This is a genomic window from Klebsiella sp. MBT K-1, assembly GCF_002556465.1.
GTDB classification, from domain to species: Bacteria; Pseudomonadota; Gammaproteobacteria; order Enterobacterales; family Enterobacteriaceae; genus Klebsiella; species Klebsiella grimontii.
Genome location: NZ_PDEL01000025.1, coordinates 1 through 55,580 on the forward strand (window position 1 = coordinate 1; position 55,580 = coordinate 55,580).

The window sequence follows — 55,580 nt, forward strand, 5'->3', positions numbered from 1 at the left end:
GGGGAAGGGGTCAGCGTGGGGGAAGAGGCGACGGCGGTGATCCGCGTTGAGCGCCTGCGCATCGCTTCGGCGCCTGAAGAGAACATGCTGGCGTTGCCGCTGTTGACCAGCATGTACCTCGGCGACCGCTGGGAGTATCTGTTTCGCACCGAAGGCGATGATTTCGCCATACGCGCCTACGGCAGCGCGCTGCGCGATGCCGAGCGTTGCCATCTGGCGTTGCCCGTCAGCGACCTGTGGATCTTCCCGAAAGGTTGAGATAAAAAAAGCCCCGGCGGTGAAGCCGGGGCAAACCATGTCAGAGCTTATTTATTATTAGTTAAATACCATGCCGCCATCGATCAGCAGCGATTGGCCGGTCATATAGTTGGAGTCCGGACCGGCGAGATAAGAGACGCAGGCCGCGACGTCTTCCGGCTCGGATAGCCGTCCAAGGGTAATGCGTTTGGCGAACTCCTGGGTTCCGTAACCCAGCGGTTTACCCGCCGCTTCGGAAACCTGGCGGTCAATCTCCGCCCACATTGGGGTTTTGACGATCCCCGGGCAGTAGCCGTTAACGGTAATCCCCAGATGCGCCAGATCGCGGGCGGCGGTTTGCGTCAGGCCGCGCACGGCAAACTTACTGGAGCTATAGACCGCCAGCTCCGGGTTACCTATATGGCCCGCCTGGGAGCAGGCGTTGATGATTTTGCCGCCGTGGCCCTCTTGTTTAAACGCCTCGACCGCGGCCTGGATGCCCCAGATAACGCCTTTGACGTTGATATTGTAGACTTTATCGATCACGTCCTCGCGAATCTCCTCGATTGGCGTGGAGGGCGCAACCCCGGCGTTGTTGACGATCACGTCAAAACCGCCGAGGCCCTTGCGCGCCTGTTCGACGGCGGCAAAAACCTGATCGCGTTGAGACACATCCACCTTCACCGCCAGCGCCCGGCCGCCGCTGCGGTTAATTTCATCGGCGACCGCCTGTGCGGTGGCGTCGTTATAATCGGCGATAGCCACGGCAAAACCATCTTTCACCAGGCGAAGGGCGATAGCTTTACCGATACCCTGGCCCGCGCCGGTGACGAGTGCGACTTTTTTCATTGATAGATTCCTTCTGTAGTGACTCAAAGTATTTGACTGAGATGGAGCTGGCCCATCAGCAGCGGGTTATCGCGGTAATCCACGGGGATGGCCACGACGGCGGGGCCGTCAACGTCCATCGCCGCCCGCAGCGTCGGCTCAAGGGCTTCGGCGCTCTCTACCGCAAACCCTTTGGCGCCGAAGGCTTCGGCATAGACTTTAAAATCCACCGGGCCGAACTCAACGCCGGAGAGCCGCTGGTATTTTTTCTCCTCCTGAATCGCCACCATGTTGTAGCCGTTATCGACCCAGATGATATGCAGGACGTTCGCTTTCAGCCGTACGGCGGTCTCCAGCTCCATGCTGGACTGCAGGAAACCGCCGTCGCCGGAAACGGAAACCACTTTGCGCTGCGGATTGACCAGCCAGGCGCCAATCGCCCACGGCAGCGCCACCCCCATGGTCTGTTGACCGTTGGAAATCATCACCTGACGGGCGCGGAAGCTGTAGAGATAGCGGGCGATCCAGATATGAAAGCTCCCCATATCGACGGTCAGGGTGACATCGCTATTGACGATGTCCTGCATGGCGCGAACGATGCGCAGCGGATGCAGGGCGAACTGGTTCAGCTGCGCGCCGCGGCGGTTGAGGAGCTCCCGCTGATGCTGGCGATCGACCAGGATCTCGGCGGCCTGCGGCGACAGCACCAGCTGGTGGTCGATGCGCTGAGACAGTTTGTTCAGGGTGGCGGCGATATTGCCGACCAGCTCGACGTCCGGGGTATAGTTACGCTCTTCGTAAGCGGGCAGCACGTCGATATGCACCAGCGTAGCGTTACCGTTATTCCACATGGCCGGCTCGTACTCCACCGGACTATAGCCGATGCAGATGACCAGGTCGGCGAGATGCAGGAGTCGATCCCCTGCCTGGTTGTTGAACAGCCCAACCCGCCCGGCGAAGCGGGTAAAGTGGTCCTGATTGACCGCGCCGGCGGCCTGATAGGTGCTGGTTACCGGGATATGGCTTTTTTTCAGTAATTCGCGCAGCGCCGCGCTGTTTTCCGTCTGGCTGGCCATCAGGCCGAGCAGAAATATCGGATTTTTCGCGCCGGCAATCATCTTCGCGACTCGCGCAATGGCTTCGTCCGGCGCCGCGCCGGTCTGCGGCGCATCGCCGGCAGGCAGAACCCTGGCGTGGACCGGCCCGTCGACCACGTCCTGCGGCAGGCTGACGAAGGCGCTGCCGGGGCGTCCCTGCTCGGCTGCGCGAAACGCGTTGGAGACAACCTCCGCCAGCGCTTCCGGCGCGGTGACTTCCACCGAGTATTTGGTCACCGGGCTAAACATCGCCACCGTATCCATACTCTGGTGCACCTGTTTGGCCTTATCGGCGCGTTTTACCGCGCCGCCCAGCGCCACCACCGGGTCGCCCTCGCTATTGGCCGTTGCCATCCCGGTAATCAGGTTAGAGCAGCCCGGTCCGGACGTGACCAGCGCGACGCCCGCTTTGCCGGTGATGCGGCCAACCGCGGCGGCCATAAAGGCGGCGTTGGCTTCGTGGCGCACCGGGATAATGCGAATGGAGGAGTCGAGCAGCGAATCGAAGACTTTATCGATTTTGGCCCCCGGAATGCCGAACACCTGGCGTACTCCCTGGGCCTCAAGCTGGCTGACGATGAGGTCGGCGCCGTGCGCCCACTGGCGCGGTTGATGTTGATTATCCACGAGAATCTCCTTAGTTTTCGACTGAGCGAATGGCTGCATCAAGATTGTCTGGATGCAGATCCGCCTGCAGGAAGGCGCTATCGGCAGGAAGGTCAATCATCAATTTGTGGATCTCGCCAAAGGTCAGCACGCCGTGGTCGAGCTGATAATCGAGCAGATGGCCGCCGCCCTGGCGGTCATCGGTGATGAAGTGTTCGTGGTAGCCGGCCACGTTAATGCCCTGCATATGCTGCGGCGTTCTGAACCCAACCAGGACCCCCTCGCGCTGGTTGAAGCGAAAAACCGGCTGGTCGTCGAGTACGTCGGTCATCGCCCGATAGGGCGGCGTCTGGCGCGGTACCGTGCGGGTATGGGCGTGGCGAAAATGGCCGTTAATACGCAGGGCGCAGAACAGATTGTCCGACGGGATTTGCTGGTCGATGATGTCGTGCAGCTGTTCGCGGCTGACCGGTTTATCGAACGTTTTGCGATACTGCGGCTGAAACCAGGTCATCACCGCGAACGGCGTACGCTGTTCCATACGGGCTTTGCGGGCGCTGCCGTCGGCGCGCAGCTGGTAAACTTCGCTGCTAAACGCGATCAGCTCGCCGTCCAGTTCATTAAAGGTCCCGAGGCCGAAATCACCGTGGGTGAGCAAATCGGCGATGGTCGTATTACCTTCATAAACGCCGCTAAGCAGCGCGCTCATCAGAGAGGTCTGGTAGATGACGCTATCGGGATGTTGCGCGGAAAATCCTCGTAGAGTTTCACACAGGCCCTCTTCACAAGAGCATTCAGCAGAATGGTTCATTGCCCACTTCCTCGTTCAACGAATATCAGAAAGGTTAAATAAATGTTGACCCGATTCAGCTCACAGTTCCAATATAGAATCTATGATTGTTTGAGACGTTTTCGATATGGAACTTCGTTATTTGCGCTACTTCGTCGCCGTCGCCGAGGCGCGGCACTTCACTAAAGCGGCAAAAGAACTTGGCATCTCCCAGCCCCCGCTAAGCCAGCAAATTCAAAGGCTTGAAAGAGAAATTGGCACACCGCTTTTCCGCCGTTTAACGCGGGGCGTCGAGCTGACGGAAGCGGGGGAGTCGTTCTATGAGGATGCCTGCCAGATTCTGGCGTTAAGCGACGCGGCGCTGGAAAAAACCAAGGGAATTGCCCGCGGGCTGAACGGTCGCCTCTCGCTGGGCATTACCAGCTCCGACGCTTTTCATCCGCAAATCTTTAGCCTGTTACAGCAATTTCAGCAAAGTTACCCGGGGGTGACGTTACATCAGGTCGAGGGCAATATGGCAACGCTGATGGGGGCGCTTGGCGAAGCGGAGCTGGATATTGCTTTTGTGCGCCTGCCCTGTGAGAGCAGTAAAGCGTTCAATCTGCGGATTATCGATCAAGAACCGATGGTGATTGCCCTGGCGCGTTCGCACCCGCTATCGTCCCACCGCGAGCTGACGCTGGAGCAGTTGACGGACGTGGCGCCGATTCTTTTCCCGCGTGAAGTGGCTCCCGGACTCTACGAACTGGTGTATAACAGCTATCTGCGCGCCGGTATTGATATGCAAAGCGCCTATCAGTCATCGCAAATTTCATCGTCATTGAGCATGGTGGAGGCCGGATTCGGCTTTGCGCTGGTGCCGCAGTCGATGACCTGCATCACGCTGCCCAACGTGAGCTATCATCCGCTGATGGGGACGCCGCTGAAAACCGATATCGCTATCGCCTGGCGGCGCTACGAGCGCTCGCGCACGGTGAAGCGTTTTTTGGCCATGTTTTAACCGGCGGAGTGACGACGACAGGAAATATTTAACGCTTTTTAAAACTGTTTAAGAAAGGTAGACGTTGGCGGCGGTTGGGCCTCGCAGTCCGTTGACTCGACGAAATTCGACGCGGATTCCGGGGCTGATTGTGGTTGGTTCGCCGGGCGATAATGCGGAAATATGAACCTGAACGTCTTTACGACCATCGGAGGGGATTATCAGGCCTTTGCCTGTTTTATTATCAAACGCTTTGACAATACCTGTCATTTTTTGGAACAAATAAATACCTTTTAAATATGAAAACCGGCACGACTATACCGTAAGCGCGCGGGAAGTCTATTCAAATCAAAATAAAACCCGCGCAGGCGGGCTTTTTTTGCCAAATGAGTTCGGCGCTGGCTGATTATTGCGCAATCACGCGCGGCAATCGGCATCTGGCAAGGGAATAATTATGCAGCGGATCGTGATGAGGACTGAAAGAGTTTATGGCAGTAGGGGCAAATGAGTTGCGCACCTTTTTGGACTCGGCTGAAGCTGTGTTCTGAGTCCTGAGAGCAGTTAGGGCAGGAGCATTTAACGAGATAATTACGGCGAGTTTTAGCGTCTTTGCGTTCTGACATATGATATTTCCTGATTTAAGAGTGTATGACCATACAGCATTTCGCGGCAAATAGCTCTAACTCATTCTGGGCAGCCAGCGGCGCGGGTGACGAGCGGAAGAGCGCGCAAACGCAGGCCTGGCCAGGTGCGCAAGAGAGGAATTTTCCCCTATTTTTTTGTGATTACCATCACCCTCTAAAATTAAATCGTTTTATATCAATGCATTAAAAGATACGAACTTTGGTTGCCAGAGAACGTTTTTCTCCATTTTTCCCTGATTAGAGGGAAAATAGGCAAAATTTTCTTTCCCGCCTGATATATATTTTAACGGTAGTCGGGCAACGCAAATCATGCTGTTAATGATGCGCTAGTCATATTTTTTAGGCTATTAAACGGAGTTTTGGCGGTTGTTTTATTCGCCAGCTGCGCTGACCATGACAATAAGAGCTCATGACATTTTATATCTGATAATAATTTGAGTGTACCCTATGAAAACCAGAACTAAAGATATTGCTACCCTGGCGGTTCATGCTGGAAATCAATCCGATCCGGTAACCCATGCTATATTTACCCCGATCGTCACGGCCAGCTCATTTATTCAACCTAATCTGTATGAAGGTGGCGATTTTTGTTATTCCCGGGTCTCTAATCCAACGCGTAAAGCTTATGAATCGGCTCTCGCCGAACTGGAAGGCGGCATTTACGCCACCGCCACCGCCTCGGGAATGGCGGCGACCAATATCGTTATGGAGCTCTTACCCAAAGACGCCCATATTATCGCGATGAAAGGCGTCTACGGCGGAACCTGGCGGCTGTTTGAAAAATTAAAAACGCATACCACCGGCGTCACGATTTCTTATATCGATCTGAATGATGAGCAATGCCTGATAAACACTATTCAGGAAAATACGGCGTTAATCTGGATTGAAACGCCGACGAATCCCTTACTGGAACTGGTCGATATTGCGAAGATTTGTCGTATTGCCAAAGAACGCGCTATTACTACCTGCGTCGATAATACCTTTGCCAGCGCCTGGAACCATAAGCCGCTTGAAATGGGTGCGGATATGGTCATGCTCTCTACCAGTAAATATGTCGGCGGGCATTCAGATTTAATTGGCGGCGCGGTGATCACTAATAATGAAGCGCTGGCGTCCCGTCTTGATTTCATTAAAACCACACTCGGCTCTATTGCTTCGCCATTCGATGCCTATCTTGCCCTGCGCGGCATGAAAACGCTGGATCTGCGCATGGCGCGTCAGTGCGGCAATGCGCTACGGGTAGCGCAATATCTGGAAAATCATCCGGCGATAGCCAGCGTCTACTACCCGGGCCTGCCGTCGCACCCGCAGCATCAGCTTTGCAGGCAGCAAATGCGTTCGGGCGGCGCGGTGGTGACCGCGACGCTGAAGGGAGATATCCAGAGCCTGAAACGCTTTATTGGCGGTCTGCACTATTTTGTGCTGGCGGAATCGCTGGGCGGAGTGGAGAGCATGATCAACCATTCGGCTTCCATGTCCCACGGGGCGATGTCAAAAGAGGAGCGGGAAGCCATCGGGGTTTACGACACGACGCTGCGTTTCTCCGTCGGCATCGAACATATCGATGATTTGCTGCAAGACCTGGAGAGCGCTTTCGCCGCTATGGACATCACACAGGATAATCATCATGCATGACTACGGTATCTGGACGATTATTACCCCGCTGGTCACGATTATTCTGGCGATCCTGACCCGCCAGGTGATCCTCTCGCTGCTGACCGGTATTTTTGTCGGCTACGCGGTGATTAACCACAGTATTATTCAGGGGATTGGCGGCACCCTGAACGGGATTATCGAAACCTTCGCCTCCGCCGGTAACGCGCGAACGATTGTGTTTATGGTGATGATCGGCGGCATTATGCGGCTGATCGTGGTGACCGGCGGGGTGCGTAAACTGGTGCAGTTTCTCTCGGAAAAAAACGATTTTGTCACCAATAAAAAATCGGTACAGCTGCTGGCGATGCTGGTGACCTCGTTGATTTTTATCGAGAGCTCGATAAACCAGCTGATCGCCGGCGCTTCGACAAAAAACCTGGCCCGGCGCTATAAAGTCTCGCCGGAAAAGATGTCCTATATTATCCAGACCTCCTGCGTATCGGTCTGCTCGTCGGTGATGATCAACGGCTGGGGGGCGGCGATGATGGGCGTTATCGGGGTGCAGATTGCGCAGGGTTACCTGACCGGCGAGCCTTTTGAAGTCCTGGCAAGCTCGATGATCTGGAACACGATGGCCTGGTTTTCATTAGCCTCGGTGCTGTTTTATATTCTCTCCGGCTGCAGCTGGGGGCCGATGAAAAAGGCGGAGCTAAAGTTTGAAACCGCGCTGATGGAAATCGAGCAAGAGCAGGGGGCAGACGAAGCGGACCCTGTTATCGATCACCCGGCCTGTCACTCGCTGCTCAACTTCTTTATTCCGATTCTTTCCACCGTCTTAATGGTTCCGGTGGTGCTATATATCACCGGCGATGGACAGTTCTCCAAAGGCAGCGGTTCGATGTCGGTCTACTCCGGCGTCATGTTTGGTACCGTCGTCTCTTTTATCTGGTTCCGCGCGCGCGGTATTCTGAACGTTGAGAACTTTTTCAAAGAGCTGTATATCGGCTACGCCAGCATGGTGAAAATTAGCTCAATCATGATCCTGGCTTTCCTGATGGGGCATATTTCAGCGGAACTGAATACCGGGCAGTATATCGCTTCCATTACCTCCGGCGTGATCCCCTCCGGATTCTCGATCGGCTTTATCTTTCTGATTGCTGCGGTCATGTCGCTGGCGACGGGCACCTCATGGGGAACCTTCGCCATTATGATCCCGATCGGCGTTCAGCTGGGGGTCTCATTAGGCATCGATCCGCACTTTATGATTGGCGCCGCGATTTCCGGCTCAATTTTTGGCGATATGACGTCCCCGATCTCCAGCGATGCTATCGTCGCCTCGATGGCGACCAACTGCGACCATATTGAGCATATTCGTACCCAAATGCCCTATGCCCTGGTGACGGGGAGCCTGGCGCTCATGGTTTATTTAATCGTCGGTTTTACTCTTTAATTCATAGGGTTAAGAACGGGTTACGCCTAAAGTTATTGCTCCAAAAAATGCGCCGCGGTAAATAACGCCAGTGTAGAATATTTCACCCCGCGTTATGCTTCGTTCCCGGCGCTTACCGCCTGATAACGCTTGTGCGCCATAATTTCGATGATTTGCCGGTCGGTGTGCTGCATGGCCCGCCCGGCAATGGCGCAAAGATTAGCAATCGAGTTTTCCACATCGCGATCGACGATGCCGTCGTTGCCGGAAACGACGGAGTTATCCAGCGCCAGCAGAATCGCTTTCCAGGCGGAAGAGATGCTGGTGGAGACCTTCATGGCGCAGCTGCCGGAAGCGCCATCGCAAATGATGCCGCTGACGTCGCCGATCATGTTGTTGATCGCCATGGCGATGGTGTCAAAGCTGCCGTTCATTAACCAGATAATCCCCGCCGCCGCGCCCATCCCGGCGGTGGTGGTGGCGCACAGGGCCGACAGGCGCGGGAGTTTACAATGGATATAGATGGCGACCAGGTGCGAGAGCGCCAGCGCGCGGGCCAGCTGCTGCCGGCTGGCGTTAAGACGTTCGGCGGCCACCACCACCGGCATGGTCGCCGTAATGCCCTGGTTGCCGGAACCGGAGTTAGTCATCGCCGGTAGCGATGCGCCGCCCATCCGGGCATCCGACGCGGCGCTGGTGCGGTAGAGGATCTCGGTAAACATATCGTCGGAAACCAGCCCGTTGTCGACCTGGCGCTTCAGAGTCGGGCCGATATGCAAACCCCACTCCTTAACCAGGCCCTTCTTTGACAGGGCGTCGTTCATCGCGCCCGCCTCGAGAATAAACGCGATCTCGTGCGGCGGAACCTCGCAAACGAAATCATAGATATCGCGCAGTGAGCTGCGGGCAACCAGCGTCAGCGGGTCGACGCCACGATCGCTGGCCGCGCTTTCGTGCTTGATAAACAGGGAGTGGCCCATTTTTTCAATGGCCACGACGTTGGTGTGGTCGCCGATGATGGTCACCGTCGCGTGCTCATCCCCCGCGTAGACCTTAGCGCGAACGTACAGAATCTCATCGCAGGGCTCCTGCAGTACCACGCGCACGGCGCCGGCCTCAAGCAGCGCCCTGGCGGCTTCCATTTCCCGCCGGGTGGCTCTCTTCAGCACCTCGAGCTTTGCCTGCGGATCGCCGGCGATGGCGCCGAGGGCCGCGGCGATAGGCAGGCCGGTCATTCCCGTCCCCGGGATAGTCACGCCCATGCCGTTTTTCATTAAATTCGGCGAAACCGCCGCTTCAATACGCACCACCGCGCCGGAGAGCTGCCGCGCGGCCACGGCGCAGGCGAGGGCGACGGAGACCGGTTCGGTACAGCCCAGCGCGGGTTTGACTTCCTGTTTCAGGGCGTGAATAAAGGCGTTCCATTGAGCATGATTTTCCCGGTATGACATGACTGAGCCTCTGGGTCGGTACAGAAAAATGTCCGTCGAGCGAAGGCGTCCTTTCCCGACGTGGATTTACGCCTGCGGGCCGAGGGAGGGCAGTATGGCCGACAGGGACGATAGTCAGAATATTACCGCACCCGGCAGAGAAAAAAGTTGCAGGTTAAATTTGTAAAATGGCGTATCCGGAGAAAAATTTTCTTTGAAAGACGCGCTGAAGACGCTTTTAAGACCGACGGGGGGCGGCGAGGTGGGCAAAAAAACCGGCAGGATTGCCGGTTTAGCGGTTAGATCTTACAGGCGTCGCCGCAGTCATCATCGGCAACAATGGCCTGCGCTTTTTTATCGGCATCTTCAAGACGTTCAGCGTTGCGCTCTTGCGCTTCTTCCAGTCCGTTAAAGACCAGGTTATCGAGATCAATTTCCATGCGTTACCCACTTAAGTTCAGTTTTGACCGTGAGCAAGTATAGGCAAAACGGCTGGGGGATGCACCCGGCGCGCGCGCCGGCAGCACAGAGCGGTAAGTGCGGGTAGGTTCTGTTAAAGAAGGAAATAACCGGCAACCTACCAATAATAATAGTTGAAAGACTATTTCAGAATCTGGCGGCGCTTATTTTAGCGCTGAGCAAATTATTTATTAAACGAATCGACAACGACCGGTAAGTTAAACATTGACTTGTATAAACTATGCTAATATTGGCGGGCTTATGGATGTATCTATGGATTATGGTCAATGGCTTCGACAACCGCAGTAGCCGCTATCAAAGAATGGCGGAAAAATAATAAATTTATTTGTCACGTTAAACTCAACTATAAAAAGGCATTGCGTAAATGCCGCGAGATATCGCTAATCGGAGGGAAATATAAGGAATATCAGACATTATGTGAAAACTACGCTTGCGCGAAATTAACCGGCGCAACCGAGGGGCTGGTTAACTTTGAAGATAAACCCTTCAAAGCCTATTTAAATAAAAAAATGTCAAAAAGAGCGAAACTCAATATTGCTCATGGCGCATTGAATTTTATAGAGAAAACCTTCCGTCCCGAGGCGTTGCCGCAGCTGTACGATATGGCGGCGTTCGGTCGTTCATTAATCGCTATTCCGCTGAAAAACGGTACCTGTATTGATGTGAAGCTTCTGGCATCGCCTTTTCAGGAGGAGGGGGAGCTGATGCTGTTAATGTTCCTCGGCGATAGGCGCGTCTACAGTATCTGTTTTTCCTGTACCGCAGATGGTCAGGCGTGGATTGGCGGGATCCAGGGGGGGAAAGACATTGATAATGAAGAAGTGAAGGCGCTGACCAAAGAGCTTTACGGCATCCGCCCTAAAAACTTAATTATCACGCTGCTGTACGGCTTTTTATCGCATTTCAATATCAAGGAGATCTATGCGATTGACAGCCATTATCATGTTAAAAGTGAGAGAGTAAAAACCAGTTATTCTGAGCTTTGGCTGGAAATTGGCGGCGAGAAGCATCGTCGCGGCTGGTATAAATTACCGCCGAGCGAGATAAAGAAAAGCCTGGAAGAGGTTAAAAGCAAGCACCGCAGCCAGTTTATCAAGCGAGAAGGCTTGAAAGAGCTCGCACAGCTGGATCTTGCCGCCGCGCTACGCGATATTTGCGTCAAGCGTAACGGCTAATTACCCTCGCTGCGTATTTGCCGGCGGGCGGGGGGCTGCCCACCGGCAATATCGGGATAAACCTGCGCTGATGGACAATAATTTCATAACAGGAAAGCTGAGAAACCTTAAAGCAATGGGCATAGTTAAGAGAGATAAGGCCAATTGTAGAGATCTCCTGGGGGCGCAGATAATATGACGATAAAAACGCATCTGGCTATTCATGCCAAAAATGAAAGGATCCGTTTCAGCATTACTGACGCGTCCGTCGTTGTTGCGATTTAAAGACATGCTGCCTCTGAATATTGATGCATCCAGTCAGCGAATCGCCATTCGGCGTTTTAAATAACCGTTGCGCCGTACGGCACCGCGAGCCGTTGCTGTTGCGCTGATTCAACAGTCCCCGTTTCCGGAGGCGGGTTTTCACCAGCGCCATCGTTCAGGGTTTCGGTATTCAGCGAGAGATCGTTTTGCGATGGAGGCTGGGTTAGCTGGGTTTTACTCGTTCGCCATCGCAGGCACGGCTGATATCTCCGGCGCCAGGGAGGCTGAACGTCGGGCGCCACGCGGCCCTGCGGCAGTCGTTATAGCCTGGTATCCGCGCAACTTACTTTTATAAATTAAAAAATTTTAAACATTTCATGCGTGATAGTTTTACATTATTTTTACAAATGAATATAATTCCTTACGTTCTTCGCTCTGTCCGGGAGCGTCCAACCAACATGATATGCGGTCTGTGCTCTTATCTGTTCGATAAGGCGCTATTTATATTAGATGTTTTGGTTTTTTCGACTGAAGTCGTATGGAATGAACTATGGACGAACGACAAGGTAGCGGGAGAGGGGTTTTCTTCACCGTTTACCGATTACTTTTTGTATTACTCAGCTTTGGCATTGGACTCTTTTTCACTCTCTGGGGGGGCAAACTCCTCTCTCTCGGCGGCAGCGCCTGGTACCTGTTAGCCGGTCTCGCTTATCTGCTCATCGCCGTCGGTTATCTCATCCGCAGCCGCTATGTCCTGCCTTTTGCCATTCTGACTTTCCTGTTGACCCTTTGCTGGGCGCTGTATGAAGTGCAGTTCAGCTACTGGGGCCTGATCCCGCGGCTGGTGGTTCCCGCGCTGATGCTGATGCTGGCCCTGTGGCTGGCGGCGACGCTGCCGATGCGGCCTGCGCGGCGGCGCTACGCCAACTGGAGCGCCTCGGCGATTTTCCTCGTGCTGCTGGCGACCCTGGTATCGGCGTTTTACCCGCACGGCGCCATTCATAACGGCGTAGTCAACGCGAGCGGCGACGCAACGCCGACCCTCGCGTCGAAAAGCGATAACTGGGCGTTTTTCGGTCGCGATGCCTCCGGCACCCGTTTTGCGCCGTACGATGAGATTACCCCGCAAAACGTCAAAAATCTGAAAGTCGCCTGGACGTACCACACCGGCCGCCGTCTTACCGGCGCCGGCATTGGCGTCGATGAAAATACCCCGCTACAAATTGGCGACACGCTCTACTCCTGTACGCCGCTGAACGTTGTCACCGCGCTGGATGCGGATACCGGTAAAGCGCGCTGGCGTTTTGACCCGCACGCAGGTACCGCCGAACACGTCACCTGCCGCGGCGTTGGCTATTACGATGTACAAAGCGATGATTCGCTGAGCGCGGAAGAGAAGGCCAGCCCGGCGCTGCTGCAGTGCCCGCAGCGTATCCTGGTGTCGACCGTCGACGCCCGGTTGATCGCCCTGAACGCCAAAACCGGCGAACCGTGCGACGACTTCGGCGAACACGGTAGCGTCGATCTGAAGCAGGGGATGGACAATACCGAAAACAGCAAACGCTACCACCCGACCTCGACGCCGGTGATTATGGGGCATATTGCGGTCCTCGGCGGCTGGGTGCGCGATATCGTGCACGGCGAACCTTCCGGCGTGGTACGGGCGTTTGACGTACGAAACGGAAACGTGGTGTGGGCGTGGGACGTCGGCCAGCCAGAAAACGTTACCGACCCGGTAAAAGGCCGCGTCTACACCCTTGAAACGCCGAACGTCTGGACGGTGCCGGGCTTTGATAAAGAGCTGAACCTGATTTATCTGCCGACCGGTAACGGTCCGCCGGACTACTGGGGCGGCGATCGCAACGCGGCCAAAGAGAAATACGGTTCTTCCGTGGTGGCGGTGGACGCCAGCACCGGCGAGACGAAGTGGGTCTTCCAGACCGTGCATCATGATATCTGGGATTACGACCTGCCGTCGCAGCCGGTGCTGTTCCATATGAAAAATGAGCGGGGCGAAGAGGTTCCGGTCCTGATCCAGACCACCAAAACCGGGCAAATCTACGTGCTTGACCGGCGCACCGGTAAGCCGGTAACCCGGGTAGAAGAACGGCCCGTCGCCCACGACGGCGCGGAAGGCGAACACCTCTCCGCCACCCAGCCGTTCTCCACCGGTATGCCGCAGCTGGGCGTCGAGCCGCTCACCGAGAAATCCATGTGGGGCGTGACGCCGTTCGATCAGCTGATGTGCCGTATCGATTTCAAAGAATCGACGTATCTGGGGATGTACACGCCGCCGTCAGAGAAGCCGTATATCGAATGGCCGAGCCTGCTGGGCGGCATGAACTGGGGCGGCATCACTATCGATGAGCGTACAGGAACGCTGTTCGTCAACGATATGCGTATGCCGCTAAGAATGTCGCTGGTGCGTAAAGAGGACATGGCGAAATATAAAGTCTCCACCGACGAGGTGCCGGGCTTTATGGGGACCGTGCGTCCGCAAATCGCCGGGCCATACGGCGGCGTGCGGATCGATATTTTGCAGTCGGCGCTGGGCGTCCCCTGTAATACCCCGCCGTTTGGCACCATGAGCGCCATCGATCTCAATACCCGTCAGCTGATGTGGCAGGTACCGATGGGATCGGTGGAGGATACCGGGCCGCTGGGGCTGAAAACGCATATGCATATCCCGCTGGGGATGCCGACGCTGGGCGGCCCGACGTCAACCGCATCCGGCCTGGTGTTCTTCGCCGGAACCCAGGATAACTACCTGCGCGCGCTGGATTCCGCCACCGGTAAAGAGCTGTGGCGCGCCCGTCTGCCGGTAGGCGCCGTGGCGGCGCCGCTGATCTATAAATCACCGAAAACCGGTAAAGAGTACGTGGTGATCTCCGCCGGGGGCGCCAGCCACTCGCCGGACGTGGGCGATGATATTATCGCCTTCGCGCTGGAGGAGTAATTAACCCCGATTTGCACTTACGAAGCAGCCGCCCCTTGTGGGCGGCTTTTTTATGGTCTGAAGCCTGGCCGACGCTAAACCGCATGGCAGGCGACGCGGTGGCCGTCGGCGACCTCCCTTAATAGCGGGATCTCGCGCCGGCAGCGGTCGCTGGCCTGCGGACAGCGGGAGGAAAAGCGGCAGCCGGCGGGCGGCCTCGACGGATCGGGTATTTCACCTTGCACCACCGCCAGCGGCTCGCTGTCCGGGTCGAGGGTCGGGACCGCCGCCAGCAGCGCCTGCGTATACGGATGCAAAGGTCGGCTGAATAGCGCATCGCGACCGGCGGTCTCCACCAGCTGGCCGAGGTACATCACCGCCACGTCATCGCACAGATGCTCTACCACGCCGAGGTCGTGGGAGATAAACAAAAACGTCACCCCGTGGTCGTCGCGCAGATCGGAAAACAGATTAATAATCTGCGCCTGAATCGATACATCGAGGGCCGAAATGGGCTCATCGGCAATAATAAAATCCGGGTTTAAGATCAGCGCCCGGGCAATGCCGATGCGCTGGCGCTGGCCGCCGGAAAACTCGTGCGGAAAGCGGTGGTAGTGCTGCGGCGCAAGACCGCAGATGCGCATGACGTCAATGGTTTTGTCATACAGCTCCTCCCGGCGACACAGCTTGTGCTCCAGCATCGCTTCACCGATGGCGTCACCGATGCGTATGCGCGGGTTTAACGAACTGTAGGGATCCTGAAACACCAGCTGGATTTTCGGGCGCAGCGCGCGCATCGCCTGCGGCGACAGTTCGGCAAGCTCCTGACCGCGAAACTTGACGCTACCGGCGGTCTTCTCATACAGCCCCAGCAGCGTACGGCCAACGGTCGTTTTCCCGCTGCCGGATTCGCCCACCAGGCCAAAAATCGTTCCCTGGCGAATCTTAAAGCTCACGCCATCCACCGCCCGCAGTTCGCCGGTCTGTTGACCGAATAGCCCATCGCGCAGCGGGAAGTGCTTTTTCAGCCCATCCACTTCAATTATGTATTCATGACTCATACCACGGACTCCGCGAGTTCACTGTAAAAGCAGGCCGCCTGTTGGGTTTGACCCACCAGCGGCGGAACGCCCTGGCGGCAGCGTACAGTCGCGTTGGCGCAGCGTTCGGCGAAGGCGCACCCGACGGGCAGGGCGGCGAGGTCCGGTACCTGACCGGGGATTGAGTAGAGGCGTCGCCGCCGCTCCCCCGGCACAGGGCGCGAGGCGATCAGCCCCTGAGTATAGGGATGCTGCGGGTTACGCAAAATGGTCGCTGTCGCACCTTGCTCAACAATACGCCCGGCGTACATCACCACCACGTGTTCGGCCATCTGCGCGATGACCCCGAGATCGTGGGTAATCAGCATCATCGCCATCCGGTTGGCCCGCGCCTGGTCGCGCAGCAGTCGCAGGATCTGCGCCTGCACAGTGACGTCCAGCGCGGTCGTCGGCTCATCGGCAATCAGCAGCTTCGGCTGGCAGCTCAGCGCCATGGCGATCATCACCCGCTGCAGCATGCCGCCGGAGAGCTGATGCGGATAGCTGGCCATCAGGCTATCCGCGCGCGCCAGTCCGACATCAGCCAGAAGCTGGATAGCGTGCTGCCATGCGAGCTTCGGCGTCTCGCCGCGGTGGCAAATCAACGGTTCGCACAGCTGCTCGCCAACGGTGAGTACCGGATTAAGGGCGCTCATCGGTTCCTGAAAAATCATCGCCAGCTGATTGCCGCGTAGATCGGCCATATGGGCGTTTTTCAGCCGCAGCAGATCCTGACCCGCGAAAAGTATCTCCCCGCCGTCAATGCGCGCCGCCTGCGGCGGCAGCAGGCCCATCAACGACAGGGCGGTGACGCTTTTACCGCAGCCGGATTCGCCAACCACGCCAACGGTCTGCCCGGCGCGGATAGTGAACGACACCTCCTGCACCGCGCGTACCCGGCTTTTGTCGGCGGCAAACGAGACCGAAAGCTGATTAAAGGTAATTAATGCGCGACTCATTTCAGCCTCTGTTTCATTTTGGGATCCATCGCGTCGCGCAGGCCGTCGCCCAGCACGTTGATGGCAATAACGGTGATAAAAATGGCGATCCCTGGCGGCATCCACAGCCAGGGACGGCGCTGAAAGTCGATCAGGCTGTTGGCGGCGTCCATCATATTGCCCCACGATGGCGTCGGCGGCACAACGCCAAGCCCGAGGTAGCTAAGCGCCGACTCGCTGAGGATGGCGTTAGCCACCGCCATGGTCGCCATCACCACCAGAATCGGTACCGTATTCGGCAGCAGATGACCAAACAGGCGGCGTCGCGCCGACAGCCCCAGTACCTGGGTCGCCAGCATAAAGTCGCGCTCGCGCAGGGAGAGGCACTGTCCGCGCACCAGCCGCGCCAGCTTCGGCCACTCCAGCAGGCTCAGCATAATCACCACCATATAGATGCGTGAGTCCGGCGAGAAATCGAGTTCGGAGAGCATCGCGCCCGCGACAATCAGCAGCGGCAGGCCGGGAATGGTCATCACCAGGTCGGCAAAACGCATGATGAGTTTATCGGTCAGGCCGCCGGCGTAGCCCGACAGCGCGCCGAGCAGATAGCCAAGGGCCACCGACAGCAGCATGGTCAGCAGGCCAATAATCAGTGAAATGCGCCCGGCCAGCAGCAGGCGGGTATAGATATCGCGACCGAGAAAGTCGGTGCCCAGCCAGTGCGCCGCGCCGGGCGGCTTGTTGATCATCAGGGCGTCGGTGGCGTCGTCTTGCCACGGCGACCACAGTGGTCCCAGGACGCACCAGAGGGCCATAATCGTCAGCAGCAGCAGGCACAGCATCGCCAGCCGGTTGCGGCGCAGCGCCCGCCAGGCCTGACGCCAGGGGGACGGGGTCACCTGGGCCAGCGCCGGGATTTCCGCCTTGCGCAGGCGTCGGTTGGAAGAGAACAGAGAGCTAAGCATCATGACCTCACGCGAATGCGCGGGTCGGCCCACGCGTAGAGCACATCGGCAATCAGGTTGCCAAGAATGGTGAGCACCGCCAGAAACAGGGTGAAGCCCATTAATACCGGGTAGTCGCGGGCGGCCAGCGAATCGATGTGAATATGCCCGGCTCCCGGCCAGTTAAACACTTTTTCGGTGATGATCGCCCCGGAGAACAGTCCCGGAAGCTCGAAGCCGAGCAGGGTGATGATCGGCAGCAGGGCGTTACGCAGGGCGTGCTTGAGGATAACCGTGCGTTCACGCAGCCCTTTGGCGCGGGCGGTGCGGATAAAATCCATTTTCACCACCTCGAGCATGCTGGCGCGAAAATAGCGGGTCAGGCTGCCCGCCTGAAGCATCACCAGCGCCAGTACCGGCAGCGCCAGATGGGCGGCGACCTGCAGCACATACTCCCAGCCGCTGTCGTCGCTGCCGGTATTGGTCATGCCGCCCACCGGCAGCCAGTGCAGATCGACGGCGAACCATTTGATCAGCAGCAGGCAGAGGAAAAAGGTCGGGAACGACATGGCGGCGAAAACCGCGACGCTCACCAGATGATCGAACGCAGAATTGGGCTTCAGCGCCGAGATCACGCCCACCGTCAGGCCAATTCCCCAGTAGAACACTAGCGCCACGCTGGCCAGCAGGAAGGAGTTCCAGATGTACTGGTTGAGCAACTGACTGACCGGGATCTGGTACTGCAGCGAGAACCCCAGATCGCCGCGCAGCAGCTGGCCGAGCCAATGGAGATAGCGGGTGAGCAGCGGCTGATCCAGGCCGTAAATGGCTTTCAGTTCGGCGGCGCGAGCGGCGGTGAGGGTGATATTGCCATCGATAAAATCGCCCGGCGTTTTGGCAAACAGCATAAAAATGATAAAGGAGGCCAGCAGCAGCATCGGCAGCGTTTGCAGCAGCCGTCTCAGGATGAAATTTCTCATGACATTCTCACGTCAGCCGCCGGGAGGCCCGGCGGCTCAGGATTACTTAACGATTTTGACATCCGGCAGGCTGCCGGTCAGGCCGTTGTAGATATCCGGTTTGAAGCCGCTAACCCGGGCGCTGCTCGCCGAGAGAATTTCGCGGTAGCCGAGAAGGATCACCGGCGGGTCCTGCGCCAGCACCTGATACAGCTGGTGGTAGATAGGCTTACGTTTTTCCACATCGAGCACCGAGTTGCCTTCGGTTATCAGCTTATCAACCTGCGGGTTGTTATAGCCGGACTCTTTCGCTTCCGCGCTGTAAAAATCCCAGACGCCATCGTGCGGGTCGTTAAGGGTGCTGGTGCTGAACGACGCCAGGTCGTAATTACCCGATTTACGCTGCGCCATCAGGGCGTTGAAATCGACCACCTGCGGTTTTAACAGCACGCCAATCTGTTGCCAGTTCTCTTTGGCGATGGGGATTAGCGCATCGTTGAGCACTTTTTTGCTGACCAGCAGGGTTAACTCGAGGCGTTTGCCCTCTTTAACGCGGATACCGTCAGCGCCCGGTTTCCAGCCGGCTTCGTCAAGCAGCTTTTTCGCCTGCGCCGGGTCGTAGTGATACGGGTTAACCCCGTCGGCGTTGTAAGCCCAGGAGATCGGCGCGATAGGCTCAATCGCCACTTTACCGTAGCCCTGGTAGACCACATCGATCAGCTTCTGGCGGTCAAGGCCGTAAATCAGCGCCTGGCGTACCTTGACGTCCTGTAAGGCCGGGCGGCGGACGTTAAATTCCACCTGGCTGTAGTCGCTGGAGCCGTAGAGGTTGATATTGGCAAAGCCGAGCATTTTTAGCTGTTCGATATCGTCAGGACGCGAGGTAAAGGCGTCGTAGTCGGTTTCGCCCGTCTGGAAGAGCTGGAAATTGGTCGACGGGTTGGTCACGCGATAGATAAAGCGCGGAGTCGGCGGGGTTCCGCGATAAAAATGGCTGTTAGCGTGGAAACGAATCTCCTGGCCAGGGATGTATTTGTCGTAAACGTAAGGACCGTTGCCCAGCGGTTTGCCGTGCAGGGTGCGCAGATAATCGAGATTGCCGCGCTGGTAGCCTTTGCCGTAATAGGCTTTGGAGAGGACCGGGCCGCCAATTTTTGCCAGCGTCGTCGCGCCCGGTTGGGTGGTGGTTACCTGGAGCGTTAAGGGGTCAACCACTTTCAGGCCGCTGACGCTATCGGCTTTGCCCGCCTTGTAGTCCGCGCCGCCGGCGATATTGGCGAGCGTAATATCGGTATCGCCATCGTATTTCGGGTCCAGCAGCACGGTGAGGGTAAAGGCGACATCCTCGGCGGTCAGCGGCGAACCGTCGCTAAAGGTCAGATTGGGACGCAGCTTGATGGTGTAGACCTTGTTATCCGGACTGACCGTCCAGCTTTCGGCGAGGCCCGGCACCAGCTTGCCGTGGCTGTCCCAGTCGATCAGGCGCGAGAAAATGACGTTGGTGACGTTCTCATCCCAGCCGTTGACGAAGAAGTAGGGGTTAAAAATACCCTGCGGCTCGGAGATGCCGGCCACGACGGTATCTTTGCGCAGCTTCGCGGCCGCGGGGATCTGGCTGGCATCGCTGGCCGGGGTGATCCCTTCTTTTAAAATGTCGTCGGCGATGGCGACAGAAGAAAATGCCACCGCGCCGCCGAGCAACGCTATCTTCAGAGCAAGCGCGAACCGCGTTTGTTTGGTTTGTAACCCGTGCAGTAGTCTGGACAAAAGTGCTCCCTCATCAATTGATTGCGTAGAGTATTTACAAATCATGACGAAAGATAAGAGGCGCACCGCGGCCTGTCTAACAACGAAAGGCTATGGCTTATAGCAATTTAGCATTAGCCATAATTTGGCATTAATCTGCCATTTTTGTGCTAAGCGCCAGCATTCTCTGCTGCCGTATCGCCGGAAAGGGTTAAGCGGTCCGCCACCCAGCCGGCATGCTGCTGTAAATGAGGATTTGCCAGCGGCTTCGCCAGGCGTATCCGCAGCTGCCCAATCACCCGTCCCTGAATCTGCTCGCAGCTGCCGTATAACAGGCGGGCATCGGCGCCCAGCAGCGCGGCGATGCGCTGTAAATCCGGTTCCTGCCCGCTGCTGCCGTCAAAATGCAGCGTGACCAGCTGCTGGTTTTCGCTCAGCGAGAGTCGTTCTTCCGCGCGGTCATGATGGAGCGTGCCGAGCAGGCTTCGCGTGACAGCATGTCCGGGATGACCAAATACTCGCCACACTTCGCCCTGTTCGATAATTTCTCCGTGCTCAAGCACCGCGACCCGGTCGCAGAGGGTGCGAATAACGTCCATCTCATGGGTGATCAGCACGATGGTCAAACCAAGGCGCTGGTTGATCTCTTTAAGCAGTTTCAGCACCGCATGGGTATTTTCCGGGTCGAGGGCCGATGTGGCTTCGTCGCACAGCAGGATCTCCGGCTGCGTGACCAGCGCGCGGGCGATACCGGTACGTTGCTTCTGGCCGCCGGAAAGCTTGGCCGGCCAGCTGTCGCGCAGGGCGCTGAGGCCGACCAGCGCCAGGATCTCATCAACCCGTTTCTGCCTTTCCGCGCGCGGTACGCCGGCCATTTTCAGCGGCAGCTCAACGTTCTGCGCCACCGTTTTGGTCGCCATTAAATTAAAGTGCTGAAAGATCATCGCGACCCGCCGGCGCAGGTCGCGCAGCTGGCTGCGGGAGTAGTGCCGCGTATGTTCGCCGTGAATGGTAATCTCACCGCTGTCGGCGTTTTCCAGACGGTTGAACAGGCGCAGCAGGGTTGATTTTCCGGCGCCGCTGCGGCCAATAATGCCGAAGATTTCTCCCTGAGCTATCTGCAGATTAATATCCCGCAGCGCCTGCACGCCGTTGGGGTAGGCTTTACTTATCTGGCTCAACTGAATATGCGTTGTGGGGTTGGGTTTTTGCGTCACGATGGCGGCTCTGTTAACGAAATTAAGCGGCAGCCCGCAGGCTGCCGATGAACATCCGGCGATTAAAAACCGGGCAGGATTTTGCCTTTATAGCGGGTGAGAATGAAGCTGCGCACGCGGTCTGAGTTCAGGGCTTTCGCCAGCTTCTGAATGCCGGGATCGTTGATGTTGTCGGGACGCGCCACCAGATACTCGACGTACAGATCGCTACCTTTTTCCACCAGCAGCGCCTTATCGGTATCAATTCCAGCCTCCAGCGCATAGTTGGCGAAGATAAATGCCAGATCGACCTGATTCACCGCCCGCGCCAGCATCGCGCCTTCCAGCTCGCGAATTTTAAAACGGTGCGGATTGGCGGTGATATCTTTGGTCGCCGACTGCGGATCGCGCGGATTTTTCAGGGTAATCAACCCGGCATTGCTGAGCATCACCAGCGCGCGCCCGGTATTCACCGGATCGTTCGGGATGGCAACGGTGGCGCCATCCGGTACCTCTTTGATAGTTTTATATTTGCTCGAATAAGCGCCAAACGGTTCAATATGCACGCCGACCACCGGCAGCAGATGGGTGTGGCGGGTCTGGTTGTAGTTATCGAGGAAAGGGCGGTACTGGTAGTAGTTGGCGTCCAGATTTTTCTCCGCCAGCTGCTGGTTGGGCTGGATAAAGTCGTTGAAGACTTTAATTTTCAAATCGACCCCCTGTTTCGCCAGCTCGGGCTTAACGAACTCCAGAATTTCGGCATGGGGGACCGGCGTTGCGCCCACGGTCAGCGTCTCGTTGGCGCTGGCGGATAAAGCGAAGAGGGCCAGGAGCCCGGCTGCGAGTGTTGTTTTTTTCATTGTCTTATTCCTGAAGCTATTGTTATTTGCGGCTCATCGCCTTCACCAGACGATCGCCGCTCATCTGTACTATCTGCACCAGAGCAATCAGCAGCAGAACGGTTATTACCATCACGTCCGTCTGGAAGCGCTGATAGCCAAAGCGGATGGCCAGGTCACCCAGCCCGCCGCCGCCGATGACCCCCGCCATGGAGGTATAATCGACCAGTAAAATCGCCGTCACGGTCACGGCGGCAATAAGCCCGGCGCGCGACTCCGGCAGCAAGGTGTGCCAGATTAGCTGCCAGGTGTTGCCGCCCATCGACCAGCTGGCCTCCACCAGACCGTGCTCCACCTCGCGCAGCGCGGTCTCAACCAGCCGGGCAAAGAAGGGCGCGCAGCCGACAACCAGCGGCGGAATGGTGCCTTCAACGCCCAGCGAGGTGCCGGTAATCAGCGTCGTCACCGGGATCATCACAATCAATAAAATGATGAAGGGCAGCGAGCGCAGAACGTTGACCCCCAGCGAAAGCAGGCGATAGAGGCGCGGAGCATGGAGCAGGCGAGGCTGGCCGCTGAGATAGAGCACAATTCCCAGCGGTAGGCCAATCAGCACGGTAAAGCCCAGCGACCAGCCCAGCATGGTCAAGGTATCGAGGCTGGCCTGCGCCACGTCGCCCCAGTCGATAGCAGCGAAAAAAGCCAGCGCGCCGTTCATCTCAGTTCCAGTCATGGCGTTGTGGAGGAATGCCGTTCAGCACCCAGTTGCCCAGCAGCTGATATTTCCAGCGCACCGGATCGTGCAGGGTGTGGACGCGGCCGTTGCGCCAGTGGCGATCGAGATTGAGGGCGATGCTGGTTGAGCGGGTGCCGCTAAGCTCAAACAGGCGGCTGGCGGCTTCCAGCGCCGCTTCGGTGGTAAAGACCTTGGCGCGCGCCACGGCGATAGACGCCTGAGCAACGTTATCCTCGCTCAGTTCGTATTTATAGCGATCGAGCACTTTACCGGCCCGATCCAGCAGCGCATCGGCGGCGGCCAGCCGGCTGTCAAGCTGGCCAATATGGTAGATAGTCAGCGGGTCTTCGCTGGCCCGCTCCACGCCGGCATCGATCCACGGGCGGGCGAACTGGCTGACAAAGTTCACCGTGTCGTTAAGCGCCGCGCGGGCAATTCCCAGGTCGATAGCGGCGGTGGTGAGCTGGGCAAACGGCCCGGCAAGGGTTGGCGTCGCGTAGGATTTCCACGTCGGGAACAGGTGGAAAGGCTCGACGACAAGATTCTCCGCCAGGACCGTTCCGCTGGCGGTGGTGCGCTGGCCGAGGCAGGCCCAGTCGTCGATGACCGTCAGCCCAGCCGATTCGCGCGGCACAAACGCCAGCTGCGCGTTATTCTCTGCATCGAGCGCCAGAATGCCGACCCAGTGGGCGTAGAGCGAACCGGTGCAGTAGCCTTTTCGACCGGTAATGCGCAGACCGCGTTCGCTGGCCTCCAGGCGAGTGCGGATATCGAGTACCGTCTTGCCGCCGGTTTCAGAAAGGGCATTGGCAAAGCGATAGCCTTGCAGCACCTGATCGAAGAAAAATGCCTGCTGCTCTTCGCTTCCCTGGAGGCGGATATCCTCGAGAAGACAGTAATGGTTCTGGGGAATTTGCCCCAGCGACGGGTCAGCGGCGGAAATAATCGCTATCACCTGGGCCAGCGTGGCGGCGGATACCTCGGCACCGCCCCATTGTCGCGGGACGGTGATACCCCACAGGCCGCTGTTGGAATAGGTGTCGATAATTTCCGCCGGTACGATGCCGCTGCGATCGCGTTGTGCAGCGTCGGGCTGCAGCACCGCGGCAATCTCATGGGCGATAGCGATAGCTTCGTCATCGCTGCGAATAACGTGCGCCTTTGGAAGCTCTCGGGTGTAGTGAATGATTGGTTTATCGTCGGACATAGTCACTTCTCATGGTTAAACAAACGGCATATGCTAAAAATAGCTAAGTAAATACTTAATAATTCCTGTGGGTTATATGACAGCTAAAGCAAAGGCTATGCCAGAACGTTTTTGAGATTTAAAAGATTAATAATCAATGAGATGGATTTTTTTCTGGGCTTATGCACTGCTGCAATTGCAACCTGAATTCACCAGGGTGTTGGATTTGCAACAGTGTGGAAATCAGAGGGAGCGCATATCGCCCCGGAAGACCGGGGCAGGATGTGGATGAAAGAGGAAGTGATGCCGTGCTGGCGTAACCGGTTTGTCTAGCGCGAATGCCAGAGGATATCCGGTTCGGCAAACCCCTCTTCGACGCGGGCGAAAAAACGACTGGCGTGCAGGCCGTCGACGAAGGCGTGATTGAATCTGCCCGCAACCGGGATAATGCCGTTTTTCAGCTTGCCCCAGGTGAGGGCGGGCACCGCCGCGCCAATGTAGTACTCGGCGTGAGTCATGGCGCTGAAATGCAGCCACGGCAGGCAGCTGGCGCAGAAGAAGTTCTCGCCGTTGACGATAAGCGGCGCCGGCGCGGTCCGTTTCGCCGCGTCAATCTTCGGCGTAGCGGCAGCGCTAAAGGCGGCAAAATCGGCGGCGTTATCGCACCAGACCTGGCGAAAACCTTCCTGCGCGGTCATTACCGGCGTCATCACCGCCAATTGGTCATATTCGATAATCTCGTCGTCCAGCAGCCGCTGCTTAAGCTGCGGCACGTCGTTTGCCGCGCGCACCAGCCCGTAGAGCGCCAGCTGGAAAAAAGAGACGCCGCGATCTTTCGCGCATTCGTATAGCCGCTGCGCCTCGACGGGAACGCAGAGATTAAAGCTGGGGTTGGCAAAACCGCGATAAAAATCAAAATGATCTTTTCGCGGCCAGCGTTGTTTGTCGATTATGCGATAGTTGGCCACGGGCCTCTCCTGTTGGCTGACTTTCCTTCACTATGCGACGATTTCAATCAGGTTGCCATCGGGGTCTTTGATCACCGCTTCGTAGTAGCCGTCACCGGTGGTTCGCGGCGGGGAAACCAGTATTCCCTGGGCGTCGGCGCGTTTCGCCAGCCTGTCGACATTTTCCGCGCCGCCAACGCTTATCGCCAGATGCACCCAGCCGGTATGGTTATTATCCGCCGTCAGTGCGACCAGTCCCGGCTTGGTCATCAGCTCGATAGCAATGTTGTCGCCAATCTTGACAAAAAAGGACTCAAAACCGGGGTTGGTTTGGCTGCAGTACTTCTCATTGATCTCGCCGTCGAAGAACGACACCCAAAAACGGGCCTGTTGCTCAAGCTGGCGGGTCCATAGGGCGATGTGGGCAATTTTCATAGCAAACCTCTTGATAGGGTGAGTTGACAGTCAGGGCCATAATGCACGATCATGCACTTTGTTGCTCGATGAAGATTTAATCAGGAGTTATTTGTGCTCGATTATGCTGCTTTCCCCAAACAACGACAAGCGCTTATTTGCCAGATCCTGCAGGAGAACGGCAGAGTGGTTTGCGCCGAGCTTGCCGACCGCCTTAACGTCTCCGAGCATACTATTCGCCGTGATTTACATGAGCTTAGCCGGGAAGGGTACTGTAAAAAGGTTTACGGCGGCGCGGTGATGACCCTGCCGGAGGCGGGTGATTATAGCGAGCGCAAAGAGAAAAATACGGCGACAAAAAGCAGAATCGCGCAGAAGTGCGCAAAGCTGGTGAAACCCGGCGGCTGCATTTTTATCGATACCGGCACCACCAACCTGGCGATGGCGGAAGCGCTGCCGGCGGAGCTGGCGCTAACGGTGGTCACCAATTCTCCCGAGATCGCTGCCGTCCTGCTCAAGAAACCGCTGTACGATGTGGTGATGCTTGGCGGTCAGATCCAGCGGGCCAGCGGCGGCTGCGTGGGCGCCTCTGCCGTGGCGCAGATTCAGGGCATGCTGTTCGATCAGGGCTTTATCGGCGGCTGCGCTATGGCGCCCGAGTCCGGCCTGACGGGCTTCGACTACGCCGATTGCGAATTTAAAAAAGCGGTGATAAAGCAGTGCAGCGAAATCATCGTCGGCCTCACCTCCGATAAGATCCCGGCGGTGGCGCGCTTTGTGGTGGTCGAAAGCAGCGCCATTGACGTGCTGGTGGTCGAGGAGAACATCAGTCGCGAATATCGCGACGCGTTCAGCGAACACGATATCCGTATTTATACCGTTTAGCGCGGAGGCTTACTTCGACAGCGACGTGGCAATCAGGCGCAGGCCGAGGGCGCCCAGCACCGTGGCGGTGACGATATCGATCTTACGCTTCATGCGCAGGTAGACGCCGCGCGGCCTGGCGGAAGAGAGCACCAGGGCCACCAGCGAATACCAGCTGACGTCGATCACAAAGCTCATCAGCGGCACGATATAGTAAAAGGCCAGCGGGATGCGTTCCGGCAGCAGGGCGGTAAAAATAGAGGCGAACACCAGCGCCGTTTTTGGGTTGCTGAGCTGGGTATACAGACCATCGCGGAAGGTCTTCAGCAGCGAATGTTCCGCCGCCATGCCGCCTGCCGCAAAATCCATCGGCTGCGCCGCGCCGCGGTAGATTTTATACCCCAGCCATAGCAGATAGATGCCGCCCGCGACCTTCAGGCCAATAAACATTTCCGGCACCGCCGTCAGAACTTTTTGTAACCCCAGCATGGCCATAATCGAAAAGATGGCGGCGCCCGCGCCGGTGCCCAGCGCGGTGACCAGACCGTGCGTTCTTGAGCGCGCAACGGCGTTGCGGGCAACGTAAATAAAGCTCGGACCGGGGCTAATCACGCCCATAATGAGGACGGCGGCAAGGGCCATCAGGCTGGATAAGAACATAAACGCTCCTGGTTGACGTTGAGCGCTAAAGTCGTATCTGGCTCCGGCTCATGATGGATTTCGCTCTCAAAAAATAAACAATCTTTACCCCGCTGTCACCCAACTTTACGGGGGGACGTTTAATCGCCCGTTCGAATAACGATTCCCATTTCGCGAGTCGGTGATAAACTGACTAAATGTGATCTTTGTCATATCGTCATTAAAACAGAGAAAAGAGACACTGCTATGCAACATATCATTGAGGGCTTCCTCAACTTCCAGAAAGAGATCTTCCCGCAACGTAAAGAGCTCTTCCGCAGCCTGGCCTCCAGCCAGAATCCTAAAGCGCTGTTTATCTCTTGTTCAGATAGCCGCCTGGTGCCGGAGCTGGTGACCCAGCAGGAGCCGGGGCAACTGTTTGTGATCCGTAACGCCGGGAATATCGTGCCCTCTTTCGGTCCTGAGCCGGGCGGGGTTTCCGCAACCATCGAGTACGCCGTCGTTGCCCTGGGCGTGACCGATATCGTCATTTGCGGCCACTCCAACTGCGGCGCGATGAAAGCCATCGCCACCTGCCAGTGCCTGGACCCGATGCCTGCCGTCTCCCACTGGCTGCGCTACTCCGACGCGGCGAAAGCGGTCGTGGAGAAGAAAACCTGGGCCAACGAGACCGATAAAGTCAACGCAATGGTGCAGGAAAACGTCATCGCCCAGTTGAACAATATCAAAACCCACCCGTCGGTTGCCGTCGGCCTGCGCGATAGCACGCTGCGTCTGCACGGCTGGTTCTACGATATTGAAAGCGGCGATATTCGCGCGCTGGATAAAAACAGCAAAACCTTCGTGTCGCTGTCGGAAAACCCTGACGTCTATTTCGAATAAACCTCCCGCAGGGCACGGAAGCCCTCGTTCTCGCCTTATCTGCCATACTCATTACTCCTGCGTAGTCTGTTTTTTTTAAGGGGAAGTCATGATCAAGCTGTGCGCGACCTGCGGCACTTCTTACGACGACGGCGACAACACCCTGAGCCGGTGCCGTATCTGTGAGGATGAACGTCAGTACGTCCCGGCCAGCGGCCAGGCATGGATTGAATTAGAGACTCTGGTTCGCACCCATGTGAATAAGTGGCAGCAGCATTGCGGCGAGCTGTTGAGCATCAAGACGGTACCGAAATTTGCCATCGACCAGCGCGCGTTTCTGCTGCTCACCCCGCAGGGGAATATCCTGTGGGACTGCATCGCCAATCTGGACGCGGCGACAAAAACGCTGATAGCCGCGCTGGGCGGGATAAAAGCGATCGCCATTTCTCATCCTCATTACTACACCACGATGCAGACGTGGGCGGAAGCCTTCGATGCGCGAATCTACCTTCATGCCAGCGATCGCGAATGGATTATGCGCGATAGCCCGGCAATCACGCTGTGGGAAGGGGATGCGCTGGAGATCCTCCCTGCGGTGCGGCTGCTGCGGTTGGGCGGGCATTTCGCCGGTGGGACCGTTCTGCACTGGGCAAAAGATGACGGCATCATGCTGGCGGGCGATATTATCCAGGTGACGCCGGGGGCGCACGCCGTTTCGTTTATGTGGAGCTATCCCAATTTGCTGCCGCTGGCGGCAGCCAGCGTTGAGAAGATCGTTGAGCGTCTGGGCGATACGCCCTTTGAGGCGCTGTACGGCGCCTTCGAGAAGCAGAACGTCACGAAAAATGCCCGGCAGATCGTTTTAGATTCAGCGCAGAAGTATCTCGCCTGCCTGAATACGACGGCGCACCGCTGAGGGCGCGCCGCCTGCGGCTTATACCACGCCGTCACCGCCGTCGGAGCACCACACCTGGCCGGAGGTGAAGGAGCAGGCGTCGGAAGCCAGGGTTACGTACAGCGGCGCAATCTCTACCGGTTGGCCGGGGCGGCCCAGCGGCGTATCGGCGCCGAACTGACGAACTTTCTCATCCGGCTGGCCGCCGCTTGACTGCAGCACTGTCCAGTAGGGGCCGGGGGCGACGGCGTTGACCCGAATGCCCTTCGGCCCCAGCTGTTTGGCCAGCGACTTGGTGAACGCCACCAGGCACGCTTTGGTTTGCGCATAGTCCAGCAGGATGGGGCTTGGCTTAAAGGCCTGGACTGATGAAGTATTAATGATCGCGCTGTGTTCTTTAAGGTGACGCAGGGCGGCTTTAGTGATCCAGAAGGCCGCATAAACGTTGGTTTTGAAGGTGGCGTCAAAGTCGGCGGTGGTTAATTCTTCCAGCGATTCGCAATATTGCTGGCGTCCGGCGTTATTGACCAGAATATCCAGCCCGCCGAGTTCGCTGGCGGCCTGTTCGACCAGGGTTTCGCAGAAGGACTCGTCGCGCACATCTCCCGGAATCGCGACGGCCTGACGTCCTTCGGCCTCAATGAGGGCAATCACGGTTTGCGCATCGGATTCCTCTTCCGGCAGATAGTTGATCGCCACATCGGCGCCCTCTCGGGCGAAGGCGATCGCGACCGCACGGCCAATCCCTGAATCGCCGCCGGTAATCAGGGCGCGTTTACCAGCGAGCCGACCGGAACCGACATAGCTCAGTTCGCCGTGGTCCGGCTGCGGCTTCATCTCTTCGGCAAGACCCGGCGGCGATTGCGGCTGGTCAACAAACGGGGGACGGGGATACTTCGCGGTATTATTAGCGTAATCGCTCATACTGACCTCCTCGTGTTAAAAGAGTAAGCGTAGTTGCCTGGTCAGCCTGCCGTGGAATATCGGGGAATATTTGAACGGCTTCGCTTTTATAATTGTTGCGCTTTTATTCATCTCCGAACGGTAATTTACTGATTGCCGGGAAACTTTTTAAAATGTGAAGCGACGGCAGCGTTGGCCATTTTAGGATTATTCTATGATAAGCCTGACGGTATATTTAGCGCAGATATATTGCTCCGCCTCGCTTATATTTACGCGCTTTGAGAAGGCGTCAAAAATATTTCTCGGATGATTCATAACATGTCCGGCTTGTGAAAATGAACAGCAGCAACCAGACTTATTAAGACAAAAGAACAATACGCTGGAGGTAGTGCTGATGAAAAAATTACTGGCTGTTATTTTCTGTTCGCTGATGGCGCCAGGCGTGTATGCCGCAGATGAAGGCGGATTTAAAAAAGATGCCGCACCGCCGCCGCCGCATAAAATTGATGACGGCTATCGCGGGACTGAAGATGGCCGGATCATGACCGTGCGCCAGGCGCTGGATATGCACGACGGGGCAACCATCTCATTACGCGGCAATCTTATCGAGCAGCACGGCGACGATCGCTACAGCTTTCGCGATAAAACCGACACCATTGCGCTGATTATTCCCGCCGCGGTTTTTGATGGCCGCGAAGTGAAACCCGATCAGATGATCAGCATCAACGGCAGCCTCGATAAAAAAATGACGCCGCCGGTGGTGCGGGTGGACCGGATCCAGAAATAATCGCGTAGCCAGGAGAAATGCATGTCCGTAAAAAATCCAGCCGACCCGGATAAGCGGGGCCGTCATCCGTCGAAAGAGGACCCGCGCGAACAGGGTGAAGTGCCAAGAAAAAGAGATGACAGCGAAGATCATAAAAAAGATCCCTGGCACCCGCAGCCCGGAAAGCGCTAGAACGGCCGCCCGCGAGGGCGGCCCGGGTTAAAGATCGATTGGCGACAAGCGGCGGCGGGAGCGGCTCGCCGGCGCGGATATGGCCTTCGCTATCGCCGCGCCGATTTCCGCGCAGGCGGTGATCCCCTGCACAAAAGGCTGGTCGTGCATCAGCCAGGGGATGGCGGCAAAGGCGATGCGTCCACGCACCTCGGAGGGCTCCAGTAACGTATAATCGTCTCCGACTTCCGGGATATCTTCGCCGGTCGCCAGCAGCTGCTCCCTTAAGTGCGGAAAGGGCAGGTCTTTATTTTTCAGCGCTTTTTGCCCTCTGGCATCAATAAACACATCAAACGTATAGCGATTTTGTTCGCTGGTAATCACCGTTTTTTCCTCCTCAACCGCCATCTCATAGCCATGCCCTAAGGCGAGAATACTGATGACGCCCGCTTCGCGCAGCGCCAGCAGCCGGCGAATAGACTCCGAAGGAATGGCGGCATAGCAGTCGATAAAGACCCGCGCAAGGCCATTTTTGAAACGCTCCCGGTCATGGTCATTAAGATGAGGGACCATCGCCTGCACGGCTTCATGCAGCCGCAGGATCGCGTAGCGCCAGGGAACCGTGTATCGCGCGCGTTTGTTGCGTTCGACTTCCTCAAGGTTTGCCTGCGCCCAGTTGAACGGGTTGTGCTGCTGGCGCTTTGCGAACCACGCCTCGCTAAAGCTGTCGGCATTCAGGCTGTGAAGGGCGATATTTTCGCTCCATAGGGGGTCGGCAAGCGCGATTTCCTGCGCTACCAGCTCAAAGACGCGATCGAGCAGACCGTCGCTGCCCGCGGCGATGGCGTGTTCCATCGCGCTTTCGCTGACGATGTTCAGCGGCTCCCAGGGAATGGGGCAGTAAAAATCCGCTTCCGGCAGAATGCCGGAGCGCGACATCAGCACGATGCTTAGCGCCTCGCTTGCCTCGTCCAGCCTGAAGGCGAGGGCGTCATCGTCGGACCCGATAAACCAGCCGTGCTGGACGGCGACGGCCATCGCGGCGTCAATCCCGCTGAGCGAGGTGCCCATAATCCCCACCCGGCAGGGGGGAATGCTGGCTTCCATAAGGCCAGACCACGGGCTGGGAAACCAGGTGCGGGTCGACTCTTCTTCATCGGGCCAGACGTGGCCGGTGGCAATCACCGCGAGGTCGAAGGCTTCGGCGACCGGCCCATCCTCGACCCACAGTCTGACCCCTTCTGTGGTCGCCTGCAGGTCGCTGACCCGGCAGGACTCATTGACCTGGATGTGAAAGCCCTGTTCCCTGGCCTCGACGACCAGGCCAAGGAACTGGTCGCGAAAGTATTCGCCCAGCAGGATGCGCGGCAAAAACTGGCGATCGTGCAACGCCTCATAATCGACGCCATAGCGCGCAAGGTGCGTCCGGCTCTGGGCCTTCAGCCAGTCGAGATAGGTGCTCTGCAGAGGCGGGATTTCAATACTGGCGATATTGGCCAGCATCATGCGCGAGTTTTCTTCATCGCTATAGGGCATGCCCACGCCCGCTTCCTCAGCCTGTTCGTAAATGGACACGTCCAGCGGTTCACCGCGTTTAAGGAGTGAAAACAGGGTATAAATCCCGGTTGGACCGGCGCCGATAATGGCAATTTTCTTCATATCACTGACCCGCCGTTGTTGTTATCACATTTGTTGTCGGTGGCCTTCCGCCAGTTGAAAAGCTCCACGATAGATCATTTCCGGGTAACGGAAATCTGGCAGGATAATTGTGGTTCAAAATAAGGAAGAGGGCCAATCGCTGGCGCGCCTCTTCCTTGTCATTAGCCGACGAGGCGCGGTTTTCAGAACCAGGTTTCGAGCTGGGCGCCGAAGAATAGCGTACCCGCGCTATGGTATCCGGCGCTGCCGAAGGTGTCCGTTGCGCAGTAGTTATCCAGCGCGTGGTCCCAGCGCATCCAGGTGGCAAAAAAGCGGATTTTCGGGCGCTCAAAGAAATCCGTCACGTTCTGCAGCAATCTTATCGACTTAATGGGCTGGATAATGTTGATAACACATAGCGAATGGGGATTTTTCCCGCCAGGATTCAGAGGATTGCTCGTCCCAGTGAAACCGGATGGCACCACCGGGTTTTGTATTCACCTGATATATACCCCCTCCGGTTGCAACCATGGCGGCCAAGTGACGAACCATGAATAACAAGCGGGCTGTACCATTTGCTATTAATCCGGGTTTACCGTGACGAACTTGACATATTAAGCGGGCTTGCTATTCCTTAAACTGGCGCCCCGATAATAAGCGCAACGGCGAGGTGAAGAATGGCGAGTGAAAAAGAGAGGTTGCCCGGGATAAAAGAGAGTGAATTTTTTCTTAATTTTGAATGTGCTGCCCGCAAATATGGCCTCGGGATATTATTAGGGATAATTCTGGCGGCACTGTTGGGGATTTTTTCAGGTGGCTATTTCAGTACGGCTGAAAAAACAAACGCGCCGGGTAATTTAACGGTGACCTATGAGCGCTTTGGCCGTTTACAAACCGAGTTCAGGCTAAAAATTACCGCCCGGCCCCGCGTCGCCGATAAATATATTTTTAGCCTCGGCGGTGATTTTACCTCTTCCTTTGAACCAGGCAGCATCTGGCCCCGGCCGGATCGGATGTACAGCCAGAACGATCGGCTGTTTTTGGTGTATAATGATTTGAAAAGCATGAATAATTTTTCTATATGGCTTTACGTTACGCCGATCAGTCCGGGAAAATCGAACCACTCTTTACAGCTAAACGGCGAACCCGAAATCCGCTTCTGGCAATTTATTTACCCTTAGGAGGACGCGATGGAGATGGTCTTGCGAGCGTTAGCGATTTATTTAATTTTGCTGGTGGTATTTAAAATCGCCGGCCGCCGGGCGCTATTACAAATGACCAGCTTTGACCTGATTCTGTTGCTTATTATCAGCGAGGCCACCCAGCAGGCGCTGCTGGGAAACGATTTTTCGGTGACCGGTGCGATGCTGACGATAATGACGCTGGTCGTGGTGGATATGCTTTTCGGATTAATGAAAAAATATACGGCGGGCGCGGAATCAGCGCTCGATGGTTGCCCGGTTATATTGATCGAAAATGGCGTTCCGTTAATCGATAAGCTGAAAAAAGTGGACGTCTCCTGCGATGATATTTTGGTCGCCGCCCGGCAGAATCAGGGGATTACGGAATTAAGTAAAATCAAATATGCCATACTGGAACGGAATGGCCACATTTCTATTATTCCTGCTGAGAGTTAAAAAGGTCTTTTTATGTCAAATAACCCTTATAACCAGGCGAAAACCACCGGCGAGCTGACCAAACAGGTCGCCAGCGCGCTGATTGACCGTCGTTTACGCTTAACCACCGCGGAGTCTTGCACCGGCGGTAGCCTGGCGGCAGCGCTGTGCGCGGAAGCGGATACGGCCGCATTTTACGATATTGGCTTAATCACCTTTAGCGATCGGGCGAAGCAAAAACTTCTCGGCGTCAACGCATCGACGCTGGAAAAATATAGCGCCGTCAGCCGTCAGACCGTTGAAGAGATGTCGACGGGAGCGCTGGCGCGTTCCGGGGCGGATATCAGCATTGCTATTAGCGGATACGCGGGACCTGACGGCGGCGATGACGGGACGCCTGCGGGCACCGTGTGGTTCGCATGGAACTTTCGCGGCGAAATCGACGCGCATAAGACGCTGTTTTCCGGCGAGTGCCAGGACGTGGTGGAAAAAGCCGTGCGCTATTCGCTGGCGATGCTGATGGAAAAGCTGCCCGGCTGGCAGAGCGCATAACACGCCCTTATTGCGGAGGTTTGTATGGCAGTCATGGCGATCACTGGCGGTACTGCGGGAGTCGGCAAAGCAACGGCCTTGCGCTTTGCGCAGGCAGGCTATGACGTCGGCATTATTGCCCGCGATGATCACGGCCTGGAAGCGACGAAACGGGAGCTCCTTCGCTATGGCGTTCGGGTTCATACCGTCGAGGCCGATGTGGCTCATGCCGATGCGCTGCTGGCGGCCGCCGGCGAAATTGAAAATCGGCTCGGGGCGATCGACGTGTGGGTCAATAACGCGATGTGCGCGGTGCTGGCGCCTTTCCGGGCGATGACGCACGACGAATTTTTGCGGGTCACGGAGGTCACCTATCTGGGCTACGTCAACGGGACTCGCGCCGCGCTGGAGCTTATGACGCCCCGCGATCGCGGGGTGATTATCCAGGTCGGCTCCGCGCTGGCCTATCGCTCAATTCCGCTACAATCCGCCTACTGCGGGGCGAAGGCTGCGATTCGCGGCTTTACCGATGCGGTTCGCACTGAACTAATGCATGAAAATAGCGGCGTGAGCATTGCCATGGTGCAGATGCCGGGGCTGAATACGCCGCAGTTTGAGTGGGCGCGCAATAAGTTCGCCTGGGCGATGCGCCCGGTGCCGCCGGTATTTCAGCCGGAAGTGGCCGCGCAGGCTATTTTCAACGTCGCGCGCAGGCCCGTACGTGAACTTTGGGTGGGGAGCAGCACGATCCAGTCCATTGTGGGGCAATTTCTTTTCCCCGGCTTGCTTGACCGGCTGATGGTCAAAAAAGCATGGGAAGGGCAAATGACACGCCATTTGAACGCTGATGACCGTCAGGACTACCTCGAACAACCGGTCAGGGGATTACATAAAACCCACGGGCGTTTCTCCTCCGAGGCAAAATATCGCGCCACCGCCATTACCTCCGGTGTGCCGGGAAAAACGCTGCTGGGCGGCGCGGCGGTGGCCGGATTGCTCCTGGCAAGATGGTTGACCTCGCGCAAACACCGCTAACGCAGCGCGCTGCTATTGGTCCAGAACCAGCGGTAACCATACGCGCTAATCTCCAGCTCAACGCGCTTACCGGGGATAAGCGCGTCAGCGTAGGTTTTGTCGGCCAGGCAGGGCGTCCAGACCGCCTCGTCGATCCCTTTCGCGGTAAAGCGCAGCGCTTTTTCACTGAAATTAAGAAAGGTGATGACGCTACGCTCATGGTTATCGTAGCAAATCGCCAGAATCGCCTGCCGATCGGTGCTAATGATACGAAAAGGGGCAACGGCGATTTCCGGGAACTCGGAACGCGTATTGGCGATATCCATTATGCGATGCAGGAGGGAATGGCGGTGCAGCAGTGAATCAGCCACGTTGACTTTCTGATAGCGAAACGGCCCCCGGTCAATCATGGGGGCAACAAAGGTATCGGGGTCGGCTGCGGAGAAGCCGCCGCCGGCTGAACCGGCCCACTGCATCGGCGTACGTACCGCGTACCGCTCTTCGAGCGCCAGATCGTCACCCATGCCGATTTCATCGCCATAACGCATAATCGGTACGCCGGGCAGCGAAAACAGCACGGCGTGACAGAACGCCAGCCGCTGCCGATTGCCGTTTAGCATTGGCGCGAGCCGACGGCGAATGCCGCGCTGATAAACGTTCATCTTTTCATCCGGCGCGAAGGCCTCCAGCACGGTCTGCTTGTTCTTGTTGCCGATACCCTCCAGATCCAGCTCATCATGATTACGCAACCAGTTAGCGAAGCAGCAGGTGTCGGGAGGGACGATGGTTTTCTTTATTGCGTTAATCAGCGGGCGCGCGTTCTGGCTGGCGAGACTGACGTAAAAGTATTTGTTCAACCAGAAGTTAAGCACCATGTTAAGCCGGTTATTATCACCGAAATAGTCGCGGTACTGCTCGACGTCAACGTCAACTTCGCCCAGCAGAATGGCCTGCGGGTTATGCCGCTCGACAAGTCGGCGCAGATGTTCCAGGATCCACAGCCCCCGTTTCTCCTCGCCGCGTCCGGCCTGCTTTGTGAGATGCGCAGCGGCATCCAGACGAAAGCCGGAAACCCCCAGCTTCAGCCAAAAGATAATGATATTTTCGACCTCTTTAATAACGGCAGGCGAGGCCAGGTTGAGATCGGGTTCGTGACGATAAAACATATGGCGAAAATATTGCCCGGCTTCTTCATCCCACGTCCAGATGCTCTCCTCGACGCCGGGAAACATCGGCGGCGTATCGTCATCATCGCTATCCGCCCATAGATAATAGTCGCGAAACGGCGAGCTGCGGCTGCGGCGCGCCCGTTGAAACCACGGATGAGCGTCGGAGGTGTGCTGAATCAGCAGTTCAATAATGACCTGCATCCCTAATTCGCGGGCCTGCTCGATAAAGGCGATGATATCCGCCAGTTGACCAAATCGCGGATCGACCTGCAGGTGGTCGCTGACATCGTAACCTTCGTCCAGAAATGGCGTCAGGTAGAAGGGGGTTATCCAGATTACCGTCGCGCCCATTCGGCTAATATAGCGCAGCTTGGCCGTAATCCCGGCGATGTCGCCGCAGCCATCGCCGTTGAAATCATAAAAGAGGGCGGAATCAATCTGATAGATAATGGCCCGTGTATGCCAGTCAGCCATAGCGTACCTCAGTGATAGCCTTCATTTCCGGAAACTTTGCCGCGGAATACGTAGTAGCTCCATGCGGTGTAAACCAAAATCACCGGAATGATGAGCAGGGTGCCTACCAGCATAAAGAGCTGGCTGGCTGGCGGCGCGGAAGCCTCCCACAGCGTGATATGCGGTGGAATGATATTGGGCCACAAACTGATGCCCAGACCGCTGAAGCCGAGAAAAATGAGCCCAAGCGTCAGGAGGAAAGGACGGGCATGGCTGTTGGGGTTAGCGCTCAGGCGCCAGATCCACAGGCTAAAGACGAGAACCAGAATGGGGACCGGCACAAACCAGTAAAAATTGGGCAGGGTAAACCAGCGTTCAGCAACGGAATGCCAGCCCAGCGGCGTCCAGACGCTGACCACGGCGATGACCGCCAGCAGCGCCAGCAGCGTACGGCGGGTCAGCTCGCGCATACGCTGCTGCAGCGCGCCTTCGCTTTTCATAATCAGCCAGGTCGTGCCAAGCAGCGTATAAGCCACCACCAGCCCTAAGCCGCAGAACAGGCTGAAGGGCGTCAACCAGTCCAGCGCGGAGCCGATGAACCTGCGGTCTGCAACGTCAAAGCCGCTGATGACCGCGCCCACGACGATCCCCTGGCTAAAGGTGGCCAACAACGATCCGCCGACAAACGAGTAATCCCAGAACTTTTGGTGGGAGGGGGTGGCCTTAAAACGAAACTCAAAGGCCACGCCGCGAAAGATCAGACCAATTAGCATGGCAGTAAGGGGAATCGTCAGCGCGTCGGCGATCACGGCGTAGGCCAGCGGAAAGGCGCCGAATAGCCCCGCGCCGCCCAGCACCAGCCAGGTCTCATTGCCGTCCCACACCGGGGCGACGCTGTTCATCATCACGTCACGCTCATTGGCGTTGGGGACAAAGCTGAAGACCATACCGATGCCCAGATCGAAGCCGTCCATCACGATATACATTAGGGTGGCAAACACAATGATGACAAACCAGATCACGGGAATATCGATGCCCATTAGCTTTTCTCCTCTTCAGGCACGGCTTCTGCGGCGGAAAGGGGGCGCGCCGGCGTGCCGGAGGTTGACGACGTTAATTCGCTGACGGGCTGCGGCCCTTTTTTAATCAGCCGGATAATATAGTAATAACCGACGCCGAAGACCGAACAGTACACCGCGATAAAGACCAGCAGGCTGACGACCATTTGCGCTGTGCTATGCAGGGAGACCGCATCCCGGGTGCGTAAAAAACCATAGATAACCCAGGGCTGGCGGCCCGCTTCGGTCGTGATCCAGCCGGCCAACAGCGCCAGCAGTCCTGCCGGCCCCATCGCCAGCGCGCACCACTGAAAGGGGCGGGAGTGATAAAGACGCTGCCGATAGCGCAGCCAGAGGCTCCATACGCCAAGGGCTATCATCAATATGCCCATACCCACCATGATGCGAAACGACCAGAAGACGATAAGGGAGTTTGGCCGATCCTCTTTCGGGAAATCTTTCAGGGCAGGGACCTGTTTATTCAGGCTATGGGTGAGGATCAGGCTGCCAAGCGCCGGGATTTCCAGACCGTATTTGGTGCGCTCTTCCGCCATGTCCGGCACGCCAAACAGCAGCAGCGGGGTGGCTTCGCCGGGTTTATTTTCCCAGTGGCCTTCAATGGCGGCGATTTTTGCCGGCTGATGCTGAAGCGTATTAAGGCCGTGCATATCGCCAACCATCGCCTGGATCGGCGCGACCAGCAGAGCCATCCACATCGCCATTGAGAACATTTTGCGTATCGCCGGCGTATCATTGCCGCGAAGAAGATGCCAGGCGGCGGAGGCGCCGACAAACATCGCGCTGCTGAGAAAAGCGGCGATCGCCATGTGCGACAGGCGATACGGGAAAGAGGGGTTGAAGATAATCGCCAGCCAGTCCTGGGGAATAATGTGACCGTTTTCAATGGTAAAACCCTGCGGCGTCTGCATCCAGCTATTGGACGCGAGGATCCAGAAAGTTGACATCAGCGTGCCCAGCGCCACCATGCAGGTGGTGAAAAAATGCAGTCCTGGGGGGACTTTGTTCCAGCCAAAAAGCATGACGCCCAGGAAGCCCGCTTCGAGGAAAAACGCGGTGAGGACTTCGTAAAGCAGCAGGGGACCGGTAATACTCCCGGCAAACTGAGAGAAACCGCTCCAGTTGGTGCCGAACTGATAGGCCATCACCAGGCCTGAAACCACGCCCATGCCGAAATTAACGGCAAAAATTTTCAGCCAGAAATTATACAGCGAGCGCCAGACGTCGTCTTTTGTCCGCAGCCACATCCCCTCCAGCACCACCAGATAGCTGGCAAGCCCAATGGTAATTGCCGGGAAAAGAATATGAAAAGAGACGGTAAATGCGAACTGCAGCCGTGCCAGATTAAACGCGTCGAGTTCAAACATGATCCGGACCCCATCACATAACAACCCCCCGAACCGAGCAGGGGGGAGTAATTAACAACAGGTGCTGATGATTAAGGCTTTTTCTTACCTTCGCCGAGCTCAGCGCCGGTAAGAGGATCGCCCTCGGGGTCGGATTCGGTCCGTTCCGCCATGGCTTTAACCAGAGCCTTCTGCTCGGCTGTTAACCTGACGCTGACGCTCCCGTCTCCGCCGTCTACTGCAGGCTGCGGATCCGCGACATAGTCGAAGTGCCGATCGCTATTCCAGCTACCGCGTATGTCATCGCCCTCCGACATATTGTAGTAGGTGCTGGCGTATTCGGGGAGTGGCGGTAATTTACCGGGCGGATAGTTGTTTCTGATGGACTGAAGCGCTTTTTCAAAAGAGAGCTGGTGGGCGGCTTCCCGGGTCATCAAAAAGGCCAGCGCATCCTTTACTCCGGGGTCATCAGTGACGTTGATCAGGCGCTCATAGATGATTTTGGCTCGCGCCTCCGCCGCCACGTTGGAGCGTAAATCCGCGGTGGGCTCACCAATGGTGTCAATGTAGGCGGCGGTCCAGGGTACTCCGGCGGAGTTGGTCAGCGGCGTACCTCCACCATATAACAAAGAGGTAATATGGCTGTCGTTACCGTTGGCGGTGAGCGAACGGTACAGGTCGGCTTCGTTTTCGGTTCCCTCCGCAAGGGCACCCTTCGCCCCTTTATTGAGCATGCCAACCAGCGAGCCGATAATTTCAAGGTGGCTTAACTCCTCGGTAGCAATGTCCATCAGCATATCTTTACGACCCGGATCGTCATCGCTCAGACCCTGAGTAAAATAGCGGCATGCGGCGGCCAGCTCACCCTGAGGGCCGCCGAATTGTTCCAGAAGGAGGTTCGCCAGTCCCGGATTTGGCTCCGCGACCCTTACGGTATACTGAAGTTGCTTAACGTGTCGGAACATAGGCTCTTATCCTTATTGCTTATTTTTTAGCTTCAACGCCTTCGGCTTCAGATCGCAGAAGGAACTCCTCCGTCGTTTGCGGAATATGCTTCAGCAGCCAGTCGGCCATTGCCCGCTCCTCTGCCAGAATTGATTCGATGGCCGGGATCGATGCGACGTCGCCAGCTTTATTCGCAGCGGCAAGCAGGGAGGTATAACAAGCGATTTCAAACTGCTCAAAGACATAACCGCTAATTGACCCTTTAACAATTTCATCGGAAGGGAACATGCCGCCAATGGATTGCCCGAAGGCGGCCATTTTGCTCATTGAATCCTTCAGTACTGAACGCGATATATTATTACGGTCGAGAATCTCCTCCAGCACGGTAATTTGGCGTTTGGTTTCAGTTACGTGCTGTTCAATTCTGCTGCGCAGGTCCGGGTAGTTATCGATGCGGCCCGCCATGGATTCCAGCATGGATTCTGCTTGCTTTTCCATTGCATGCGCATCGCGTAGCCAGTCGTGATAATGTTCAAGGTGATTCATAATCAACTCCTTAATATCGGATTATTATCTGGCTATTTATTTTGTGCGTCTTTATTAATATTACCGACCGCCAGGTCAGTTAATTTAAGATCGGTTGATTTTTCTTCTTCTAACGTTTCCGCTAAAAGCTTAACCGCTTTTTTATAACCCAGCTGTTGTGCTAAGGTGGCGAGAGTGCCGTAGCTGGCAATTTCATAATGTTCAACCTTTTGCGCAGCGGCAATTAACGCAGCATCCCGCACTTCATTTTTCTCTGTGCTCTCAATCACTTCGTTAGCTTCTTCAATAAGTCCCTCCATCACCACGCATTTCATACGCTTAATTTTGATGGCAGGTTCTTGCTCGACAATTTGATCGATACGCTCAATCTGCCCCTGGGTCTCTTCAAGGTGGGCCTTGAACGCGGCGCTGAGCTGTTCGCTTGACGCTGCTCTGGCCAATTTAGCCAGTCCGCGGGTTAATTGTTTTTCAGCGCTGTAAGTATCCGATAAAAGATGAATAAATACGTCTTCTATGCTCTTCATATTCATATGGAAATACCTTTTACACAGGAGAATAACTGCGAGTCCGCAGACCCGCAGGATACTCTTTTATTTACAAGAGAACGAGGCGATTAATAATCAGGAATTATCAGATTTACGTCCGCCACCATGACTATTTTGTCCGCCTTTTTTACCGGCTTCAGATGCACGTTGCGGATCGTTTTTAAAGTTCCCACCGCTGTGCTGACCGCCTTTACGTCCAGCTTCAGATGCTTTATCACGGTCTTCAGCGAAATTACCGGAACCACCACGATGTTCTGCCATATTTTCATACCTCTATTGAGTTTATGTCAGGAAGATACGATTTAGATACGTATCCGTTGTCGTTCAGGAATTAAATTTAGCTGTTATTTCCGAACAGTCAAACCGGTTACTGGTGATATTTTTTTGAAATATTCTGAATTATGCAGCGGTTACCGTTTCGCTTGTTTTTAATGAATATCAGCATAACGGGTTATGATCTAACGAAAGATTTTTATCCGCGAGGGAATATATCCGTGGCCGCTGCGTTAATAAATGCAGGGCAGGCCCGGCGCAGGGCTTTACGTCACTTTACATAACTGCGAAGAATAACTTAGCGGATACTGAACGTTATTAGCAGACGAGTTGAGAAAAATCAGAAAATAGTGAATTTACAGAGAAAGGGTGATTTTCGGATATTTCAATGCGGGAGATAAAACAGGCACCAGATCACGAGGCTGTGAAATGGTGCGTCCGAGTGGACTCGAACCACCGACCCCCACCATGTCAAGGTGGTGCTCTAACCAACTGAGCTACGGACGCATTATGGTGCGTTTAATTGGACTCGAACCAACGACCCCCACCATGTCAAGGTGGTGCTCTAACCAACTGAGCTATAAACGCATTATGGTGCGTTCAATTGGACTCGAACCAACGACCCCCACCATGTCAAGGTGGTGCTCTAACCAACTGAGCTATGAACGCAATGTTGCAGCGGCAACGGGGACGCATATTAGCGGGAGGGAGGGGTTGTGGCAAGAGGCAAACGTCACTTTTCTTCCAGTTTTCTCGCGATCGCAGAAGTTTTATCCATATTGCTGATATTTTACTGATGCAAAAGAATATTTCTTCATCAACAAGCGATAACGGCGCTGAATCAGCGCCGTTGGTTTCGCCGCGGGCTAGCGCGCCGCGCGCTGTAAAATGATGCTGGAAGGCTGACGCTGCAGGAAACGCATACGCAGCATCATCATCACGGCGGCGGAGGTGAGACCAATAATAAACCCGCACCAGAAACCGGCGGGGCCCATGCGCGGCACGACCAGATCGGTCAGGGCCAGCAGGTAGCCGCTCGGCAGACCCAATACCCAGTAGGCGGTAAAGGTAATAAAGAAGATGGAACGCGTGTCTTTATAGCCGCGCAGGATCCCGCTGCCGATCACCTGAACGGAGTCGGAAATCTGGTAGATGGCCGCGAGCAGCATTAGCTGGGACGCCAGGGCCACGACCTCGGGATTGTCGTTATACAGCAGGGCGATTTGCTTACGCATCAGAATGGTGAACACCGCTGTGAAAACGGCCATGCACACCCCAACGCCGACGCCGGTTCTGGCCGAGGTCTGCGCCTCCAGCGTTGAACCCTGCCCGAGACGGAAGCCGACGCGAATGGTCACCGCGGCCGCCAGCGAGAGCGGCAGCACGAACATCAGCGAGCTGAAGTTAAGGGCAATCTGATGCCCGGCCACGTCAACGATCCCCAACGGCGAGACCAGCAGCGCGACGACGGCAAACAGCGTGACTTCGAAAAACAGCGCCAGCGCAATCGGCAGGCCCAGCTGTACCAAACGCTGGATGACGGCGAAATCCGGTTTGCTGAAGCGCTCCTGGAGATGAATATCGCGCATTGAACGCGCGCGGCGCACCCAGAACAGCATGCTGAAAAACATCACCCAGTAAACCGATGCCGTCGCCACACCGCAGCCAATCCCGCCGAGTTCCGGCATACCGAAGTGACCGTAGATAAAAATGTAGTTCACCGGAATGTTGACCAGCAGGCCGATAAATCCCATGACCATTCCCGGCTTGGTTTTCGCCAGCCCTTCACACTGGTTACGGGCAACCTGAAAGAACAGATAGCCGGGCGCCCCCCACAGCAGCGCGCGCAGGTAGCCGACCGCTTTGTCAGCCATCGCCGGGTCGATGTTATGCATTGAGCTGATAATGTAACCGGCGTTCCACAGCACGACCATTACCAGGATGGAGACGAAGCCGGCCAGCCAGAATCCCTGGCGCACCTGATGGGCGATACGCTCGCGGCGACCAGAACCATTCAGCTGGGCAATAACGGGCGTCAGGGCCAGCAGCAGGCCGTGGCCAAAGAGGATCGCCGGTAGCCAGATGGAGGTGCCGATGGCAACGGCCGCCATGTCGGTGGCGCTATAGCCGCCCGCCATCACGGTATCGACAAAGCCCATGGCGGTTTGGGCGACCTGGGCAAGAATAACGGGTATAGCCAGTGCTAATAACTGACGCGCTTCAATAAAATACTTCTGCACGTGAACACCTATATATTGTTGTTATTGGGGGACTAAAAAAGCCGCCATCGAGGGCAGCAAGAAGAAAAAGCAGAGGGATTTGCCAGACTATTGTAGCGAGGATTAGCCATTTAGCCAGTGAAAAAATTCCTCTGCACGTTGTGCGCTGGCAACCTGTTTTGCCAGCTGTTATTGTTCGTCATAGCCTAAAACGGTACTGATACCGTCACGAATTTATACAGGAGCAAAATATGTTTACCGGTATTGTGCAGGGGACCGCCAAAGTGGTGGCTATTGATGAAAAACCCAACTTTCGCACCCACGTTGTGGAGCTGCCTGAGCATATGCTCGCGGGGCTCGAAACGGGCGCTTCGGTAGCGCACAACGGCTGCTGCTTGACGGTCACGGATATCAATGGCCCGCGAGTGAGTTTTGATCTGATGAAAGAGACCTTGCGGATAACCAATCTGGGCGCGATCCGCGAGGGCGACAGCGTCAACGTTGAGCGCGCGGCCAAATTCAGCGATGAAATTGGCGGCCACCTGATGTCAGGTCATATTATGACCACCGCGGAGGTGGTGAAAATTCTGACCTCGGAAAATAATCGCCAGATTTGGTTTAAGGTTCAGGACCCGACGTTGATGAAATATATCCTCTATAAAGGATATATCGGCGTAGATGGGATTAGCCTCACCGTCGGTGAAGTGACGCCAACTCGGTTCTGCGTGCATTTAATTCCGGAAACGCTGCAGCGCACCACGCTTGGGGTGAAAAAGCTGGGCGATCGGGTGAATATTGAAATCGATCCGCAGACGCAGGCGGTCATCGATACCGTTGAGCGCGTGCTGGCGGCGAAAGAAGCAGAAGCGGCGCTGAAAACGACGGCCGAATAATAAAATCCCCCCGCCGAAGCGGGGGATATTTTTAGCGGGCCACGCGCAGGCCGTGTTCGGCCCCGCGAGAAAAAACCACCTGCCACAGTTGGATATCGCGCGCGCGGAAAGCGCCGGCACAGGCATTCAGGTAATAGCTGAACATGCGTTTAAAGCGTTCTGAATAGTTGTCGGCAATATCCGGCCAGCTATTAAGAAAGCGTTCATACCAGGCCATAAGCGTCGTGTCGTAGTCGGCGCCGAAATTATGCCAGTCTTCCATAACAAAATGCGATTCGCTGGCTTCGGCAATATGGCGTACCGACGGCAGACAGCCGTTAGGGAAGATATATTTGTTGATCCAGGGATCAACGCTATGGTCGGTTTTTTTCGAGCCGATGGTATGGAGCAGGAAACGACCGTCGGGCTTCAGATTACGATCGACCACATCAAAATAGGTGGCGTAATTTTTAGGCCCGACGTGTTCGAACATGCCGACTGAAACAATACGATCAAAGCTTTCGTGCAGGTCGCGATAGTCCTGGAGGAGGATGGTGACGTCGAGGTCCGCGCAGCGCTCCTGCGCCATTTTCTGCTGCTCTGCCGAGATGGTAACGCCCACCACGCTGACCTGGTAGTTTTTGGCCATGTAGTAAGCCAGCCCGCCCCAGCCGCAGCCGATATCCAGCACCCGCATACCGGGCTCAAGCTCAAGTTTACGGCAGATCAGATCCAGTTTAGCCTGCTGCGCGTCATCGAGAGTTTCCGCGTCTTTCCAGTACGCGCAGGAATACTGCATATAAGGGTCGAGCATGCGGCTGAACAGATCGTTGCCTAAATCATAATGCTCTTTGCCGACAATCCAGGACCGTTTTTTACTTTGCAGATTGAATAAGCGTGCGCTGGCGATACGCAAGGTATCTTTGAAATGATGGGGAAGCTGATTTTCCAGTCCGGCGCGTAAAACTTTATGGAAAAAAATATCCAGCCGTTCACAATCCCACCAGCCGTCCATATAGCTTTCGCCGAGCCCCAGCGACCCCTCCTGCAAAACGCGCTTAAAAAAGAGCGGGTTTTTAATCCGTAGATCGGAGGGCGCAGGACCATTAATTTCGATGCCCGCACGTCCTAATAATTCAGCTGCAATTCGGTACCAATCATCATTTGGTACACTGACTACTTCTTCTATACACGATGAACTCATAGCTTCTCCATCACGCCCAAGTGATCAGAACCTTAAAACAGCGTAGACGCTTTTTTGGCTTTGTGAGAAATCTCACGGTTAATCCGTGAGGCTGCTATCCGACGTAGAACAGAGGAAGGGAGGTAACCCTTGCCGAAAGGCCTTCCATGGTGAAACGGGATGCATCCTGCTCCCGTTAAATCAATTAATCTTTCTATTTATGTGATGCCGGATCCAGTATAGGCCGCTAAAAACACGCTTTCAACAAAAATATCTTAGCAAGCTAATTACTGGATTCTATAACTATCAGTAGAATAGCTTACGCATGTGACGATTCTGTTGCCGGATGCGCGGCTTTATACTGCATGCGGTAGCCTATGCCGGCCAGCACGATGGAAACCAGCATCACGCTGGTGGTCGTTTGCAGCGGCGTGGCAATCAGCGTGGAGACCAGCAGGCTGGTCAGGGAACAGAGGCCAAGCTGCAGAGTGTTTTGCAGCGCCGCGGCACGGCCGGTCGCCTGCGGGAATGGCTTCAGGGCCTGCGCGACGACGATAGGATAAATACCGCCGTTCACCACCGCCATGGCGCAGAACGGAATCATCAACCCAACAAGCGTCGCGTTCTCCTGCAGGCCAACCAGCCAGGTGGCGGCGACGCTGACGGCGAAAATCGCCAGCAGCCAGGGAAGAATTTGCTGCCCCTGCCATTTTTGTAGCGCCGCGCGGCAACCATAACCGCCCACCAGAAACGCGATAGTCTGCGGAACATAGCTCAGGCCAATAACGGTCGGACCGTAGCCCATGTCATGGAGGATAAACGGCGAGCCCGTGAGCCAGGCGAAAAAGCTGGCGGAACAGGCGGCGTAGATCAGCACGTTACCGCTATATTCCCGCGAGCGCAGCAGGGCGAGGAAGGTGAGCTTCTGCTGGACGCTGACGATCGGTTTATTCGCAGGCTTCAGGCGCAGGGCCGGCAGCATCAGCAGCAGGGTAATGGCGAACAGAACGGCAAAAATGGCCTGCCATTCGAAGTGGACCAGCAGCCAGCTGCCAAGCAGCGGCGCCAGCGCCGGCGACAAACCAACCAGCGGCATAATGGCGGCGAAAATACGGTTGGTTCTTTGCGCAGGGTAATAATCGGTTACCATTGCCTGCCAGGTCACCGCGGCGGCGCAAACCCCCAGAGCCTGGATAAAGCGCAGCGCCAGCATCAGGCCGGCATCGCGCACCCACAGCATCCCCAGGCAGCCGACAGCAAAGATAGCCAGACCGCTCAGCAGCACCGGCTTACGGCCATAGCGATCGGAAATGGGGCCCCAGAAGAGCTGCCCAAGCGCAAAGCCCGCCAGGAACAGGCTCAGGCTGGCGCTGACCGAGGCGGCGGAAGTATTCAGATCCTGTTGCATAGCGGCGAAAGCCGGAAGATACATATCGGTGGCCAGAAAGCCCAGTACGCTGAGGCCAGCCAGCCAGACTAAAAATCCTTTCCCAGGTTGTTGCATAACATTCTCTTTTTATTGTGCAGGTACGATGGCGCAGAGTGTAGGGAGTGCATTAAGGCTTGTGAAACGCTAATATTTGTCAGATGAGTTCAAAAATTTTGCAGGCAGAAAATGTGGTCTGAATACTCGCTTGAAGTTGTCGATGCTGTCGCCCGAAACGGCAGCTTTAGCGCCGCCGCCCAGGAACTGCACCGCGTACCCTCGGCCGTCAGCTATACCGTACGTCAGCTGGAGGAGTGGCTGGCGGTACCGTTGTTCGAACGCCGCCATCGGGATGTGGAATTAACGCCGGCCGGCGTCTGGTTTTTACAGGAAGGGCGATCTGTTATCAAAAAAATGCAGATCACCCGCCAGCAGTGCCAGCAGATCGCCAACGGCTGGCGCGGGCAGCTCTCCATCGCGGTTGATAACATCGTTAAACCCACGCGTATGCGGCAGATGATCGTTGATTTTTATCGCCATTTTGATGACGTCGAGCTGATCGTCTTTCAGGAGGTGTTCAACGGCGTCTGGGATGCGCTCGCCGACGGTCGCGTGGAATTAGCCATCGGCGCGACGCGCTCCATTCCGGTAGGGGGACGCTACGCCTTCCGCGATATGGGGATGCTGAGCTGGGACTGCGTCGTTGCGAGCCACCATCCGCTGGCAAAAATGGCGGGGCCTTTGAGCGATGACGTGTTGCGCAACTGGCCGTCGCTGGTCAGAGAGGATACGTCACGCTCGCTGCCGAAGCGGACCACGTGGCTGCTCGATAACCAGAAGAGGGTAGTCGTGCCGGACTGGGATGCTTCTGAAACCTGCCTCTCCGCCGGACTGTGCGTCGGTATGGTGCCCGGGCATTTAGCGCGTCCGTGGCTGGATAGCGGCGAATGGACGGCGCTGGAGCTGGAGAACCCCTTCCCGGATGCCGCATGCTGCCTGACGTGGCAGCAAAGCGACGCTTCGCCGGCGCTGCTCTGGTTACTGGATTATCTTGGCGATAGCGAAACGCTAAACCGGGAGTGGCTGCGGGCGCCGGAATAACCGACGCCGCAAGCAGGGCTAACGGCGATAATCGACAAACGGACCATCGGCCACGGAACGGCGCTCGACCAGGCGCGGATGGACTTCAATCGACTGCGAGACTTCACGCTTATTGACGATACGGTCCAGCAGCATATTAAAGGCCGCTTCGCCAAGAGAGTCCTTAGGCTGATGAATGGTGGTCAGTGCCGGGCTAAAGTAGCGGGCGTTGCGCACGTTATCATAACCGATCAGCGAAATATCCTGCGGCACGCGCAGGCCCATTTCATCCGCGGCGCAGATGGCACCCATCGCCATAATATCCCCGCCGCAGAAGATGGCCGTTGGGCGAGGGTGCTGGGCGAGAATTTGCTGCATGGCGCGGTAGCCGGATTCCGGCTCGAAATCACCCTGTACAATCCAGTTTTCCGGGACGTTAATCTGCGCCTCTTCCATCGCTTTCATAAAACCCGCCAGCCGGCCTGCGCCGGTGTTACGCTCCAGCGGGCCGGGGATCACGCCGATGTCGCGATGGCCGCGTTCAACCAGGTAGCGTCCGGCGATATAGCCGCCCTCGAAGGCGTTATCGACGACCGAATCGGTAAAGTCGGCTTTTGCCTCGCCCCAGTCCATCACCACCATCGGGATATGGCGATACTCTTCCAGCATGCTTAACACCGATTCCGGATACTCGGAACACATCACCAGCAGACCGTCGACGCGTTTCTGCGCCATCATTGACAAATAGGCGCGCTGTTTCTCCGGGTCGTTCCACGCGTTGCCGAGGATCAGGGTGTAGCCCTTCTGGAAACAGCTTTTCTCAACGGCTTCGATAATCTCAGCGAAATAGGCCGCTTCGCTGCTGGTCGCCAGCAGACCAATCGACTTGGTGTGATTGACCTTCAGGCTGCGGGCAACGGCGCTGGGGGAGTAATGCAGCTCTTTTATTGCCGCCCATACCGCATTGCGCGTCTCTTCCGCAACAAAACGGGTTTTGTTAATCACATGTGACACTGTTGTAGTGGAAACGTTTGCGCGCTTCGCTACATCTTTAATAGTTGCCATTACTTCTCACTCCAGACCTTGACCTGATCGTCTGTTTATCGGTACGTAAACGTTTGCCTGTACACACCCTGACGCCAAAATTGAGCATGGCATCACGTCGGGAAAACGACACAGAACGACAGGAAGGGGTCAATGGCCGATACGCTTTCAAATTAGCGTGGGATTTTGTCCGATCTTGGGGCAAAGGGGAAGAGCAAAAATGTGCATCACTCTAAATCTCGGAAGATTTTTACGCTATTCTGTGTAAAAATGAGCAAGCTCACTTTTCATGTGGGGATAATCACGGGGAAAAATTGATGGATATAAATTTAAAGTTTTCGCTGACAACAACGATTATTGTTTTGGGTTTGATTGTTGCCGCAGGTTTGACCGCAGTACTGCACTAGTTCTGCGATAAGGGAGGGGCCGCTCTCCCTTTTACTCCACCTATTATTATCATTTTCGCAAAAATCTTTTGCCATTTCGTTCACTTTTGTTTTTCTGTGATTGATGTCATGCTTTTGACTTCTGATGAGATGCCGTCGCGGAAGGCGGCCTGATGGAGTCCCTGCATGAAAATCAACTTTCCCCTGCTCGCGCTGGCGATCGGTGCCTTTGGCATCGGCACGACCGAGTTCTCCCCGATGGGGCTATTACCGGTTATCGCTAAAGGCGTTGACGTTTCGATTCCGGCGGCGGGAATGCTGATTAGCGCCTATGCCATCGGCGTAATGGTTGGCGCGCCGCTGATGACGCTGCTGCTCTCCCACCGCGCGCGCAGAAACGCGCTGATCTTTCTGATGGCGATTTTTACCCTCGGCAACGTGCTCTCTTCCATTGCGCCGGATTACACCACGCTGCTGCTGTCGCGGATCATTACCAGCCTTAACCATGGCGCTTTCTTTGGCCTGGGCTCGGTGGTGGCGGCAAGCGTGGTGCCAAAACATAAGCAGGCCAGCGCGGTGGCGACGATGTTTATGGGGCTGACGATCGCCAACATCGGCGGCGTACCCGCAGCAACCTGGTTGGGTGAAACCATCGGCTGGCGAATGTCGTTCCTTGCAACGGCGGGGCTGGGCGTGGTGGCGATAATCGGCCTGTGGTTTTCCTTACCGAAGGGCAGCGCCGGCGAGCGCCCAAATGTGAAGCAGGAGCTTTCGGTGCTGATGCGCCCGCAGGTGCTGTCGGCGCTGCTGACTACCGTGCTGGGGGCAGGGGCGATGTTTACGCTCTATACCTATATTTCCCCGGTTCTGCATACCATTACCAACGCCTCTCCGCTGTTTGTCACCGCGATGCTGGTGCTGATCGGCGTGGGCTTTTCGCTGGGCAACTATCTTGGCGGTAAATTTGCTGACCGCTCCGTTTCCGGGACGCTGAAGGGCTTTCTGCTGCTGCTGATGGTTATCATGCTGGCGATCCCGCTGCTGGCGCAATCGCAGGTGGGCGCGGCAATCAGCATGGTGGTCTGGGGCGCGGCGACCTTTGCGGTGGTGCCGCCTTTGCAGATGCGGGTGATGCGCGTGGCCCACGAAGCGCCGGGGCTGTCGTCGTCGGTCAATATCGGGGCTTTCAACCTTGGAAACGCGCTGGGAGCGGCGGCGGGAGGCGCAGTCATTAGCGGCGGCCTCGGCTATGCGTTTGTCCCGGTGATGGGGGCGATTATCGCGGGCGTTGCGCTGCTGTTGGTGCTGTTCAGCGGGCGGGCGCAGCCGGAAGAGGCGTTCGCCAACCGTTAAGATCGCGTGCTGTGAGAGAATAACCGCAGAAGCCGAAAGGCATCTGCGGTTTGCTTTTATGCTGCCAGGTTAGCGGCAACAAACTTCCAGTTTACCAGCGCCCAGAAGTGTTCCAGATAGTTTGGACGGGCGTTACGGTAGTCGATGTAATAAGCGTGTTCCCAGACATCCACGGTCAGCAGCGGAGTCGCGTCGCTGGTCAGCGGCGTACCCGCGTTGCTGGTGGAGACAATGGCCAGGCTACCGTCGGCGTTTTTCACCAGCCAGGTCCAGCCTGCGCCGAAGTTTTTTGCCGCCGCGTCGGTGAATTTGGCTTTAAAATCAGCGAAGCTGCCGAAGGATTTAGCGATAGCGGCCGCCAGTTCGCCTTGCGGCTCGCCGCCGGCGTTTGGCGCGAGGCAGTTCCAGTAGAAGGTGTGATTCCAGACCTGCGCGGCGTTGTTGAAGACGCCGCCATCGGAAGAACGCACGATCTCTTCCAGGGTTTTCCCTTCAAACGCGGTGCCTTTGATCAGGTTATTCAGGTTGGTGACGTAGGCCTGGTGGTGTTTACCGTAGTGGTATTCCAGGGTTTCTGCGGAAATGTGCGGCGCCAGGGCGTCTTTTGCATATGGTAATGCAGGTAATTCGAACGACATTGCTACTCTCCTTTTTATAGTTTGTACGCGCAATAACCATGTATTACGCAGGGTAATAGTAGCAAATTAAAAGATGTGGCAAAAGAGAGAGTTACCCTGCCGCCCAAGCGGCAAGGCATATTTAGCGAATGGTTTTCGGCGTCATAACGCGACGCGCGCCGACGTAGTGGCGTACCCAGTAATCGTCGCTTAATGAGGTGATCTGAATATCGCGGCCGGTGCGCGGAGACTGGATAAATTTGCCGTTGCCAACGTAAACGCCGACGTGATCGGCAGTCCCGCGCCCGCGGGTGCGGAAAAAGACGAGATCCCCGCTCTGCAGCTCGCCGCGATCCACCGGACGGGCGTCGCGCAGGTGATACATCTCATTGGCGGTGCGTGGAATATGGATTTTAACCAGATCTTTATAGGCGTAATAGACCAGGCCGCTACAATCAAACCCGGTGCGCGGGGAAGTACCGCCCCAGCGATAGGGCTTACCAATCTGATCCATCAGCTTTGACATCGCGGTGCTTTGCGCTTTTTGTACCCGCGCCTTATGCGCATCGGCGATAGTCAACTGCGGCTCATCGGCGATGGGTTTGCAGCGGGTTTTATAGCCTTTACGCACCACGCACTTTTTCTGCACGCTCGCCGTTGCCATCTTGCTTTCCGCTATTGACCTTGTCGAGCTGGCGCACAGTTTTTTATAGCCTTTGCGCAGGACGCATTTTTTGGTGACGCTGGCGGTCTGGCGTGACGCGGTTGATTTGCTGCGGCTGGCGGTCGACGTTTTCTTGCTGGGGGTTTTGGCGGCGGTTTTACTTTTGGAATTGACTGCTTTTTTCTTACGCTCCGCGGTCGTGCCCTTGGCCGGATGCGCTTTAGGCGCGGCCGAAGCGTGCGTATGCCCGGAAGCATGCGCCAGCGGCGTAAGTGAAATAGATGTGAAAAGTAATGCACAGAGCGAAATCGCGATTTTATTAAGACGCGCCACTGAGCACTCCCCTGATTAAATTACAGACATATACAGATGCCTGACGATGAATGACAAACCGCATCGATTCTAAAGCATAAAATCGTGGAGAGTTACTACTCTTTTGTATCTAAAGTCTCGTTTGGTTAACATTTGCAAAAAAATGCTTCCGTCAGCACCCCTGACGCTTGAAAAACGCGCAACGCGTTGCCGCGTATAGCAATAAAATGATATTTTTGAGGCAACTTTGGCCGACAGAAGATAAAATGTGGCAAGTGAAAAAAATGTTATTATCGGTCCTGCGTTCAGGGCGCTACAATGACAAATTACTGCCGTAGAGAAGTTTGAGGAAGCACGACAATGAGCACGACTTTAGAAAAAATCCAACATCAAATCGCTGAAAACCCGATCCTGCTGTACATGAAAGGATCACCGAAACTGCCAAGCTGCGGTTTCTCCGCGCAGGCCGTTCAGGCGCTCTCCGCCTGTGGCGAACGTTTTGCCTACGTCGATATCCTGCAAAACCCGGACATCCGCGCAGAGCTGCCGAAATACGCTAACTGGCCAACCTTCCCGCAGCTGTGGGTAGACGGCGAACTGGTCGGCGGCTGCGACATCGTGATTGAAATGTATCAGCGCGGCGAACTGCAGCAGCTGATCAAAGAAACGGCCGCTAAGTATAAAACTGACGAGCCGAAAGCGGAGTAATTCTGCTGCTATTAAAAAAGCGACTTCCGATGAAGTCGCTTTTTTTTATCGTTTATTCTTCGGCCATCGGTAATGGCCAGCCGCCGAGACGCTTCCAGCGGTTGACGATTTCGCAGAACAGCTGGGCGGTTTGTTCGGTATCGTATAGCGCGGAGTGCGCCTGGGTACCATCAAACGCCATCCCTGCGGCAATACAGGCTTTCGACAGCACCGTTTGCCCCAGCGCCAGGCCGCTCAGGGCCGCGGTATCAAAGGTGACGAACGGGTGGAACGGATTACGTTTCAGCCCTGCGCGCTCTGCCGCCGCCATGGTAAAGCTGTGATCGAACGTGGCGTTATGCGCAACCATGATCGCGCGGCTGCAGTCGCTCTCTTTCATCCCTTTACGGACCATTTTGAAAATCGCGTGCAGCGCATCGTATTCGCTCACCGCGCCGCGTTCGGGGTCGTGGGGGTTAATACCGTTAAAAGCCAGGGCTTCGGGCTGCAGGTTGGCGCCCTCAAAAGGTTCAACATGAAAATGCAGCGTTTCGTCCGGCATCAGCCAGCCTTCTTCATCCATTTTCAACGTAATAGCGGCGATCTCCAGCAGGGCGTCGGTTTTGGCATTAAATCCGGCGGTTTCAACATCGATTACCACAGGATAAAAACCGCGAAAACGGTCGCACAGACCATTAAGTTGAACGTTCTCGGACATCAGATTCTCTTAGCTGGAAAAAAGTAGCGCGCATTATGGCAAATTTTGCCGCGCCTTGCAGCAGGCAGGGGGATAAAACAGCGGGCACCGCGGGTGCCCGAGCAGATTAATTGCCGAGGCCTTTACCGGCGTCTTTCTCTTCGATCAGTTCGATTTTATAACCATCCGGATCTTCGACGAAGGCGATAACGGTGGTACCGCCTTTCACCGGACCGGCTTCACGCGTCACGTTGCCGCCGTTTTGGCGAATACGCTCGCAGGCTTCCGCCGCGTTTTCAACGCTCAGCGCGATATGGCCATAAGCGCTGCCGAGATCGTACTTATCAACGCCCCAGTTGTAGGTCAGCTCAATCACGGCGGTATCGCTCTCTTCGCCGTAACCCACGAATGCCAGCGAGTATTTATACTCCGTGTTTTCGCTGGTGCGCAGCAGTTTCATGCCCAGCACGTTGGTGTAAAACTCAATCGAACGTTGCAGGTCGCCAACGCGCAGCATGGTGTGAAGTAAGCGCATAATGTCCCCTATGCAGTTTATGTTGATACAGCAGAGCGTTGAGTATAGCGGCGATAACCCGCCGCTATCAATGGAGGGATTACAGGGTCGGGTAATCGGTATAGCCTTCCGCGCCGCCGCCGTAGAAGCTTTCCGGACGCTGTGGATTCAGAGCGGCCTTTTTCTGCAGGCGCGCGACCAGATCCGGGTTGGCAATGTAGTCGCGACCGAAGGCCACGGCATCGATCAGGCCTTTACCGATCAGATCGTTTGCCTTTTCGACCGTGTAGGCGCCAGCGCCGATAATGGCGCCGGGGAAACGGTCGCGCACTTTCTGACGGAACTCATCGCTGTACGGCTGGCCGCCGGCCCAGTCCGGCTCGGACATGTGCAGGTAAGCGATGCCGCGTTTGGCCAGCTCTTCGATCAGATAGAGCGCGTCGGCCTCTTCATTCGCACCGTTATCGACGTTCTGGAAGCTGCCAATAGGCGAAACGCGAATACCGATACGGTCGGCGCTCCACTCTTTACTTGCCGCATCAACCACTTCCAGCACCAGGCGCGCGCGGTTTTCCACGCTGCCGCCGTACTGGTCAGTACGGTGGTTGGAAGAGGGGGAAAGGAACTGGTGCAGCAGGTAGCCGTGCGCGGAGTGCAGTTCGACAAGATCAAAACCGGCATCGCGGGCGTTGCCTACCGCCTGACGGAAATCATCAACGATCCCCGGGATCTCATCGGTGTTGAGCGCGCGCGGCATCGAGGTGTCGACGCGAATAGCATGGCCGTTTTCATCGCGCAGCGAGGTACGGGTACCCGCACTAA

General features: G+C 56.2%; 57 protein-coding genes, 3 tRNA genes and 1 pseudogene (1 of these 61 running past the window's edge). 20 read left to right on the forward strand and 41 right to left on the reverse strand.

Annotation, left to right across the window (positions count from 1 at the left end; all coding sequences use genetic code 11):
* A pseudogene (locus tag CMQ96_RS26460) lies at positions 1–258 on the forward strand (ABC transporter ATP-binding protein); the annotation flags it as partial.
* Positions 259–315: 57 nt separating this feature from the next.
* Here the strand turns inward: CMQ96_RS26460 and CMQ96_RS26465 are convergent.
* The 3 genes from CMQ96_RS26465 to budA are packed head-to-tail and all read right to left on the reverse strand — an operon-like array spanning position 316 to position 3,579.
* Positions 316–1,086: a (S)-acetoin forming diacetyl reductase gene (locus CMQ96_RS26465; protein WP_024357942.1), complete on the reverse strand. Its 771-nt coding sequence runs from the start codon at positions 1,084–1,086 to the stop codon at positions 316–318.
* Between the two features lie 23 nt (positions 1,087–1,109).
* A complete protein-coding gene (alsS, locus tag CMQ96_RS26470; protein WP_024357943.1) occupies positions 1,110–2,789 on the reverse strand; it encodes an acetolactate synthase AlsS in 1,680 nt (559 codons plus the stop codon).
* 10 nt (positions 2,790–2,799) lie between these two features.
* Positions 2,800–3,579, reverse strand: a complete 780-nt coding sequence (budA, locus tag CMQ96_RS26475) for an acetolactate decarboxylase (protein WP_098067565.1) — start codon at positions 3,577–3,579, stop codon at positions 2,800–2,802.
* A gap of 106 nt (positions 3,580–3,685) precedes the next feature.
* Here budA and CMQ96_RS26480 point away from each other — a divergent pair, with 106 nt between their 5' ends.
* Positions 3,686–4,558: a LysR family transcriptional regulator gene (locus CMQ96_RS26480; protein ID WP_024357944.1), complete on the forward strand. Its 873-nt coding sequence runs from the start codon at positions 3,686–3,688 to the stop codon at positions 4,556–4,558.
* Between the two features lie 48 nt (positions 4,559–4,606).
* On the opposite strand, the gene cspF is transcribed toward CMQ96_RS26480, so the two are convergent.
* Positions 4,607–4,819, reverse strand: coding sequence for a cold shock-like protein CspF (gene cspF / locus CMQ96_RS26485; RefSeq protein WP_004136705.1), 213 nt, complete (start codon positions 4,817–4,819; stop codon positions 4,607–4,609).
* Positions 4,820–4,989: 170 nt separating this feature from the next.
* Positions 4,990–5,160 carry a YnfU family zinc-binding protein gene (locus CMQ96_RS28780; RefSeq protein ID WP_216356110.1) on the reverse strand — a complete coding sequence of 57 codons (171 nt, stop codon included), beginning with the start codon at positions 5,158–5,160 and terminating at the stop codon, positions 4,990–4,992.
* A gap of 468 nt (positions 5,161–5,628) precedes the next feature.
* Between CMQ96_RS28780 and CMQ96_RS26490 the strand changes: the two genes are divergently transcribed.
* Positions 5,629–6,816, forward strand: a complete 1,188-nt coding sequence (locus CMQ96_RS26490) for a PLP-dependent aspartate aminotransferase family protein (protein ID WP_098067566.1) — start codon at positions 5,629–5,631, stop codon at positions 6,814–6,816.
* Positions 6,809–8,227, forward strand: coding sequence for a Na+/H+ antiporter NhaC family protein (locus CMQ96_RS26495; RefSeq protein WP_004136708.1), 1,419 nt, complete (start codon positions 6,809–6,811; stop codon positions 8,225–8,227). The genes CMQ96_RS26490 and CMQ96_RS26495 overlap by 8 nt, the downstream gene beginning before the upstream one ends.
* Positions 8,228–8,319: 92 nt before the next feature.
* Here CMQ96_RS26495 and CMQ96_RS26500 read toward each other — a convergent pair whose 3' ends face one another.
* Positions 8,320–9,657 carry a serine dehydratase subunit alpha family protein gene (locus CMQ96_RS26500; protein WP_004136709.1) on the reverse strand — a complete coding sequence of 446 codons (1,338 nt, stop codon included), beginning with the start codon at positions 9,655–9,657 and terminating at the stop codon, positions 8,320–8,322.
* A 278-nt stretch (positions 9,658–9,935) separates the two neighbouring features.
* Positions 9,936–10,076 (reverse strand): hypothetical protein, encoded by a 141-nt coding sequence (locus tag CMQ96_RS26505; protein WP_098067567.1) that lies wholly within the window; start codon positions 10,074–10,076, stop codon positions 9,936–9,938.
* 306 nt (positions 10,077–10,382) lie between these two features.
* Here CMQ96_RS26505 and CMQ96_RS26510 point away from each other — a divergent pair, with 306 nt between their 5' ends.
* Together CMQ96_RS26510 and CMQ96_RS26520 are read left to right on the forward strand one after the other, a co-directional pair.
* Complete coding sequence (locus CMQ96_RS26510) at positions 10,383–11,291, forward strand: DUF535 family protein (RefSeq protein ID WP_004136711.1); 909 nt, start codon at positions 10,383–10,385, stop codon at positions 11,289–11,291.
* Between the two features lie 793 nt (positions 11,292–12,084).
* Positions 12,085–14,490: a membrane-bound PQQ-dependent dehydrogenase, glucose/quinate/shikimate family gene (locus CMQ96_RS26520; RefSeq protein ID WP_098067568.1), complete on the forward strand. Its 2,406-nt coding sequence runs from the start codon at positions 12,085–12,087 to the stop codon at positions 14,488–14,490.
* Between the two features lie 74 nt (positions 14,491–14,564).
* On the opposite strand, the gene CMQ96_RS26525 is transcribed toward CMQ96_RS26520, so the two are convergent.
* From CMQ96_RS26525 to CMQ96_RS26575, 11 genes are all read right to left on the reverse strand, one after another.
* Complete coding sequence (locus tag CMQ96_RS26525) at positions 14,565–15,530, reverse strand: ABC transporter ATP-binding protein (RefSeq protein ID WP_064411035.1); 966 nt, start codon at positions 15,528–15,530, stop codon at positions 14,565–14,567.
* Positions 15,527–16,507, reverse strand: a complete 981-nt coding sequence (locus CMQ96_RS26530; protein WP_098067569.1) for an ABC transporter ATP-binding protein — start codon at positions 16,505–16,507, stop codon at positions 15,527–15,529. Before CMQ96_RS26530 ends, CMQ96_RS26525 begins: the two co-directional genes overlap by 4 nt.
* The gene (opp4C, locus tag CMQ96_RS26535) at positions 16,504–17,454 is read right to left on the reverse strand and encodes an oligopeptide ABC transporter permease (RefSeq protein WP_024357949.1); all 951 of its coding nucleotides are present in this window, start codon (positions 17,452–17,454) and stop codon (positions 16,504–16,506) included. Before opp4C ends, CMQ96_RS26530 begins: the two co-directional genes overlap by 4 nt.
* Positions 17,451–18,410, reverse strand: coding sequence for an ABC transporter permease (locus tag CMQ96_RS26540; protein ID WP_004136715.1), 960 nt, complete (start codon positions 18,408–18,410; stop codon positions 17,451–17,453). Before CMQ96_RS26540 ends, opp4C begins: the two co-directional genes overlap by 4 nt.
* Positions 18,411–18,452: 42 nt before the next feature.
* Positions 18,453–20,156, reverse strand: coding sequence for an ABC transporter substrate-binding protein (locus CMQ96_RS26545; protein ID WP_064411041.1), 1,704 nt, complete (start codon positions 20,154–20,156; stop codon positions 18,453–18,455).
* A 149-nt stretch (positions 20,157–20,305) separates the two neighbouring features.
* Positions 20,306–21,352, reverse strand: coding sequence for a methionine ABC transporter ATP-binding protein (locus CMQ96_RS26550; protein WP_049088706.1), 1,047 nt, complete (start codon positions 21,350–21,352; stop codon positions 20,306–20,308).
* A gap of 62 nt (positions 21,353–21,414) precedes the next feature.
* Entirely contained in the window at positions 21,415–22,191 is a 777-nt protein-coding gene (locus CMQ96_RS26555) for a MetQ/NlpA family ABC transporter substrate-binding protein (protein WP_004136719.1), read from the reverse strand.
* Positions 22,192–22,213: 22 nt separating this feature from the next.
* On the reverse strand, positions 22,214–22,888 hold the full coding sequence (locus tag CMQ96_RS26560; RefSeq protein WP_004136721.1) for a methionine ABC transporter permease: 675 nt from the start codon (positions 22,886–22,888) through the stop codon (positions 22,214–22,216).
* A 1-nt stretch (position 22,889) separates the two neighbouring features.
* Positions 22,890–24,113 (reverse strand): SfnB family sulfur acquisition oxidoreductase, encoded by a 1,224-nt coding sequence (locus tag CMQ96_RS26565; protein WP_004136723.1) that lies wholly within the window; start codon positions 24,111–24,113, stop codon positions 22,890–22,892.
* Positions 24,114–24,421: 308 nt separating this feature from the next.
* Positions 24,422–25,060, reverse strand: a complete 639-nt coding sequence (locus CMQ96_RS26570; RefSeq protein ID WP_098067570.1) for a CatA-like O-acetyltransferase, family 1 — start codon at positions 25,058–25,060, stop codon at positions 24,422–24,424.
* A 30-nt stretch (positions 25,061–25,090) separates the two neighbouring features.
* A complete protein-coding gene (locus tag CMQ96_RS26575; protein WP_004136727.1) occupies positions 25,091–25,474 on the reverse strand; it encodes a VOC family protein in 384 nt (127 codons plus the stop codon).
* A 93-nt stretch (positions 25,475–25,567) separates the two neighbouring features.
* Between CMQ96_RS26575 and CMQ96_RS26580 the strand changes: the two genes are divergently transcribed.
* On the forward strand, positions 25,568–26,338 hold the full coding sequence (locus tag CMQ96_RS26580; RefSeq protein ID WP_004136729.1) for a DeoR/GlpR family DNA-binding transcription regulator: 771 nt from the start codon (positions 25,568–25,570) through the stop codon (positions 26,336–26,338).
* 9 nt (positions 26,339–26,347) lie between these two features.
* On the opposite strand, the gene CMQ96_RS26585 is transcribed toward CMQ96_RS26580, so the two are convergent.
* On the reverse strand, positions 26,348–26,977 hold the full coding sequence (locus tag CMQ96_RS26585; RefSeq protein ID WP_098067571.1) for a LysE family translocator: 630 nt from the start codon (positions 26,975–26,977) through the stop codon (positions 26,348–26,350).
* Between the two features lie 225 nt (positions 26,978–27,202).
* Here CMQ96_RS26585 and CMQ96_RS26590 point away from each other — a divergent pair, with 225 nt between their 5' ends.
* Together CMQ96_RS26590 and CMQ96_RS26595 are read left to right on the forward strand one after the other, a co-directional pair.
* Complete coding sequence (locus CMQ96_RS26590; RefSeq protein ID WP_004136733.1) at positions 27,203–27,838, forward strand: carbonic anhydrase; 636 nt, start codon at positions 27,203–27,205, stop codon at positions 27,836–27,838.
* A gap of 88 nt (positions 27,839–27,926) precedes the next feature.
* Positions 27,927–28,733, forward strand: a complete 807-nt coding sequence (locus CMQ96_RS26595) for an MBL fold metallo-hydrolase (protein WP_098067572.1) — start codon at positions 27,927–27,929, stop codon at positions 28,731–28,733.
* Between the two features lie 18 nt (positions 28,734–28,751).
* On the opposite strand, the gene CMQ96_RS26600 is transcribed toward CMQ96_RS26595, so the two are convergent.
* A complete protein-coding gene (locus tag CMQ96_RS26600; protein WP_004136738.1) occupies positions 28,752–29,636 on the reverse strand; it encodes an SDR family oxidoreductase in 885 nt (294 codons plus the stop codon).
* A 373-nt stretch (positions 29,637–30,009) separates the two neighbouring features.
* On the opposite strand from CMQ96_RS26600, the gene CMQ96_RS26605 reads away from it, so the two are divergent.
* Together CMQ96_RS26605 and CMQ96_RS28735 are read left to right on the forward strand one after the other, a co-directional pair.
* Positions 30,010–30,402 carry a YdeI family stress tolerance OB fold protein gene (locus CMQ96_RS26605; protein WP_049131262.1) on the forward strand — a complete coding sequence of 131 codons (393 nt, stop codon included), beginning with the start codon at positions 30,010–30,012 and terminating at the stop codon, positions 30,400–30,402.
* Positions 30,403–30,423: 21 nt separating this feature from the next.
* Entirely contained in the window at positions 30,424–30,573 is a 150-nt protein-coding gene (locus CMQ96_RS28735) for a hypothetical protein (RefSeq protein ID WP_165775015.1), read from the forward strand.
* A 27-nt stretch (positions 30,574–30,600) separates the two neighbouring features.
* On the opposite strand, the gene CMQ96_RS26610 is transcribed toward CMQ96_RS28735, so the two are convergent.
* Together CMQ96_RS26610 and CMQ96_RS26615 are read right to left on the reverse strand one after the other, a co-directional pair.
* On the reverse strand, positions 30,601–32,211 hold the full coding sequence (locus CMQ96_RS26610; RefSeq protein WP_049088704.1) for an FAD-NAD(P)-binding protein: 1,611 nt from the start codon (positions 32,209–32,211) through the stop codon (positions 30,601–30,603).
* Between the two features lie 182 nt (positions 32,212–32,393).
* Positions 32,394–32,555, reverse strand: coding sequence for a carbohydrate porin (locus tag CMQ96_RS26615; RefSeq protein WP_004136744.1), 162 nt, complete (start codon positions 32,553–32,555; stop codon positions 32,394–32,396).
* A 312-nt stretch (positions 32,556–32,867) separates the two neighbouring features.
* Here CMQ96_RS26615 and CMQ96_RS26620 point away from each other — a divergent pair, with 312 nt between their 5' ends.
* Genes CMQ96_RS26620 through CMQ96_RS26635 form a run of 4 tightly spaced genes read left to right on the forward strand, consistent with a single transcriptional unit; the run spans position 32,868 to position 35,372 of the window.
* Positions 32,868–33,371 carry a hypothetical protein gene (locus CMQ96_RS26620; protein ID WP_024357958.1) on the forward strand — a complete coding sequence of 168 codons (504 nt, stop codon included), beginning with the start codon at positions 32,868–32,870 and terminating at the stop codon, positions 33,369–33,371.
* Between the two features lie 9 nt (positions 33,372–33,380).
* A complete protein-coding gene (locus CMQ96_RS26625) occupies positions 33,381–33,827 on the forward strand; it encodes a DUF421 domain-containing protein (protein WP_098067573.1) in 447 nt (148 codons plus the stop codon).
* A gap of 12 nt (positions 33,828–33,839) precedes the next feature.
* Positions 33,840–34,358, forward strand: a complete 519-nt coding sequence (locus CMQ96_RS26630; protein WP_004136749.1) for a 2-oxo-tetronate isomerase — start codon at positions 33,840–33,842, stop codon at positions 34,356–34,358.
* Between the two features lie 24 nt (positions 34,359–34,382).
* On the forward strand, positions 34,383–35,372 hold the full coding sequence (locus CMQ96_RS26635) for an SDR family oxidoreductase (protein ID WP_049131260.1): 990 nt from the start codon (positions 34,383–34,385) through the stop codon (positions 35,370–35,372).
* Here the strand turns inward: CMQ96_RS26635 and CMQ96_RS26640 are convergent.
* The 11 genes from CMQ96_RS26640 to mdtK form a co-directional block, all read right to left on the reverse strand.
* Positions 35,369–36,994: an alpha-amylase family protein gene (locus CMQ96_RS26640; protein WP_098067574.1), complete on the reverse strand. Its 1,626-nt coding sequence runs from the start codon at positions 36,992–36,994 to the stop codon at positions 35,369–35,371. The two genes, CMQ96_RS26635 and CMQ96_RS26640, sit on opposite strands and share 4 nt — an antisense overlap.
* A gap of 8 nt (positions 36,995–37,002) precedes the next feature.
* Entirely contained in the window at positions 37,003–38,013 is a 1,011-nt protein-coding gene (gene cydB, locus CMQ96_RS26645; RefSeq protein ID WP_024357961.1) for a cytochrome d ubiquinol oxidase subunit II, read from the reverse strand.
* Positions 38,013–39,416: a cytochrome ubiquinol oxidase subunit I gene (locus tag CMQ96_RS26650; protein WP_098067575.1), complete on the reverse strand. Its 1,404-nt coding sequence runs from the start codon at positions 39,414–39,416 to the stop codon at positions 38,013–38,015. The genes cydB and CMQ96_RS26650 overlap by 1 nt, the downstream gene beginning before the upstream one ends.
* A gap of 71 nt (positions 39,417–39,487) precedes the next feature.
* Complete coding sequence (locus tag CMQ96_RS26655) at positions 39,488–40,360, reverse strand: manganese catalase family protein (RefSeq protein WP_004136760.1); 873 nt, start codon at positions 40,358–40,360, stop codon at positions 39,488–39,490.
* A 19-nt stretch (positions 40,361–40,379) separates the two neighbouring features.
* Complete coding sequence (locus CMQ96_RS26660) at positions 40,380–40,886, reverse strand: ferritin-like domain-containing protein (RefSeq protein WP_004136762.1); 507 nt, start codon at positions 40,884–40,886, stop codon at positions 40,380–40,382.
* A gap of 32 nt (positions 40,887–40,918) precedes the next feature.
* Complete coding sequence (locus CMQ96_RS26665) at positions 40,919–41,416, reverse strand: ferritin-like domain-containing protein (protein ID WP_098067576.1); 498 nt, start codon at positions 41,414–41,416, stop codon at positions 40,919–40,921.
* A 90-nt stretch (positions 41,417–41,506) separates the two neighbouring features.
* The gene (locus CMQ96_RS26670) at positions 41,507–41,692 is read right to left on the reverse strand and encodes a general stress protein (protein WP_004136767.1); all 186 of its coding nucleotides are present in this window, start codon (positions 41,690–41,692) and stop codon (positions 41,507–41,509) included.
* A gap of 442 nt (positions 41,693–42,134) precedes the next feature.
* Positions 42,135–42,211 (reverse strand) — tRNA-Val (locus CMQ96_RS26675).
* A 4-nt stretch (positions 42,212–42,215) separates the two neighbouring features.
* A tRNA-Val gene (locus CMQ96_RS26680) sits at positions 42,216–42,292 on the reverse strand.
* 4 nt (positions 42,293–42,296) lie between these two features.
* Positions 42,297–42,373: transfer RNA gene (locus CMQ96_RS26685), tRNA-Val, on the reverse strand.
* Between the two features lie 197 nt (positions 42,374–42,570).
* On the reverse strand, positions 42,571–43,944 hold the full coding sequence (gene mdtK, locus CMQ96_RS26690; RefSeq protein WP_024357964.1) for an MdtK family multidrug efflux MATE transporter: 1,374 nt from the start codon (positions 43,942–43,944) through the stop codon (positions 42,571–42,573).
* 230 nt (positions 43,945–44,174) lie between these two features.
* On the opposite strand from mdtK, the gene CMQ96_RS26695 reads away from it, so the two are divergent.
* Entirely contained in the window at positions 44,175–44,816 is a 642-nt protein-coding gene (locus CMQ96_RS26695; RefSeq protein ID WP_049086300.1) for a riboflavin synthase subunit alpha, read from the forward strand.
* A 31-nt stretch (positions 44,817–44,847) separates the two neighbouring features.
* On the opposite strand, the gene cfa is transcribed toward CMQ96_RS26695, so the two are convergent.
* Together cfa and punC are read right to left on the reverse strand one after the other, a co-directional pair.
* Positions 44,848–45,999, reverse strand: a complete 1,152-nt coding sequence (cfa, locus tag CMQ96_RS26700; RefSeq protein WP_004136772.1) for a cyclopropane fatty acyl phospholipid synthase — start codon at positions 45,997–45,999, stop codon at positions 44,848–44,850.
* Between the two features lie 298 nt (positions 46,000–46,297).
* The gene (gene punC / locus CMQ96_RS26705; protein ID WP_098067577.1) at positions 46,298–47,482 is read right to left on the reverse strand and encodes a purine nucleoside transporter PunC; all 1,185 of its coding nucleotides are present in this window, start codon (positions 47,480–47,482) and stop codon (positions 46,298–46,300) included.
* A gap of 111 nt (positions 47,483–47,593) precedes the next feature.
* Here punC and punR point away from each other — a divergent pair, with 111 nt between their 5' ends.
* Entirely contained in the window at positions 47,594–48,505 is a 912-nt protein-coding gene (gene punR, locus CMQ96_RS26710; protein WP_004119464.1) for a DNA-binding transcriptional activator PunR, read from the forward strand.
* Positions 48,506–48,523: 18 nt separating this feature from the next.
* Here punR and purR read toward each other — a convergent pair whose 3' ends face one another.
* On the reverse strand, positions 48,524–49,549 hold the full coding sequence (gene purR, locus CMQ96_RS26715) for an HTH-type transcriptional repressor PurR (protein WP_004119465.1): 1,026 nt from the start codon (positions 49,547–49,549) through the stop codon (positions 48,524–48,526).
* A gap of 296 nt (positions 49,550–49,845) precedes the next feature.
* Between purR and CMQ96_RS26720 the strand changes: the two genes are divergently transcribed.
* A complete protein-coding gene (locus tag CMQ96_RS26720) occupies positions 49,846–49,935 on the forward strand; it encodes a YnhF family membrane protein (protein WP_049250536.1) in 90 nt (29 codons plus the stop codon).
* A gap of 165 nt (positions 49,936–50,100) precedes the next feature.
* Positions 50,101–51,267 (forward strand): MFS transporter, encoded by a 1,167-nt coding sequence (locus tag CMQ96_RS26725; protein ID WP_024357967.1) that lies wholly within the window; start codon positions 50,101–50,103, stop codon positions 51,265–51,267.
* A 56-nt stretch (positions 51,268–51,323) separates the two neighbouring features.
* On the opposite strand, the gene sodB is transcribed toward CMQ96_RS26725, so the two are convergent.
* Both sodB and CMQ96_RS26735 read right to left on the reverse strand, forming a co-directional pair.
* Positions 51,324–51,905, reverse strand: a complete 582-nt coding sequence (sodB, locus tag CMQ96_RS26730) for a superoxide dismutase [Fe] (protein WP_004119467.1) — start codon at positions 51,903–51,905, stop codon at positions 51,324–51,326.
* Between the two features lie 121 nt (positions 51,906–52,026).
* On the reverse strand, positions 52,027–52,881 hold the full coding sequence (locus CMQ96_RS26735; RefSeq protein WP_024357968.1) for a C40 family peptidase: 855 nt from the start codon (positions 52,879–52,881) through the stop codon (positions 52,027–52,029).
* Between the two features lie 339 nt (positions 52,882–53,220).
* Here CMQ96_RS26735 and grxD point away from each other — a divergent pair, with 339 nt between their 5' ends.
* Positions 53,221–53,568, forward strand: coding sequence for a monothiol glutaredoxin 4 (gene grxD, locus CMQ96_RS26740; RefSeq protein WP_004119469.1), 348 nt, complete (start codon positions 53,221–53,223; stop codon positions 53,566–53,568).
* A gap of 52 nt (positions 53,569–53,620) precedes the next feature.
* On the opposite strand, the gene rnt is transcribed toward grxD, so the two are convergent.
* The 3 genes from rnt to CMQ96_RS26755 form a co-directional block, all read right to left on the reverse strand.
* Positions 53,621–54,265, reverse strand: coding sequence for a ribonuclease T (gene rnt, locus CMQ96_RS26745; protein ID WP_024357969.1), 645 nt, complete (start codon positions 54,263–54,265; stop codon positions 53,621–53,623).
* Between the two features lie 106 nt (positions 54,266–54,371).
* Complete coding sequence (gene gloA / locus CMQ96_RS26750; protein ID WP_004119471.1) at positions 54,372–54,779, reverse strand: lactoylglutathione lyase; 408 nt, start codon at positions 54,777–54,779, stop codon at positions 54,372–54,374.
* Between the two features lie 79 nt (positions 54,780–54,858).
* Positions 54,859–55,580, reverse strand: partial view of an alkene reductase gene (locus tag CMQ96_RS26755; protein ID WP_098067578.1) — the 3' portion only. 376 nt of this gene lie beyond the right edge of the window; the window shows 722 of its 1,098 coding nt (coding positions 377–1,098); its start codon lies off the right edge, out of view — the gene reads right to left on this strand; its stop codon occupies positions 54,859–54,861.

What these genes read in the sequence shown, in the direction of transcription:
- CMQ96_RS26465 (WP_024357942.1), bottom strand. Translation starts at nt 1,086, where the DNA reads ATGAAAAAAGTCGCACTCGTCACCGGCGCGGGCCAGGGTATCGGTAAA.
- budA (WP_098067565.1), bottom strand. Translation starts at nt 3,579, where the DNA reads ATGAACCATTCTGCTGAATGCTCTTGTGAAGAGGGCCTGTGTGAAACT.
- CMQ96_RS26480 (WP_024357944.1), top strand. Translation starts at nt 3,686, where the DNA reads ATGGAACTTCGTTATTTGCGCTACTTCGTCGCCGTCGCCGAGGCGCGG.
- CMQ96_RS28780 (WP_216356110.1), bottom strand. Translation starts at nt 5,160, where the DNA reads ATGTCAGAACGCAAAGACGCTAAAACTCGCCGTAATTATCTCGTTAAA.
- CMQ96_RS26490 (WP_098067566.1), top strand. Translation starts at nt 5,629, where the DNA reads ATGAAAACCAGAACTAAAGATATTGCTACCCTGGCGGTTCATGCTGGA.
- CMQ96_RS26495 (WP_004136708.1), top strand. Translation starts at nt 6,809, where the DNA reads ATGCATGACTACGGTATCTGGACGATTATTACCCCGCTGGTCACGATT.
- CMQ96_RS26500 (WP_004136709.1), bottom strand. Translation starts at nt 9,657, where the DNA reads ATGTCATACCGGGAAAATCATGCTCAATGGAACGCCTTTATTCACGCC.
- CMQ96_RS26505 (WP_098067567.1), bottom strand. Translation starts at nt 10,076, where the DNA reads ATGGAAATTGATCTCGATAACCTGGTCTTTAACGGACTGGAAGAAGCG.
- CMQ96_RS26510 (WP_004136711.1), top strand. Translation starts at nt 10,383, where the DNA reads ATGGCTTCGACAACCGCAGTAGCCGCTATCAAAGAATGGCGGAAAAAT.
- CMQ96_RS26520 (WP_098067568.1), top strand. Translation starts at nt 12,085, where the DNA reads ATGGACGAACGACAAGGTAGCGGGAGAGGGGTTTTCTTCACCGTTTAC.
- CMQ96_RS26525 (WP_064411035.1), bottom strand. Translation starts at nt 15,530, where the DNA reads ATGAGTCATGAATACATAATTGAAGTGGATGGGCTGAAAAAGCACTTC.
- CMQ96_RS26530 (WP_098067569.1), bottom strand. Translation starts at nt 16,507, where the DNA reads ATGAGTCGCGCATTAATTACCTTTAATCAGCTTTCGGTCTCGTTTGCC.
- opp4C (WP_024357949.1), bottom strand. Translation starts at nt 17,454, where the DNA reads ATGATGCTTAGCTCTCTGTTCTCTTCCAACCGACGCCTGCGCAAGGCG.
- CMQ96_RS26540 (WP_004136715.1), bottom strand. Translation starts at nt 18,410, where the DNA reads ATGAGAAATTTCATCCTGAGACGGCTGCTGCAAACGCTGCCGATGCTG.
- CMQ96_RS26555 (WP_004136719.1), bottom strand. Translation starts at nt 22,191, where the DNA reads ATGAAAAAAACAACACTCGCAGCCGGGCTCCTGGCCCTCTTCGCTTTA.
- CMQ96_RS26560 (WP_004136721.1), bottom strand. Translation starts at nt 22,888, where the DNA reads ATGAACGGCGCGCTGGCTTTTTTCGCTGCTATCGACTGGGGCGACGTG.
- CMQ96_RS26565 (WP_004136723.1), bottom strand. Translation starts at nt 24,113, where the DNA reads ATGTCCGACGATAAACCAATCATTCACTACACCCGAGAGCTTCCAAAG.
- CMQ96_RS26575 (WP_004136727.1), bottom strand. Translation starts at nt 25,474, where the DNA reads ATGAAAATTGCCCACATCGCCCTATGGACCCGCCAGCTTGAGCAACAG.
- CMQ96_RS26585 (WP_098067571.1), bottom strand. Translation starts at nt 26,977, where the DNA reads ATGTTCTTATCCAGCCTGATGGCCCTTGCCGCCGTCCTCATTATGGGC.
- CMQ96_RS26590 (WP_004136733.1), top strand. Translation starts at nt 27,203, where the DNA reads ATGCAACATATCATTGAGGGCTTCCTCAACTTCCAGAAAGAGATCTTC.
- CMQ96_RS26595 (WP_098067572.1), top strand. Translation starts at nt 27,927, where the DNA reads ATGATCAAGCTGTGCGCGACCTGCGGCACTTCTTACGACGACGGCGAC.
- CMQ96_RS26600 (WP_004136738.1), bottom strand. Translation starts at nt 29,636, where the DNA reads ATGAGCGATTACGCTAATAATACCGCGAAGTATCCCCGTCCCCCGTTT.
- CMQ96_RS26605 (WP_049131262.1), top strand. Translation starts at nt 30,010, where the DNA reads ATGAAAAAATTACTGGCTGTTATTTTCTGTTCGCTGATGGCGCCAGGC.
- CMQ96_RS28735 (WP_165775015.1), top strand. Translation starts at nt 30,424, where the DNA reads ATGTCCGTAAAAAATCCAGCCGACCCGGATAAGCGGGGCCGTCATCCG.
- CMQ96_RS26610 (WP_049088704.1), bottom strand. Translation starts at nt 32,211, where the DNA reads ATGAAGAAAATTGCCATTATCGGCGCCGGTCCAACCGGGATTTATACC.
- CMQ96_RS26620 (WP_024357958.1), top strand. Translation starts at nt 32,868, where the DNA reads ATGGCGAGTGAAAAAGAGAGGTTGCCCGGGATAAAAGAGAGTGAATTT.
- CMQ96_RS26625 (WP_098067573.1), top strand. Translation starts at nt 33,381, where the DNA reads ATGGAGATGGTCTTGCGAGCGTTAGCGATTTATTTAATTTTGCTGGTG.
- CMQ96_RS26630 (WP_004136749.1), top strand. Translation starts at nt 33,840, where the DNA reads ATGTCAAATAACCCTTATAACCAGGCGAAAACCACCGGCGAGCTGACC.
- CMQ96_RS26635 (WP_049131260.1), top strand. Translation starts at nt 34,383, where the DNA reads ATGGCAGTCATGGCGATCACTGGCGGTACTGCGGGAGTCGGCAAAGCA.
- CMQ96_RS26640 (WP_098067574.1), bottom strand. Translation starts at nt 36,994, where the DNA reads ATGGCTGACTGGCATACACGGGCCATTATCTATCAGATTGATTCCGCC.
- cydB (WP_024357961.1), bottom strand. Translation starts at nt 38,013, where the DNA reads ATGGGCATCGATATTCCCGTGATCTGGTTTGTCATCATTGTGTTTGCC.
- CMQ96_RS26650 (WP_098067575.1), bottom strand. Translation starts at nt 39,416, where the DNA reads ATGTTTGAACTCGACGCGTTTAATCTGGCACGGCTGCAGTTCGCATTT.
- CMQ96_RS26655 (WP_004136760.1), bottom strand. Translation starts at nt 40,360, where the DNA reads ATGTTCCGACACGTTAAGCAACTTCAGTATACCGTAAGGGTCGCGGAG.
- CMQ96_RS26660 (WP_004136762.1), bottom strand. Translation starts at nt 40,886, where the DNA reads ATGAATCACCTTGAACATTATCACGACTGGCTACGCGATGCGCATGCA.
- CMQ96_RS26665 (WP_098067576.1), bottom strand. Translation starts at nt 41,416, where the DNA reads ATGAATATGAAGAGCATAGAAGACGTATTTATTCATCTTTTATCGGAT.
- CMQ96_RS26670 (WP_004136767.1), bottom strand. Translation starts at nt 41,692, where the DNA reads ATGGCAGAACATCGTGGTGGTTCCGGTAATTTCGCTGAAGACCGTGAT.
- CMQ96_RS26695 (WP_049086300.1), top strand. Translation starts at nt 44,175, where the DNA reads ATGTTTACCGGTATTGTGCAGGGGACCGCCAAAGTGGTGGCTATTGAT.
- cfa (WP_004136772.1), bottom strand. Translation starts at nt 45,999, where the DNA reads ATGAGTTCATCGTGTATAGAAGAAGTAGTCAGTGTACCAAATGATGAT.
- punC (WP_098067577.1), bottom strand. Translation starts at nt 47,482, where the DNA reads ATGCAACAACCTGGGAAAGGATTTTTAGTCTGGCTGGCTGGCCTCAGC.
- punR (WP_004119464.1), top strand. Translation starts at nt 47,594, where the DNA reads ATGTGGTCTGAATACTCGCTTGAAGTTGTCGATGCTGTCGCCCGAAAC.
- purR (WP_004119465.1), bottom strand. Translation starts at nt 49,549, where the DNA reads ATGGCAACTATTAAAGATGTAGCGAAGCGCGCAAACGTTTCCACTACA.
- CMQ96_RS26720 (WP_049250536.1), top strand. Translation starts at nt 49,846, where the DNA reads ATGGATATAAATTTAAAGTTTTCGCTGACAACAACGATTATTGTTTTG.
- CMQ96_RS26725 (WP_024357967.1), top strand. Translation starts at nt 50,101, where the DNA reads ATGAAAATCAACTTTCCCCTGCTCGCGCTGGCGATCGGTGCCTTTGGC.
- sodB (WP_004119467.1), bottom strand. Translation starts at nt 51,905, where the DNA reads ATGTCGTTCGAATTACCTGCATTACCATATGCAAAAGACGCCCTGGCG.
- grxD (WP_004119469.1), top strand. Translation starts at nt 53,221, where the DNA reads ATGAGCACGACTTTAGAAAAAATCCAACATCAAATCGCTGAAAACCCG.
- rnt (WP_024357969.1), bottom strand. Translation starts at nt 54,265, where the DNA reads ATGTCCGAGAACGTTCAACTTAATGGTCTGTGCGACCGTTTTCGCGGT.
- gloA (WP_004119471.1), bottom strand. Translation starts at nt 54,779, where the DNA reads ATGCGCTTACTTCACACCATGCTGCGCGTTGGCGACCTGCAACGTTCG.